This window comes from Palleronia aestuarii (assembly GCF_003253995.1).
GTDB lineage: Bacteria > Pseudomonadota > Alphaproteobacteria > Rhodobacterales > Rhodobacteraceae > Palleronia > Palleronia aestuarii.
The window spans coordinates 1-54,876 of sequence record NZ_QKZL01000011.1 but is presented as its reverse complement, the minus strand read 5'-3'; the positions used below and the strand labels follow the sequence as shown (position 1 = coordinate 54,876).

General features: G+C 67.2%; 58 protein-coding genes. 36 read left to right on the top strand and 22 right to left on the bottom strand.

Annotated elements, in window-relative coordinates; genetic code table 11:
- Window positions 1-49: 49 nt before the first annotated feature.
- The 7 genes from LX81_RS13075 to LX81_RS13045 form a co-directional block, all read right to left on the bottom strand.
- Entirely contained in the window at window positions 50-877 is an 828-nt protein-coding gene (locus LX81_RS13075; RefSeq protein WP_111537777.1) for a flagellin N-terminal helical domain-containing protein, read from the bottom strand.
- A 213-nt stretch (window positions 878-1,090) separates the two neighbouring features.
- Window positions 1,091-1,720 (bottom strand): ATP-binding cassette domain-containing protein, encoded by a 630-nt coding sequence (locus tag LX81_RS13070; protein WP_111537776.1) that lies wholly within the window; start codon window positions 1,718-1,720, stop codon window positions 1,091-1,093.
- Entirely contained in the window at window positions 1,713-3,353 is a 1,641-nt protein-coding gene (locus tag LX81_RS13065; protein WP_111537828.1) for an ABC transporter permease, read from the bottom strand. The genes LX81_RS13070 and LX81_RS13065 overlap by 8 nt, the downstream gene beginning before the upstream one ends.
- A gap of 49 nt (window positions 3,354-3,402) precedes the next feature.
- The gene (locus tag LX81_RS13060) at window positions 3,403-4,596 is read right to left on the bottom strand and encodes an ABC transporter substrate-binding protein (protein ID WP_111537775.1); all 1,194 of its coding nucleotides are present in this window, start codon (window positions 4,594-4,596) and stop codon (window positions 3,403-3,405) included.
- 1 nt (window position 4,597) lies between these two features.
- The gene (locus LX81_RS13055) at window positions 4,598-5,215 is read right to left on the bottom strand and encodes a CDP-alcohol phosphatidyltransferase family protein (RefSeq protein WP_111537774.1); all 618 of its coding nucleotides are present in this window, start codon (window positions 5,213-5,215) and stop codon (window positions 4,598-4,600) included.
- Between the two features lie 92 nt (window positions 5,216-5,307).
- Entirely contained in the window at window positions 5,308-5,649 is a 342-nt protein-coding gene (locus LX81_RS13050; RefSeq protein ID WP_111537773.1) for a hypothetical protein, read from the bottom strand.
- Window positions 5,639-5,926, bottom strand: coding sequence for a rod-binding protein (locus LX81_RS13045; RefSeq protein ID WP_111537772.1), 288 nt, complete (start codon window positions 5,924-5,926; stop codon window positions 5,639-5,641). The genes LX81_RS13050 and LX81_RS13045 overlap by 11 nt, the downstream gene beginning before the upstream one ends.
- A 102-nt stretch (window positions 5,927-6,028) precedes the next feature.
- On the opposite strand from LX81_RS13045, the gene LX81_RS13040 reads away from it, so the two are divergent.
- A complete protein-coding gene (locus LX81_RS13040; RefSeq protein ID WP_111537771.1) occupies window positions 6,029-7,579 on the top strand; it encodes a flagellar hook-length control protein FliK in 1,551 nt (516 codons plus the stop codon).
- 9 nt (window positions 7,580-7,588) lie between these two features.
- Window positions 7,589-8,269, top strand: coding sequence for a flagellar hook capping FlgD N-terminal domain-containing protein (locus tag LX81_RS13035; protein WP_111537770.1), 681 nt, complete (start codon window positions 7,589-7,591; stop codon window positions 8,267-8,269).
- Here LX81_RS13035 and ubiB read toward each other — a convergent pair.
- Together ubiB and ubiE are read right to left on the bottom strand one after the other, a co-directional pair.
- Window positions 8,266-9,795: a 2-polyprenylphenol 6-hydroxylase gene (gene ubiB / locus LX81_RS13030; RefSeq protein ID WP_111537769.1), complete on the bottom strand. Its 1,530-nt coding sequence runs from the start codon at window positions 9,793-9,795 to the stop codon at window positions 8,266-8,268. The genes LX81_RS13035 and ubiB overlap by 4 nt on opposite strands.
- A 6-nt stretch (window positions 9,796-9,801) precedes the next feature.
- Entirely contained in the window at window positions 9,802-10,554 is a 753-nt protein-coding gene (gene ubiE / locus LX81_RS13025) for a bifunctional demethylmenaquinone methyltransferase/2-methoxy-6-polyprenyl-1,4-benzoquinol methylase UbiE (RefSeq protein ID WP_111537768.1), read from the bottom strand.
- Window positions 10,555-10,641: 87 nt separating this feature from the next.
- On the opposite strand from ubiE, the gene mutM reads away from it, so the two are divergent.
- From mutM to LX81_RS12980, 9 genes are all read left to right on the top strand, one after another.
- Window positions 10,642-11,493 carry a bifunctional DNA-formamidopyrimidine glycosylase/DNA-(apurinic or apyrimidinic site) lyase gene (gene mutM, locus LX81_RS13020; protein WP_111537767.1) on the top strand — a complete coding sequence of 284 codons (852 nt, stop codon included), beginning with the start codon at window positions 10,642-10,644 and terminating at the stop codon, window positions 11,491-11,493.
- A gap of 63 nt (window positions 11,494-11,556) precedes the next feature.
- Entirely contained in the window at window positions 11,557-12,333 is a 777-nt protein-coding gene (locus LX81_RS13015) for an enoyl-CoA hydratase (protein WP_111537766.1), read from the top strand.
- 167 nt (window positions 12,334-12,500) lie between these two features.
- Complete coding sequence (gene rpsT, locus LX81_RS13010; protein WP_111537765.1) at window positions 12,501-12,764, top strand: 30S ribosomal protein S20; 264 nt, start codon at window positions 12,501-12,503, stop codon at window positions 12,762-12,764.
- Between the two features lie 543 nt (window positions 12,765-13,307).
- Window positions 13,308-14,687 carry a chromosomal replication initiator protein DnaA gene (dnaA, locus tag LX81_RS13005; RefSeq protein ID WP_111537764.1) on the top strand — a complete coding sequence of 460 codons (1,380 nt, stop codon included), beginning with the start codon at window positions 13,308-13,310 and terminating at the stop codon, window positions 14,685-14,687.
- A gap of 102 nt (window positions 14,688-14,789) precedes the next feature.
- Window positions 14,790-15,908 carry a DNA polymerase III subunit beta gene (gene dnaN / locus LX81_RS13000; protein WP_111537763.1) on the top strand — a complete coding sequence of 373 codons (1,119 nt, stop codon included), beginning with the start codon at window positions 14,790-14,792 and terminating at the stop codon, window positions 15,906-15,908.
- 23 nt (window positions 15,909-15,931) lie between these two features.
- Window positions 15,932-17,014 carry a DNA replication/repair protein RecF gene (recF, locus tag LX81_RS12995; protein WP_111537762.1) on the top strand — a complete coding sequence of 361 codons (1,083 nt, stop codon included), beginning with the start codon at window positions 15,932-15,934 and terminating at the stop codon, window positions 17,012-17,014.
- A gap of 37 nt (window positions 17,015-17,051) precedes the next feature.
- Window positions 17,052-17,672: a LysE family translocator gene (locus tag LX81_RS12990; protein ID WP_111537761.1), complete on the top strand. Its 621-nt coding sequence runs from the start codon at window positions 17,052-17,054 to the stop codon at window positions 17,670-17,672.
- A gap of 78 nt (window positions 17,673-17,750) precedes the next feature.
- Window positions 17,751-20,168 carry a DNA topoisomerase (ATP-hydrolyzing) subunit B gene (gyrB, locus tag LX81_RS12985; protein WP_111537760.1) on the top strand — a complete coding sequence of 806 codons (2,418 nt, stop codon included), beginning with the start codon at window positions 17,751-17,753 and terminating at the stop codon, window positions 20,166-20,168.
- Between the two features lie 178 nt (window positions 20,169-20,346).
- On the top strand, window positions 20,347-20,610 hold the full coding sequence (locus LX81_RS12980; RefSeq protein ID WP_111537759.1) for a hypothetical protein: 264 nt from the start codon (window positions 20,347-20,349) through the stop codon (window positions 20,608-20,610).
- Between the two features lie 103 nt (window positions 20,611-20,713).
- Here LX81_RS12980 and rlmN read toward each other — a convergent pair whose 3' ends face one another.
- Both rlmN and LX81_RS12970 read right to left on the bottom strand, forming a co-directional pair.
- Window positions 20,714-21,883: a dual-specificity RNA methyltransferase RlmN gene (gene rlmN, locus LX81_RS12975; protein ID WP_111537758.1), complete on the bottom strand. Its 1,170-nt coding sequence runs from the start codon at window positions 21,881-21,883 to the stop codon at window positions 20,714-20,716.
- Between the two features lie 79 nt (window positions 21,884-21,962).
- Window positions 21,963-22,484 carry an invasion associated locus B family protein gene (locus tag LX81_RS12970; RefSeq protein ID WP_111537757.1) on the bottom strand — a complete coding sequence of 174 codons (522 nt, stop codon included), beginning with the start codon at window positions 22,482-22,484 and terminating at the stop codon, window positions 21,963-21,965.
- A gap of 174 nt (window positions 22,485-22,658) precedes the next feature.
- On the opposite strand from LX81_RS12970, the gene LX81_RS12965 reads away from it, so the two are divergent.
- Window positions 22,659-23,642, top strand: a complete 984-nt coding sequence (locus tag LX81_RS12965) for an asparaginase (RefSeq protein ID WP_111537827.1) — start codon at window positions 22,659-22,661, stop codon at window positions 23,640-23,642.
- A 4-nt stretch (window positions 23,643-23,646) separates the two neighbouring features.
- Here LX81_RS12965 and serB read toward each other — a convergent pair whose 3' ends face one another.
- The gene (gene serB / locus LX81_RS12960; RefSeq protein ID WP_111537756.1) at window positions 23,647-24,519 is read right to left on the bottom strand and encodes a phosphoserine phosphatase SerB; all 873 of its coding nucleotides are present in this window, start codon (window positions 24,517-24,519) and stop codon (window positions 23,647-23,649) included.
- Between the two features lie 112 nt (window positions 24,520-24,631).
- Here serB and gst point away from each other — a divergent pair, with 112 nt between their 5' ends.
- The 4 genes from gst (at window position 24,632) to LX81_RS12940 (ending at window position 29,476) form a co-directional block, all read left to right on the top strand.
- A complete protein-coding gene (gene gst / locus LX81_RS12955; protein ID WP_111537755.1) occupies window positions 24,632-25,336 on the top strand; it encodes a glutathione transferase, Atu5508 family in 705 nt (234 codons plus the stop codon).
- Window positions 25,337-25,437: 101 nt separating this feature from the next.
- A complete protein-coding gene (locus LX81_RS12950) occupies window positions 25,438-26,592 on the top strand; it encodes a phosphoserine transaminase (RefSeq protein WP_111537754.1) in 1,155 nt (384 codons plus the stop codon).
- Between the two features lie 245 nt (window positions 26,593-26,837).
- On the top strand, window positions 26,838-28,433 hold the full coding sequence (gene serA / locus LX81_RS12945; protein ID WP_111537753.1) for a phosphoglycerate dehydrogenase: 1,596 nt from the start codon (window positions 26,838-26,840) through the stop codon (window positions 28,431-28,433).
- A gap of 245 nt (window positions 28,434-28,678) precedes the next feature.
- Window positions 28,679-29,476, top strand: a complete 798-nt coding sequence (locus LX81_RS12940) for a metallophosphoesterase family protein (protein WP_111537752.1) — start codon at window positions 28,679-28,681, stop codon at window positions 29,474-29,476.
- A 17-nt stretch (window positions 29,477-29,493) separates the two neighbouring features.
- Here LX81_RS12940 and LX81_RS23140 read toward each other — a convergent pair whose 3' ends face one another.
- Window positions 29,494-29,622: a hypothetical protein gene (locus tag LX81_RS23140; protein WP_272939484.1), complete on the bottom strand. Its 129-nt coding sequence runs from the start codon at window positions 29,620-29,622 to the stop codon at window positions 29,494-29,496.
- Window positions 29,623-29,694: 72 nt separating this feature from the next.
- Between LX81_RS23140 and LX81_RS12935 the strand changes: the two genes are divergently transcribed.
- Window positions 29,695-30,717, top strand: a complete 1,023-nt coding sequence (locus LX81_RS12935) for an aspartate-semialdehyde dehydrogenase (protein ID WP_111537751.1) — start codon at window positions 29,695-29,697, stop codon at window positions 30,715-30,717.
- Window positions 30,718-30,905: 188 nt separating this feature from the next.
- Entirely contained in the window at window positions 30,906-31,064 is a 159-nt protein-coding gene (locus tag LX81_RS22225) for a hypothetical protein (RefSeq protein ID WP_170133934.1), read from the top strand.
- A gap of 175 nt (window positions 31,065-31,239) precedes the next feature.
- Here the strand turns inward: LX81_RS22225 and LX81_RS12930 are convergent, their stop codons facing one another.
- On the bottom strand, window positions 31,240-31,887 hold the full coding sequence (locus LX81_RS12930) for a carbonic anhydrase (RefSeq protein ID WP_111537826.1): 648 nt from the start codon (window positions 31,885-31,887) through the stop codon (window positions 31,240-31,242).
- 140 nt (window positions 31,888-32,027) lie between these two features.
- On the opposite strand from LX81_RS12930, the gene LX81_RS12925 reads away from it, so the two are divergent.
- The 3 genes from LX81_RS12925 (at window position 32,028) to LX81_RS12915 (ending at window position 34,714) form a co-directional block, all read left to right on the top strand.
- Window positions 32,028-32,402 carry a hypothetical protein gene (locus LX81_RS12925; protein ID WP_146259426.1) on the top strand — a complete coding sequence of 125 codons (375 nt, stop codon included), beginning with the start codon at window positions 32,028-32,030 and terminating at the stop codon, window positions 32,400-32,402.
- An 84-nt stretch (window positions 32,403-32,486) separates the two neighbouring features.
- The gene (locus LX81_RS12920) at window positions 32,487-33,875 is read left to right on the top strand and encodes a leucyl aminopeptidase family protein (protein ID WP_111537749.1); all 1,389 of its coding nucleotides are present in this window, start codon (window positions 32,487-32,489) and stop codon (window positions 33,873-33,875) included.
- Window positions 33,872-34,714 carry a C40 family peptidase gene (locus LX81_RS12915; RefSeq protein WP_111537748.1) on the top strand — a complete coding sequence of 281 codons (843 nt, stop codon included), beginning with the start codon at window positions 33,872-33,874 and terminating at the stop codon, window positions 34,712-34,714. The genes LX81_RS12920 and LX81_RS12915 overlap by 4 nt, the downstream gene beginning before the upstream one ends.
- 12 nt (window positions 34,715-34,726) lie before the next feature.
- On the opposite strand, the gene LX81_RS12910 is transcribed toward LX81_RS12915, so the two are convergent.
- The 3 genes from LX81_RS12910 to LX81_RS12900 all read right to left on the bottom strand — a co-directional run bounded on the left by LX81_RS12910 (window position 34,727) and on the right by LX81_RS12900 (window position 37,285).
- The gene (locus LX81_RS12910; RefSeq protein ID WP_111537747.1) at window positions 34,727-34,930 is read right to left on the bottom strand and encodes a hypothetical protein; all 204 of its coding nucleotides are present in this window, start codon (window positions 34,928-34,930) and stop codon (window positions 34,727-34,729) included.
- A 150-nt stretch (window positions 34,931-35,080) separates the two neighbouring features.
- A complete protein-coding gene (locus LX81_RS12905) occupies window positions 35,081-35,428 on the bottom strand; it encodes a DUF2794 domain-containing protein (RefSeq protein ID WP_111537825.1) in 348 nt (115 codons plus the stop codon).
- A gap of 198 nt (window positions 35,429-35,626) precedes the next feature.
- Window positions 35,627-37,285: a Y-family DNA polymerase gene (locus LX81_RS12900; protein ID WP_111537746.1), complete on the bottom strand. Its 1,659-nt coding sequence runs from the start codon at window positions 37,283-37,285 to the stop codon at window positions 35,627-35,629.
- Between the two features lie 141 nt (window positions 37,286-37,426).
- Here LX81_RS12900 and LX81_RS12895 point away from each other — a divergent pair, with 141 nt between their 5' ends.
- Together LX81_RS12895 and LX81_RS12890 are read left to right on the top strand one after the other, a co-directional pair.
- Window positions 37,427-38,059, top strand: a complete 633-nt coding sequence (locus LX81_RS12895) for a glutathione S-transferase family protein (RefSeq protein WP_111537745.1) — start codon at window positions 37,427-37,429, stop codon at window positions 38,057-38,059.
- A 118-nt stretch (window positions 38,060-38,177) separates the two neighbouring features.
- On the top strand, window positions 38,178-38,972 hold the full coding sequence (locus tag LX81_RS12890) for a porin (protein ID WP_111537744.1): 795 nt from the start codon (window positions 38,178-38,180) through the stop codon (window positions 38,970-38,972).
- A gap of 86 nt (window positions 38,973-39,058) precedes the next feature.
- On the opposite strand, the gene LX81_RS12885 is transcribed toward LX81_RS12890, so the two are convergent.
- On the bottom strand, window positions 39,059-39,712 hold the full coding sequence (locus LX81_RS12885; RefSeq protein WP_111537743.1) for a hypothetical protein: 654 nt from the start codon (window positions 39,710-39,712) through the stop codon (window positions 39,059-39,061).
- 128 nt (window positions 39,713-39,840) lie between these two features.
- On the opposite strand from LX81_RS12885, the gene LX81_RS12880 reads away from it, so the two are divergent.
- From LX81_RS12880 to LX81_RS12865, 4 genes are all read left to right on the top strand, one after another.
- Window positions 39,841-40,953: an S-(hydroxymethyl)glutathione dehydrogenase/class III alcohol dehydrogenase gene (locus LX81_RS12880; protein ID WP_111537824.1), complete on the top strand. Its 1,113-nt coding sequence runs from the start codon at window positions 39,841-39,843 to the stop codon at window positions 40,951-40,953.
- Window positions 40,954-41,082: 129 nt separating this feature from the next.
- The gene (locus LX81_RS12875) at window positions 41,083-41,589 is read left to right on the top strand and encodes a GNAT family N-acetyltransferase (protein WP_234822603.1); all 507 of its coding nucleotides are present in this window, start codon (window positions 41,083-41,085) and stop codon (window positions 41,587-41,589) included.
- 9 nt (window positions 41,590-41,598) lie between these two features.
- Window positions 41,599-42,318, top strand: a complete 720-nt coding sequence (locus LX81_RS12870; RefSeq protein ID WP_111537741.1) for an NYN domain-containing protein — start codon at window positions 41,599-41,601, stop codon at window positions 42,316-42,318.
- A 5-nt stretch (window positions 42,319-42,323) separates the two neighbouring features.
- Window positions 42,324-42,731: an ester cyclase gene (locus tag LX81_RS12865; protein WP_111537740.1), complete on the top strand. Its 408-nt coding sequence runs from the start codon at window positions 42,324-42,326 to the stop codon at window positions 42,729-42,731.
- On the opposite strand, the gene LX81_RS12860 is transcribed toward LX81_RS12865, so the two are convergent.
- Window positions 42,716-43,333, bottom strand: a complete 618-nt coding sequence (locus LX81_RS12860; RefSeq protein ID WP_111537739.1) for a TetR/AcrR family transcriptional regulator — start codon at window positions 43,331-43,333, stop codon at window positions 42,716-42,718. The two genes, LX81_RS12865 and LX81_RS12860, sit on opposite strands and share 16 nt — an antisense overlap.
- A 259-nt stretch (window positions 43,334-43,592) precedes the next feature.
- Here LX81_RS12860 and mbfA point away from each other — a divergent pair, with 259 nt between their 5' ends.
- Window positions 43,593-44,570 (top strand): iron exporter MbfA, encoded by a 978-nt coding sequence (gene mbfA / locus LX81_RS12855; RefSeq protein ID WP_111537738.1) that lies wholly within the window; start codon window positions 43,593-43,595, stop codon window positions 44,568-44,570.
- A gap of 24 nt (window positions 44,571-44,594) precedes the next feature.
- On the opposite strand, the gene LX81_RS12850 is transcribed toward mbfA, so the two are convergent.
- Window positions 44,595-44,777 carry a hypothetical protein gene (locus tag LX81_RS12850; protein ID WP_111537737.1) on the bottom strand — a complete coding sequence of 61 codons (183 nt, stop codon included), beginning with the start codon at window positions 44,775-44,777 and terminating at the stop codon, window positions 44,595-44,597.
- A 133-nt stretch (window positions 44,778-44,910) separates the two neighbouring features.
- On the opposite strand from LX81_RS12850, the gene LX81_RS12845 reads away from it, so the two are divergent.
- From LX81_RS12845 to LX81_RS12825, 5 genes are all read left to right on the top strand, one after another.
- Window positions 44,911-45,834 (top strand): AEC family transporter, encoded by a 924-nt coding sequence (locus LX81_RS12845; RefSeq protein ID WP_111537736.1) that lies wholly within the window; start codon window positions 44,911-44,913, stop codon window positions 45,832-45,834.
- A 67-nt stretch (window positions 45,835-45,901) separates the two neighbouring features.
- On the top strand, window positions 45,902-46,732 hold the full coding sequence (fghA, locus tag LX81_RS12840; protein ID WP_111537735.1) for an S-formylglutathione hydrolase: 831 nt from the start codon (window positions 45,902-45,904) through the stop codon (window positions 46,730-46,732).
- Entirely contained in the window at window positions 46,723-47,184 is a 462-nt protein-coding gene (locus tag LX81_RS12835; RefSeq protein ID WP_111537823.1) for a YaiI/YqxD family protein, read from the top strand. Before fghA ends, LX81_RS12835 begins: the two co-directional genes overlap by 10 nt.
- The gene (locus tag LX81_RS12830; RefSeq protein WP_111537734.1) at window positions 47,181-47,804 is read left to right on the top strand and encodes an HAD family hydrolase; all 624 of its coding nucleotides are present in this window, start codon (window positions 47,181-47,183) and stop codon (window positions 47,802-47,804) included. The genes LX81_RS12835 and LX81_RS12830 overlap by 4 nt, the downstream gene beginning before the upstream one ends.
- The gene (locus LX81_RS12825; protein ID WP_111537733.1) at window positions 47,801-48,703 is read left to right on the top strand and encodes an ornithine cyclodeaminase family protein; all 903 of its coding nucleotides are present in this window, start codon (window positions 47,801-47,803) and stop codon (window positions 48,701-48,703) included. Before LX81_RS12830 ends, LX81_RS12825 begins: the two co-directional genes overlap by 4 nt.
- Here the strand turns inward: LX81_RS12825 and LX81_RS12820 are convergent.
- Window positions 48,700-50,340: a hypothetical protein gene (locus LX81_RS12820; RefSeq protein WP_111537732.1), complete on the bottom strand. Its 1,641-nt coding sequence runs from the start codon at window positions 50,338-50,340 to the stop codon at window positions 48,700-48,702. The two genes, LX81_RS12825 and LX81_RS12820, sit on opposite strands and share 4 nt — an antisense overlap.
- Before the next feature lie 255 nt (window positions 50,341-50,595).
- Here LX81_RS12820 and LX81_RS12815 point away from each other — a divergent pair, with 255 nt between their 5' ends.
- Genes LX81_RS12815 through LX81_RS12805 form a run of 3 tightly spaced genes read left to right on the top strand, consistent with a single transcriptional unit; the run spans window position 50,596 to window position 53,606 of the window.
- Window positions 50,596-51,390 carry an SDR family NAD(P)-dependent oxidoreductase gene (locus LX81_RS12815; RefSeq protein ID WP_111537731.1) on the top strand — a complete coding sequence of 265 codons (795 nt, stop codon included), beginning with the start codon at window positions 50,596-50,598 and terminating at the stop codon, window positions 51,388-51,390.
- Between the two features lie 11 nt (window positions 51,391-51,401).
- Complete coding sequence (locus LX81_RS12810; protein ID WP_111537730.1) at window positions 51,402-52,256, top strand: SDR family oxidoreductase; 855 nt, start codon at window positions 51,402-51,404, stop codon at window positions 52,254-52,256.
- 30 nt (window positions 52,257-52,286) lie between these two features.
- Entirely contained in the window at window positions 52,287-53,606 is a 1,320-nt protein-coding gene (locus tag LX81_RS12805; RefSeq protein ID WP_111537729.1) for an alpha-amylase family glycosyl hydrolase, read from the top strand.
- On the opposite strand, the gene LX81_RS12800 is transcribed toward LX81_RS12805, so the two are convergent.
- Window positions 53,578-54,780, bottom strand: coding sequence for an IS256 family transposase (locus LX81_RS12800; RefSeq protein ID WP_111537624.1), 1,203 nt, complete (start codon window positions 54,778-54,780; stop codon window positions 53,578-53,580). The genes LX81_RS12805 and LX81_RS12800 overlap by 29 nt on opposite strands.
- Window positions 54,781-54,876: the final 96 nt, after the last annotated feature.

Here is a 54,876-nt window from a genome sequence, read left to right as displayed (position 1 = left end):
GATCTGAAATGCCGGAGCGCCCGCTAGGGCGCTCCGAGCTTTCTCAAGATCAGCGGAAGAGGGCCATGATCGCGCCGGGCGCCTGGTTGGCGATCGACAGCGACTGAACGCCGAGCTGCTGCTGCGTCTGCAGCGCCTTCAGCCGGGCGGAGGCTTCTTCCATGTCGGCGTCGACGAGATTGCCGATGCCGGTCTTCATCGCGTCCGTGAGCTTGCCCATGAACTCGTTCTGATCGCTGATCCGCGACTGGGAGGCACCGAGCTTGGCGGCCCCGGCGACGGCGGTATCGATCAGGGTCTCGATGTTGGCGAGCGACGTATCGGCCGCAGCAGGCGTGCTCACATCGATGGTGGTCAGGTCGAGGTTGGCTTCGAAGTCGACGGAAGCGACATCGATCGTCTTTGCCGTCACGGTGCCGTCGGCAGCGCGGTCGAGCGACGAGGTCACGCTGATGCCGGCGTTACCGGCGGTGTTGAGAAGGTTCGCACCGTTGAACTGCGATGCACCGATGATGTCGGTGATCTGGTCCTTCAGCGCGGTGACGTCATCCGCGATCTTGGCATTATCAACATTCTCACCGGTGGCGGAGACGATCTTTTCCTTCATCTCTTTCAGCTTTTCGACGATCTGCTCGGCACCGGCGGAGGCCACGGCCACCGTCGATTCACCCATGGAAAGCGAGTCCTGGATGGACTTGAAGCCGCTGACGTCGGATTCCATCACTTTCGAGATGGCCCAGACCGAAGCGTTGTCCTTGGCGGACGCGACGTCCTTGCCGGTGGAGATGGCACTCTGGGTGTCGGACAGATCGTTGTTGATCGACTTGAGGGTCTGAAGCGCGACCATCGCGCCGTTGTTGGTCAGGATGCTGGTCATGGTAAAATTCCTTACATATCCGTTAGACGCTTTTGCGCCCATTCAGGACCGCCCCGAGTGCGGTCCCATGATGGCCATCCTGACCCGTGTCGCCGCGTTCCTTGCGCTGCGGTGCACCGTTCGTTCTGAACACCTGCTTTCTCGCCTGGAAGCCCTAAGAAGGCTTTAATCGCGAAATGGGAATTCGGTCGAATTTGAGGTAATCCCGACGGATCAACCGAGCTGGATGCGCGCGCCGCCGGCCGCCTTCGCGTCGGCCTCGTCATGGGTGACCATGATCACCGGCAACGCCCTGCGCCGAGCGGTTTCGAAGACCATCGTCCGGGTGCGGTCCCGCCGGTCCGTGTCGAGACCGGAGAACGCCTCGTCGAGGAGCAGCGCGTGCGGGTCCGACAGGAGCATCCGCTGAAGCGCCACGCGCGCGCGCTGGCCGCCCGAGAGCGTCGCCGGGTCCCGCTCCGCGAAACCCTCGAGCCCCACTTCGGCGAGTGCCGCGTCGATCCGGTCGCGCCGTGTCCGACGGCTTCCCCCCCTGAGCCCGAAGCCCAGATTGCCGCCGACGCTCAGATGCGGAAAGAGAAGCGCGTCCTGGAAGAGGATGCCGATCCGGCGCCGATCGGGTGAAAGACATGTGATGTCACGTCCGCCAAGCAGGATTCGGCCTCGCGCCTCGAAAGTGGGCGCGAGCGTTCCGGTGAGATAGGCCAGAAGCGTCGACTTGCCCGCGCCCGAGCGGCCCATGACGGTCAGCACTTCGCCCGGGCCCACTTCGGCGTCGATGCGCAGGAGAGGCTCTCCCGCGAGGTCGATCGCGATTCCGTCGAGCCGCAAGCCGTCAGCCATGAAGCCCCCTTCGGTTGCGCCACAGAAGGGCGGGGAGGCCGATCGCGGCGGCGAAGGGCAAAAGGGCCGCAAGCGTCTGGGCGATGGCAAAGACCCCGATCGTCCGCCTGTCGCCCCCCGAGGCGAGAGCGACGGCTTCCGTCGTCAGCGTGGCCACCCGTCCGCCGCCGATGAGAAGCGAGGGGAGGTACTGTCCCACGCTCACCGCGAGCCCGACCGCGAAGGCGGTCAGTAGCGGGCGCAGGAGCATCGGCAACCGTACCGCGACGAGGACGCGCAGCGGCGAGGCGCCGAGGAGTGCCGCGACGGTCGCCTGTCGCGGATCCCAGGCGCGCCACGGATCGCCGAGCGAGAGGAAGACATAGGGAAGCACGAAGACCAGATGCGCGACGATCACCGGCCCGCGACCGATATCGGCTCCGAGGGTCAGGAGGAGGGTCTGCAATCCGGGCAGGAACGCGGTCTGCGGCACGAGAAGCGGGAGGTAGAGCAGCCATAGTGCCGCCGTGGAGATCGGCCGGCCGCGGCGATGTTCCGCTTCGAGGCAGCCGACGCTCAGGGCGAGGGCGATCCCGGCCGCGGCGAGCGCGATGAGCACCGTTTCGCCCGTCGTGGCCGCGAGCGCGCCCGCCTGACGGCTCCAGCTCCGCGCGGAGAGGCCGTCGGGCAGCAGGTCGGGAAACTGCCAGATCGCCGCGACGGACCAGAGTGCGAGGACCGCGAGCCCCGCCATGATCGACAGCGCGGAGACGGAGGCCGCGCCCAGGCCGACGAGCCGGACGGGTTCGTCGAGATGACGGCGGCCTCCGCCGCCCGCCCAGGCCGTGCCCCACCGCGCGACCGCCGCCTCGCCCAGCCGCCAGAGGCCGAGCGCCGCCACGACGAGCGCGAGTTGCAGAAGCGCCCCGGCGGCGGCCACGGCCCGCATCGCGAGGTCCGGATCGCTCATCCACGCGACGATCTGGACCGACAGGGTGGGCGGCGTCGACGGGCCGAGGATCAGCGCCACGTCGACCACCGACATCGAATAGGCCAGCACGACATAGACCGGAAGCCGGATCTGGGCATAGACCCGCGGGAAGACCGCCTTGAGCCACCCCGTGACACGGCCGTATCCCAGCGCGCCCGCGACCCGCAGGCTCTGTCGCTCGGCGCTCTGTCCCAGCGCGGCCAGTGTCATGAGGAGGAGGAACGGCACCTCCTTCGCGACGAGCCCCGCCACCATCGTGAGCCCCCAGGGATCGCCCACGACGAGGATGTCGGGCGGTCGTTCCCATCCCGTGAGCCACGGCGACGCGGCGCGCGCAACGAGCCCCGACGGCGCCACGAGAAAGGCCAGGCCGAAGGCAGCCGCGGCGTGCGGCACCGAAAGGAGCGGCGAGAGGAGCCGCAGGAACCACGCAAAGACCCGTGTTCCCGACCAGCCGGCAACGATCAGCGTCACGATCACGAGCGAGATCGATGTCGCGGCGAGACCCGTCGTCACGGGGAGCCGGACGGCCGCCGCGAGCCCGGGCCAGTCGAGAAGTCCGTCGAGAGCGACCCTGGACGGCCCGTCGAGCCCCACCGCGGGCAGGTGCCCGAAGGCGGGCAGGATCGTCCCCCAGAGCCCGGCGGCCACCGGGCCTAGCATCGCGAGGATGGTGATCGCCGGCAGGAGCCGCAGGACGGGGCTCACGCGATCAGGGCGTCACGCCGTATCGGCGGACCCACTCCGCCTCGATCGCGTCGGCCCAGCTCGCATGCGGCTCCGGCAGGGCGGTCCCGAGTTCCGCGGGAGAAAGGGTCGCGATCCCCTGGTCGAGATCCTCGAATGCCTGCGCCTCCTCGTCGCTCAGCGCCTCCATGTCGAGCACGGTGCCGTAGCCGAGGACGTCCGGATCCTGCGCGCGCAACTGCACTTCGGGGTCGAGGATTTCGTTCGTCACCACCATCGCCCCGGCGATCGAGCCGGAATTGTACGGAATGGCGAGGAAGCTCGCATTGCCGATCGTGCCTCCCTCGGGGGCGAAGGTGCGAATCGTGTCGGGTAGCTGGAAATTCGCGATCGCGGTCGAGGCTTCGCTCGGCGAGAGGCTCGGGGCGATGTCGATCTCGTCGTCGCTCAGAAGCTGGAACTGCCCGGGGCCGGAGGCGGGATAGGCGCGACCCTGACGCCAGAGATTCGGTGTCAGCGCATCGAGATAGTCCCAGAGGGGCGCGGTCACCTCCTCGAACTGCCCCTCCGCCATCGGTTCCTGCAGCACCGACGGATCATCCGCGAGCGAGGTGAGCACCTGCTTCAGGAACGTGGTGCCGAGAAAATCGGGCGGTTGGGGATAGGTGAAACGTCCTGGATTGGCCTCCGCCCAGTCGAGAAGCGCCTGCATGTCCGCCTGCGGCTCCGCATCGTCGGCATCGTACATGAAGACGAATTGCGCGATCGCCCAGGGGCTTTCGAAGCCTTCGGTCGGCTCGGCGAAGTCGGTGGTCACGATCTGCTCGTCGACAACGAGATCGTAGTTCGGCAACGCCGTGGCGAAAGGTCCGAACAGAAGCTCCGCCTGCTTCATCGCGACGAAGTTCTCCCCGTTGATCCAGATCAGATCCACGGCGCCGTCCGTGTCCCGGCCCGCTTCGCGCTCGCTCAGCACACGGGTCACGGCGTCGGCCGTGTCGGTAAGCTTCACGTGTTCGAGGGTGACGCCATATTCCGCCTCCACCCGATCGCCGAGCCAGGCGAGGAAATCGTTCGTGGCCGTCGATCCGCCCCAGGCGTACCAGTAGACGGTCTGCCCCTCCGCCTCGTCGAGCACGGCTTCCCAATCCGCGGGATCGGGGGCGGCGAGCACCGTTGCGGGCCAGAGCAGGGCGGCGGCGAGAAGTTGGGCCTTCATGTCAGTCCTTTCGGGCGGAGAAGATGCGCCGCGCGGCCATCACGCGCAGCGTGGCGGTGGCAAAGCAGAGCAGCCCGAAGATCCAGGCCGCGGGCGCGAAGATCGAGGGGATGGCGCAGATGAGGACGAAGAAGACGATCGTCTCCGTTCCCTCGAGGATCCCGTTGGAGAAATAGAGCGACTTTTTTCCCTGGGCGCTCGTTTCGAGCCCACGCTTCTCCGCGAGGATCGCGTAGCCGAGAAAGCTCGCGCCGTTGACGTAGAAGCTCGTGAGGAGGAACGCGCCGGAAATCGCGTTCGTGGCTGGATCGGCGATGACGAACGCCAGCGGGATCGCGCCGTAGAAGAGGTAATCGGCGGTGATATCGAGGTAGCCGCCGAAATCCGTCGCCTGCGAGGCGCGCGCGACGGCGCCATCGAGCCCGTCCGCCAGCCGGGACGCGAGCAGCGGGAGGAGCGCGAGCCACGGATGCCCGGCCGCGACGGAAACGGCGGCGAGCAGCCCGAGACCGAGTCCCGCGAGCGTGATCAGGTCGGGGGCGATCCCGCGCTCCGCCAGGCCGCGTCCGATGCGGTCGAGCGGCGGGTCGATGAGTTTGCGGGCCGTGGAATCCAGCACGAGCGTCTCCGTTCCGAAGACGTTCTCCGCGATGGGACGGTGGGGCGCAATCCGGCTCTTCTTTTTGTGACGGATTGCGGCATTTCGCGCAGTCAGGCCCGGCGCTGGACCGTCGAGCGTCCCGTGGTGATATCCTCGCGCGCGCCCTGCGCCGAATAGGTACGCATCGGCGCACCCGCCTTGATGCGCGCGATTCGATCCCGTGCCGCGGCGAGACCGGTCTTCGCTGATTCGAGGAGCGCCTGGTTGCGCCGCGTCGCGTGATCCAATGCCGCGAGGTCGCTCCGGTCGAGCCCTTCGATGTCGAGCTTTCCGGCAAGCGAATCCTTCTTCGGGCCCAACCGGTTCAGCATGTCGAGATCGCCACGCCTGAGCGCTGCGCGTTCGGCCTCGAGGAGCGCAAGGAAACGCTTCAGTATGGGATCATTCGGCACGGGCGGACCTTTCGAGGGCGGAGAAAATTTGCTCGGCAAGCCCGATTCCACCGGCGGCGACCATGCTCTCGGCCTGCCGCTCGCGCAGCATCGACGCGAACTGATCCTCCCCGGCACCGCCCGAGAAGGCACCTTCGCGCGCCTCAAGTCCCGCACCCTTCAGCATCTCCGACAGGAATTGCGTCTCGAGCGCTTCCGCCGCCGCGCGGAGGCCCTCGAGGTCGGGCTTCTTCGCGGAATTGGGAGTAAGCGGCTTCGCGATCGGATCGGGAATCATGGCGTGCTCCGTTTCGAGGACACGTGAAATAAACGGGTCCCGGGTAAAGGAACGGTAACCAAATCCCGTCATCTTGACCGCGTTGCGAAGAGAGGCATTGCCATGCAGCCCGTCGAGATACTGAGCCGCCCCTTGGGGCCGAGCCGTCAAGTCCCGCAGGATGGACCGCGCACGCCGGCAGATCCGGGCGGTTTCGCCCGTGCGCTCGATCGTCTCGACGCCCGTGCAGGGCGCGACGAGACGCACGAGGAAGCACCGGCCGAGGCGACCGATGTCGCGGAGATAGAGGCAGACGAAGCCGAAGCGACTGCGCCGGCCGAAAATATCTCTGAAACCGACCTTGAGACCGAGGAGGCCGTGTCGCTCGAATTCGCGGCCGAACTTGAGGCTTACGAAGACGTCGAACGCGAAATCAGTGCGGCGAACACCTCGGACGAGACAGTCGATCAGGGTGAAGCAACTGATAAGGAAAGTGCGGACGACGCAGCAAATCCGACGGCCGCGATCGACGAGGGCGAATCGGAGGAGGCGGCGGAGATCGCCGGCCATGAGCGCTCGGAGGAGGCAGACGCCCTCGAGATCGAAGCCGTCGGCACGGGCGTCGCGAACGACGCGGACGACATGGCCATACAGGCAATCATGGCCAATGGGTCCGATACTCTCGAAACCGACGAGGGCGACGCGACCGCGGCCGTCGCGGAGGAGATCGCGATGCGACGCGATCGAGAGGCCATAGGCTCTGCCACGCCCATATCCGAATCAGAAGGTGCGGAGCTCGTTCCGGGCGATCCAGACGAACTGCGATTGGATTTTCGGGGTGCGGAGAGCCGTCCATCCGAGCGAAGCGGGGATCCGATCCCCGGCCAGGCGGAAGGCGTTCGGGCGACATCGGGACGCGCCCCTGCCGAGCAGACCCTTGCCGCTGCCTTCGCCCGGCCGGCGATGCCGCAAAACCCGGAAAAACCGGTCAGGGAAGAGATCGTCTTCCGCGCCATCGCCGCACGTGAAGAGGGGAAGGGCGCGGACGATCCTGCGCGAATCCAGCCTGCCGCTCCCGACATGCCGAAAGGTGCAGTCGCGCAGACATTCCCCGGCGGCGCTTCCTTTATGCCGATGCCGAGTGCATTCACTGCCTTCGGGCCCGCCGAGAAGATCGAGAGCGGTGCGGGGCGAAGCTTCGGTGAACAGATCGCCGCGGCGGCGTCCGTCGTGCCCGGTCCCGCGCCGAGCGCCACCGCCACGACTGTCCTGACACAGGCATTCGCCCCACCGCCGCCGTCCCGGCAGATCGCCGAGGCCGCGCGCAGCCTGAAGGAGGGGTCGCTCGAGATCACACTTTCGCCCCGTGAGCTCGGAACCGTGCGCATGACGCTGTCTCCGACGGAGACGGGCCACGCGATCGTCCTCCAGGTCGAGCGGGACGAGACGCTCAACCTGCTGCGCCGTCACGCCGCCGAATTGCAGGAAGCGTTCCGGCAGATGGATCTCGGCACGCTCGACATTTCCTTCGGCGGGCGCGACGGCCGCGGAGCGTCCTCCGAGACGTCGCAGGACCCCGGATTCGCCCCGACCTCGGACCTGCCGGAGGCGGACCGCCGTCCGGACGCCAGGCCGATGAACCTCGTCAAAGATCGCCTCGACCTCAGATTGTAGGACTGCCGCATGGACATGCCGAGCGTTACCACGCCCACCGTCAAGACGCCCTCCACGACCGCCGCCGACGATGCCGCGACGGCCTCGACGAAGATCAGTTCCGATTTCAATACGTTCCTGACGATGCTCACGACTCAGATCCAGAACCAGGACCCGCTAAAGCCGATGAACGCAGAGGAATTCGCGGTCCAGCTCGCGACTTTCTCCAATGTCGAGCAACAGGTTCGCGGAAACCAGCTGCTCGAGCAGATGGTCGCGCAATCGGGTGGCGGCGATCTGAGCAGCCTCTCGGGCTGGATCGGTCGCGAGGCGCGGGCCACGATGCCGGCCATGTTCTCCGGCGCTCCCATCACCCTCGATCCGGAGAGCCCGATCGCGGGCAGCACGCATCATCTGGTGGTTCGGGACCGCGCGGGGACGGAGATTCACCGCCAGTCGATCTCCGCGAACGGCGAGCCCGTGACATGGACCGGCATGGTGAAGGGCGGCAAGCTCGCACAGTCCGGCGTCTACGATTTTAGCGTCGAGAGCTTCGAGGGACAGAACCTCGTCGCGACCGAGCCGGTCAAGACCTATGCCCGCGTTTCCGAGGTGCGTTCGTCGCCCGACGGCGCGACACTGGTCTTCGCGGGCGGGGTGGAGATCCCCGCAACCGACGTCAGCGCCGTGCGCGAGGCTTCGGCGGGCTAAAAGCTGCTTGCGACGAGGATGATGAGGGCGGCGCTCACTGCGCCGGCCCAGCCGGAAAGCGCCAGAAGCGGCCAGAGCGGCGGCAATTTCGCATTCCTCGGTTCCGATTCGCGCATGAGCGCGGCCTCGGCCAGATGCGGCAGTTTCGGGCCAAAACGGGAGAGCACCCGCGCGGTGCGGGTCATGTCGCGAATGAGCGCCTTCGGACCGATATTCTCCTTGATGTAATCTTCCACGATCGGCTGCGCAACGCTCCAGATGTTGATCTGCGGGTGGAGCGACCGCGACACGCCCTCGACGACGACCATCGTGCGCTGCAGCAGGATGAGCTCCGTTCGCGTCTCCATCCCGAACCGCTCCGTCACCTCGAAGAGGTAATTCAGCAGCCGCCCCATGGAGATATGCGTGGCGTCCATCCCGAAGATCGGCTCGCCTACGGCCCTGAGCGCCCGGGCGAACTCGTCCACGTCGCGGTCTGCGGGCACGTAGCCGGCCTCGAAATGGACTTCGGCCACGCGGCGATAATCCTTGCGGATGAAGCCGAAGAGGATCTCCGCGTAGACCCGGCGCGTATATTCGTCGAGCCGCCCCATGATCCCGAAATCGAGCGCGATCACGTCGCCGTTGCGCGCGATCTTCAGGTTTCCCTGATGCATGTCGGCGTGGAAGAACCCGTCGCGGAGCGCATGGCGCAGGAAGAGCGTCAGCACCCTCTCTCCCAGCGCCTTCCTGTCGTGCCCGGCGGCCTCGATCGCGGGAATGTCGTTGGCCGGGATCCCCTCGGCCCAATCGAGCGTCATCACCCGGCGCGAGGAGAGGAACCATTCGGAGCGGGGAACGCGGAACCCCTCGTCCCGCTCCGTATTGGCCGCGAATTCCGCACTCGAAGAGGTTTCCATCCTGAGATCGAGCTCGCCCAGCACGACGCCCTCGAAATGTTTGATGACCTCGAGCGGGCGTAGCCGCCGCGCCGCGGGATGCAGCATGTCGATGAGCCGCGCGGCGAGATAGAAGGCGTCGACATCCTTGCGGAAGGCCCGCTCGATCCCGGGCCGGAGGACCTTGACCGCGACATCGCCCCCGGTCTGGCGCAGCGTCGCGCGGTGGACCTGCGCGATGGAGGCCGCGGCGACGGGCTCGGAGAAGCTGGAGAAGACGTCGTCCACGTCGATCTCAAGCTCTTTCTTGATCGTGGCGATCGCCACCTCGCGTGAGAAGGGCGGAAGCTTGTCCTGCAGCACGCTCAATTGCGCGGCGAGCTCGTCTCCCACGACGTCGGGACGTGTCGACAGGACCTGCCCGAACTTGATGTAGGCAGGACCCAATGCCGAGAGCGCCCGTGTCGCTGGCGGCTGGCTCTCGTCGCCCTTGTAGCCCAGCCACTTGAAGGGCCAACCGAGAGCGCGGGCGGCGAGCCTCAGCGACGGCGGCGCATCGAACGCGTCGAGCACGAGCGTCATGGCACCCGTCCGCTCGAGCGTCGCACCCGTCCGCACCAGCCGCCAGATGTTGTGCGGTCCGCGCATCTCCCGTCAGAGCTTCCAGCCGGAATGCAGCGCGGCGATTCCCATCGAGAGATTGCGGTACCGGACCTGGTCGAACCCCGCATCCGCAATCATACCCGCGAAACTTTCCTGGTCGGGGAAACGCCGGATCGATTCGACGAGATACTGGTAGGACGCGCGATCCTTCGCGATCACCTGTCCCATGCGGGGGATCACGTTGAAGGAGTAGAGATCGTACATCCGCTGCATCAGATCGTTGGGGATCTGGGAGAATTCGAGGACCATCAGCCGCCCGCCGGGCTTCAGCACGCGGTAGGCTTCCGAAAGCGCGTCGCCGATCCGGGTAACGTTCCGAATTCCGAAGCTGATTGTGTACGTGTCGAAGCTGCGATCGGCGAAGGGCAGGGCCATCGCGTCGCCGACGATCCAGTCGAGCTGTCCCGCGAGACGCTCGGCCTCCGCGCGCTTGCGTCCCGCTACGAGCATCGGCTCCGTCAGATCGAGGACGGTCGCCTGGGCCGTGGGCGCGCGCTTGAGGAAGCGGAACGCGATATCGCCCGTCCCGCCCGCGACATCGAGGAGGCGCTGGCCCGGACGCGGCGCCAGCCAGTCCATCATCGCGTCCTTCCAGAGGCGGTGGATACCGCCCGACATCACGTCGTTCATGATGTCGTAGCGCGAGGCCACGGAGGAGAAGACGCCGTGGACGCGCCCCGCCTTCTCCGCCTCGGGGACGGTCTCGTAGCCGAAATGCGTGGTGAGATCGTCGCGGTCTGCCATTGGGCTTGCGGTCCTCTTCGCTCGCCCTTCCTTATAGGGTTCGGGCCGGGCGATACAATGCGCGGCCCCGTGAAGGAGCAATCAGAAATGCCCGAATTGCCGGAGGTCGAGACGGTTCGTCGCGGATTGGCGCCGGTTCTCGATAGCCGTCGCATCGTTCGCGCCGAGGTGAACCGGCCTGACCTGCGCTGGCCCTTTCCCGCGCGGATGGGCGAACGGCTGACCGGAGCGGGGGTGATCCATCTCGGGCGGCGGTCGAAATACCTGCTCGCCACGCTCGATACCGGGGAGACGCTCATCGTCCATCTCGGCATGTCGGGACGGATGCAGGTCGACCACGTGCCTACCGCGACCTTCCACCGCGACCCCGAGCCGACGGCGAAGCACGACCACGTCGTCCTCTGGACCGATGCGGGCGCGCGCATCACCTTCAACGATCCCCGCCGCTTCGGCGCGATGGATCTAGTGGCGACCGCCGCGCTCGACGATCACTGGCTCCTCGCAAAACTCGGGCCGGAGCCGCTCGGCAACGCGTTCGACGAATCCTATCTCGTCGCGGCGTTCCGCGGGCGACGCAGTCCGGTGAAGGCGGCGCTCCTTGACCAGCGGATCGTCGCGGGCCTCGGCAACATCTACGTCTGCGAGGCGCTCCACCGGGCGCGGATTTCTCCGCGCCGGCAGGCCGGACGGATCGCTGCGCCACGGGTCGCGGCGCTCGTCCCCGTGATCCGCAAGACGCTCGAGGACGCGATCGCGGCCGGCGGCTCGTCGCTGAGGGATTACCGCCAGGCCGACGGCGCGATGGGATACTTCCAGCATACGTTCCGCGTTTACGACCGGGAGGGAGCGGATTGTCCGACCGAAGGTTGCGCCGGGACTGTGCGGCGGATCGTTCAATCGGGACGATCGACCTTCCACTGCCCGGTCTGTCAAAGATAGTTCAAATGCCCATCCAACGCTGTTAAGGCTTCGGTTCTGTCGCCAACAGCGAAAGCGGATTACATGGCTTTCAAGACCATCACAGTCGACGTGGACGACCACGTTTGCCTGATCCGGCTGAACCGCCCGGATGCCCTCAACGCCCTCAACACGGCGATGCTGCGGGAACTCGCGCAGGCGGTGGACGAGGCGGAGCGCAACGAGCGTGTCCGCTGTCTCGTCCTCGCGGGCTCCGAGAAGGCGTTCGCTGCCGGGGCCGACGTCAAGGAGATGTCGGAGAAAAGCTTCGTCGACGTCTTCACGGAGGACCTCTTCGGCCGGGAGGCGCACGCGCTCGAGCGCTGTCGCAAGCCGATCATCGCCGCCGTCGCGGGCTACGCGCTCGGCGGTGGCTGCGAACTTGCCATGATGTGCGACTTCATCATCGCCGCCGATACCGCCAAGTTCGGGCAACCCGAGATCAATCTCGGTGTCGTGGCGGGCCTTGGCGGTACGCAGCGGCTCACCCGTTTCGTCGGCAAGTCGAAGGCCATGGAGATGCATCTCACCGGGCGGTTCATGGATGCCGAGGAGGCGGAGCGGTCGGGCCTCGTCAGCCGCGTCGTTCCCGCCAAGAAGCTGATGGAGGAGGTCATGACCGCTGCACAGAAGATCACCGAGAAATCGGCGGTCGCGGTGATGGCGGTCAAGGAATCGGTCAATCGCAGCTACGAGACCACGCTTTCCGAAGGCGTCCTGCACGAGCGTCGGCTCTTCCAGGCGATGTTCGCCACGGAGGACCAGGCGGAAGGGATGGGCGCGTTCGTCGACAAACGCGAGGCGCAGTTCCGCGACCGGTGAGGATGCCGGAAGCAGATTTTCCTTCACATTCGGCGCCGCGCGCGATATTGGCGCGGCCTACATGCGCGTGAGGCCCGCTTCGGCCGGATGATCCTGGATTCGGTCTGGGGGCGGTGGTCCGCGTGCGACCCGATATTGCTGTCAACGTACCGAGAAAGGCTCGACCCATGGCCAATACGCCGCAATCCAAAAAGCGCGCCCGTCAGAACGAACGGCGTTTCCAGATCAACAAGGCGCGCCGGTCCCGCATCCGCACCTTCCTGCGCCGTGTCGAGGAAGCGATCGCGTCCGGCGACAAGTCCGCTGCCGGCGATGCGCTGAAAGCCGCTCAGCCCGAACTGATGCGTGGCGTCTCGAAGGGCGTCTTTCACAAGAACACCGCTTCGCGGAAAATTTCCCGGCTTGCGAGCCGTGTGAACGCGCTCGGCTGAGCGCCACTATCGCGCGAACTGCGACTTGAAGAGCACGCCCAAAGGTCGTGCTCTTTTCTGTTTCTGAAACCGTCGATGGGGGTTTGTCGCAGTTCCAGAGGCTTACGAGATTCGACGGTCGAAATCGCCAGTGTCAACGCGATTGATCGGTTGCGCGGCTCCGAAACCCCTTGCTACCTTGGCGTTGCGATTCACGACCTGGGGGGGCATGAGGCGATCGAGAGCGGCGACCCGGCGCGCAACAGCAAGAAAAAGCGCGACGAGATAGACCGACTTTCAGCCTGGATCACATACGGCAACATCCGTATCGAGATCCGACCCGGCTTCCGGGCATGTCCGATTCATCTTGCGAGATCCGCGATCCGCTCAGCCCGGCTGCCACTCGGGTTGGATTGCGACGTCTTGCCCGATGCGCCGGCCCGGCGCCGCCTTCCGATTCCGATCGGGAGACCGGTAGCTGTTTGTCCGGACCTCCCACGTCCTGATCGTATCGAGGCGCGTCGGCAGACGCCCGGGGCAGTATGGACGAGAGGCGAGAGGCGAATGACACGGGATTCCTGGCGGGCTGCCCAGCAGCGACTGAAGCTGAAGGTCGGGCACAACAACTTCGTCACCTGGATCGAGCCGCTCGAATTCGCCGATCTGCGCGACGGCATCCTGACCTTTCGCGTCCATTCGAGCTTCATGGGTGATTGGGTCGAGCGCTATTACGGCGATCACATCCTGACGGAGGTGACGTCGGGCGGCGCGACCGTGCGGCGCCTCGCTTTCGTGGTCGACCGGGGTGCGGCCGCCAACGACACGGCCCCGGCGGACGTGGTCCCTCCGCCGGCACGGGCCGCGGTGTCCGAGACGGCCCCCGATGCCCAACGGGAACCGCTGGGCGGCTGCGATCTGGACGAGTTCTGCACCTTCGACACTTTCGTCGTTGGCAAGCCCAACGAGTTGGCCCACGCCGCCGCCCGCCGCGTGGCGGAGGGGATGGCGATCGCGTTCAACCCGCTCTTCCTCTATGGCGGGACGGGCCTCGGCAAGACGCACCTGATGCACGCCATCGCGTGGGAGCTGCAGGCGCGGGAGCCGGATGCGCGCGTGCTCTACCTCTCCGCCGAGCAATTCATGTACCGCTTCATTCAGGCGCTCCGCGACCGGCAGATGATCGACTTCAAGCATCTCTTCCGTTCCGTCGACGTGCTGATGGTCGACGACGTTCAGTTCATCGCCGGCAAGGACAGCACGCAGGAGGAGTTTTTCCACACGTTCAACGCCCTCGTGGAGCAGAAGAAGCAGATCATCATCTCCGCCGATTGCGCACCGGGCGAAATCCAGGGGCTGGAGAGCCGAATCGTTAGCCGCCTCAATTCCGGCCTCGTGGTGGACGTGCACCCGACCTCCTACGAGCTCCGTCTCGGCATTCTGCAACGCAAGGTGGAAGTCTACGCTCCGATCTATGGCGACGTGGTGATCGGTGACGGCGTGCTCGAGCTGCTCGCGCACCGAGTGACGAAGAACGTGCGCGAGATGGAGGGCGCGCTGAAGCGCCTTTACGCCTTCGGCTCGCTCATCGGGCGCGAGGTCGATCTCGCCGCGGCGGAGGAATGTCTCCGCGACATCCTGCGCATCAACGACCGCAAGACGACGATCGACCAGATCCAGCGCTCCACCGCGGACCATTACAACATTCGCCTGAGCGAACTTCTCGGTCCGCGCCGCAGCCGGGTCTTCGCGCGTCCGCGGCAGGTGGCGATGTACCTCGCCAAAGAGATGACCGATCGCTCCCTGCCCGAGATCGCGCGGCGTTTCGGCAACCGCGACCACACGACGATCATGCACGGGATCAAGCGAATCGAGGAGTTGCGGCTCTCCGATCCGCAGATCGCCGAGGACATCGACATGCTGCGCCGTTCGCTGCGGCCGATCTGATCGCGCCGCTGCCCGGCGATCGGCGGTCGGGCGACGAAACCGGTTGCGTAGGTGCAAAAAGCAGATAGCTTCGCCGACCCGTGGCAGGGCTTGGAGTGGGACATGAAACTGAGTATCGAACGCGCGGCGCTTCTTCGGGCGGTGGCGCGGGCGCAATCCGTCGTCGAGCGGCGCAACACGATCCCGATCCTCGCCAACGTCCTGATCGAGGCGGAGGGCGACGAGATCAAGTTCCGCGCCACCGATCTTGACATCGAGGTGGTCGACAACGCACCCGCGAAGGTTGAGCGCGCGGGATCGAGCACCGTGAACGCCGTCACCTTCCACGAGATCGTGCGCAAGCTGCCCGACGGGGCGCTCGTTTCGCTCACCGATGACGGCGCGTCCGGACGCCTGAACGTGGAGGCCGGGCGGTCGAGCTTCGCGCTCGCTACGCTGCCGCGGCAGGATTTTCCGGTGATGGCGACGAGCGAATACGACTCGACCTTCACCGCGCCGGCGCCCGTTCTGCGGCGGCTCTTCGACAAGTCGAAATTCGCGATCTCCACGGAGGAGACCCGCTACTATCTCAACGGCGTCTACATGCACGTTGCCGATGCCGAGGGACGCCAGGTCCTGCGCTGCGTAGCCACGGATGGCCATCGTCTTGCGCGGATCGACGCTGAACTGCCCGAAGGGGCAGAGGGCATGCCCGGCGTGATCGTGCCGCGCAAGGCGGTGGGCGAGCTTCGCAAGCTACTCGAGGACGACGAGATGAAGATCGAGGTCTCCGTGTCGGAGACGAAGATCCGCTTCGCCACGCCGGAGATCACGCTGACCTCCAAAGTGATCGACGGCACGTTCCCCGACTATTCACGCGTCATACCGCAAGGCAATTCCCGCAAGCTCGAGGTCGACGCCAGCGATTTCGCCCGTGCGGTCGATCGGGTCGCCACCGTCTCGAGCGAGCGGTCGCGGGCGGTGAAGATGCAGCTCGACGAGGACCGGCTGATCCTCTCGGTGAACGCGCCCGATGCGGGCAATGCGGAGGAGGAGCTCGTCGTCGCCTATGCCGACGAGAAGCTCGAGATCGGGTTCAACGCGAAGTACCTGCTCGAGATCGCCTCGCAAGTCGATCGGGAGAATGCCGTCTTTCTCTTCAATTCCTCCGGCGACCCGACCCTGATGCGGGAAGGTGACGACACCTCGGCCGTCTACGTGGTCATGCCGATGCGGGTGTGACGGACCGTCTTCCCGGCTGAGACATGCATGTCTCGTCGCTCTCACTTTCGCATTTTCGCTCGCATCTGCGTACCGAGATCGCCGTGGACGCGCGCCCCGTTGCGATCTACGGGCCGAACGGGGCGGGCAAGACCAATCTGATCGAGGCGATCTCGCTGCTTTCTCCCGGCCGCGGACTGCGTCGTGCGGCGGCCGACGAGCTCGGTCGCCGGCCGCAATCGCTCGGCTGGCGCATCGGGGCCGCAATCGAGGGTCGAGAGGGTGCGCACGAGATCGACATCCGCGCCGAGGCCGGACAGCCCCGTACCGTTCGCATCAACGGCAAGGCCCAATCACAGGCCGCGCTCGGGGCGCTCCTTCGCGTGCTCTGGCTCGTGCCGTCGATGGACCGGCTCTGGATCGAGGGGGCCGAGGGGCGCAGGCGGTTCCTCGACCGCATGGCGCTCGGTTTCGATCCCGAGCATGGCGAGGCGGCGCTTGGCTACGAGAAGGCAATGCGGGAACGCAATCGCCTGCTGCGCGACGGCATCCGCGACCCGGCCTGGTACGGCGCGCTCGAGCGGCAGATGGCGGCGAGCGGCGCGCGGATGATCGCCGGACGCGCGCAGGCTGTGGAACGGGTGGTCGACGCGCAGGATGCCTCGGCCACGGCCTTTCCCGTGTCCGATCTCGCCATTGTCGATCCGCCCGACATGCCCACGTTCGATGCCAAGGCGCTCGCGGACGGGCGGGGCCGCGACATGGCGGCGGGCCGCACGCTCATTGGACCGCACCGGGCCGATCTCTCCGCCACGTACCGCGAGAAGGGCGTGGCCGCCGCCCTCTGCTCCACGGGCGAGCAGAAGGCGCTTCTCATATCGCTGATCCTCGCCAATGCCCGCGCGCTCGCGGCGGAGGTGGGCGCGCCGCCGATCCTCCTTCTCGACGAGGTGGCCGCGCATCTCGACGCCGACCGCCGCGCTGCGCTCTACGACGAGATCGAGCTTCTCGGCTCGCAGGCCTGGATGACCGGCACGGGGGCGGAGCTCTTCGACGACCTCGGCCAACGCGCGCAGCGATTCGCGGTGACGGAGACGGCGGGCGAGAGCCGCGTCGCTACGGTTTAGGCTTGCCATTTTCCGCGGTCCGTCCCTTGGGTCGTGCATGACGCTCTCGCCCCTCGATCTCGGCCTCTACGCGGCCGGCCTTTTCGCCCTCTTCCTCACGCCCGGACCGGTCTGGGTCGCGCTTCTCGCGCGTACGCTCTCGGGGGGATTCGGTGCCGCCTGGCCGCTCGCGATGGGCGTGGTGATCGGCGACGTTCTGTGGCCGCTCGTGGCCATCTTGGGCCTTTCCTGGATCGTCTCCGCCCATGCAGGCGTCCTCGACGTGATGCGCTGGATCGCCTGCCTCGTCTTTCTCGTCATGGGCGCCGCGATCCTGCGCCACCGGGATGCGGAGATCGGGCGGAACGCGCGGCTGACCCGCCCGGGGCGGATCGCGGGCTTCGTCGCGGGACTCGCCGTGATCCTCGGCAATCCCAAGGCGATCCTCTTCTATGCCGGAATGCTGCCTGGTTTCTTCGATCTCCGACGGCTGACCCCGACCGACATCTTCGCCATATGCGCGATTTCCGCGCTCGTTCCGTTCACGGGCAACCTGATCCTCGCGGCGAGCGTGGGGCGGATCCGCCGGCTACTGGCCTCGCCCCGGGCGGTGCGGCGCACGAATACCGCGGCCGGCATCCTGCTGATCGTCGTCGGGCTCGTAATTCCCTTTCTCTGACACCAAATCTTGTGGGGCTGCGTGACAAGTCCAACGAAAGCAAGTAGAAATGCGCAGCAATCGAGATGACGGGCGGATATGAGCGACAGTACCCTGCAGCGGGACGATTACGGTGCCGATTCCATCAAGGTCCTCAAGGGACTGGAGGCCGTGCGAAAGCGGCCCGGGATGTATATCGGCGATACCGATGACGGCTCCGGCCTGCATCACATGGTCTACGAGGTCGTGGACAACGGGATCGACGAGGCGTTGGCGGGTCACGCCGACGCGGTGACGGTCACGCTTCACGCCGACGACAGCGTTTCCGTCAGCGATAACGGTCGCGGGATCCCCGTGGGCATCCACGAGGAAGAGGGCGTCAGCGCGGCGGAGGTCATCATGACCCAGCTCCACGCGGGCGGGAAGTTCGACCAGAACAGCTACAAGGTTTCGGGCGGCCTGCACGGCGTCGGCGTCTCGGTCGTCAACGCGCTCTCGGACTGGCTGGAGCTTCGGATCTGGCGCGACGGACGCGAGCATCACGCGAGGTTCGAGCGTGGTGACACCGTCAAGTCCCTCGAGGTCGTCGGCGACGCGAACGGGCGCAAGGGCACGGAGGTCCGCTTCCTCGCCTCCACGGAGACGTTCTCGAACCGCGATTTCGTCTTCAAGACGCTGGAAAGCCGGCTCCGCGAGCTCGCCTTCCTCAATTCCGGCGTGCGGATAATCCTGCGCGACGAGCGCCCGGCCGAAGCGATCGAGACGGTGCTCTTCTACGAGGGCGGCGTGCGCGAGTTCGTCAAGTATCTCGACCGATCGAAGACGCCGATGATCCCGGAGCCCATCTTCTTCACCGGGGAACGGGAAGGCATCACCGTCGAGGTCGCGATGTGGTGGAACGACAGCTACAACGAGATGGTGCTGCCGTTCACCAACAATATCCCGCAGCGCGACGGCGGCACGCACATGGCGGGTTTCCGCGGCGCGCTGACACGGACGATCAACCTCTATGCCGGATCGAGCGGCATCGCACGGAAGGAGAAGGTGAATTTCACCGGGGACGACGCGCGCGAGGGGCTGACCTGCGTGCTGTCGGTGAAGGTGCCTGACCCGAAGTTCTCCAGCCAGACCAAGGACAAGCTCGTCTCGTCGGAGGTGCGTCCCGCCGTCGAGGGCCTCGTGAACGAGAAGCTCTCGGAGTGGTTCGAGGAGAACCCCAACGAGGCGCGCCAGATCGTCACCAAGATCGTGGAAGCCGCGCTCGCGCGGGAGGCGGCGCGGAAGGCGCGCGAGATGACGCGGAAGAAATCCGCGCTCGACGTCGCGAACCTGCCCGGCAAGCTCGCCGATTGCCAGACCAAGGACCCGGCGCAGCGCGAGGTGTTCCTCGTCGAGGGCGACAGCGCCGGGGGCTCGGCCAAGCAGGGGCGAGCACGGTTCAACCAGGCGGTCCTGCCGCTCAGGGGCAAGATCCTGAACGTGGAGCGGGCCCGCTTCGACCGGATGCTCGGATCGAACGAGATCGGCACGCTTATCACCGCCTTCGGCACGGGGATCGGTCGCGACGAGTTCGACATCACCAAACTGCGCTACCACAAGATCATCATCATGACGGATGCGGACGTGGACGGCGCGCATATCCGCACGCTGCTTCTCACCTTCTTCTTCCGCCAGATGCCGGAGATCATCGAGGGGGGGTATCTCTACATCGCGCAGCCGCCGCTCTATAAGGTAATGCGCGGACGGTCGGAAGTGTATTTGAAGGACGAGGCCAGCCTCGAGGATTACCTCATCCAGCAGGGTGTCGAGGGGGCAGTCCTGCGTCTCACGAACGGTGACGAGATCGCGGGCCGCGATCTCCTGCGCGTGGTCGAGGAAGCCCGGCAGGTCCGGCGCATCCTGCAGGCCTTCCCGACCCATTATCCCCGTCGCATCCTCGAGCAGGCCGCGATCGCGGGCGCCTTCGAGCCGGGACAGGCCCAGCGGGATCTGCAGGGCACGGCGGAGAACGTCGCCGCGCGCCTCGACCAGATCGCGCTGGAATACGAGACCGGCTGGCAGGGCCGCATCACCCAGGATCACGGCATCCGCCTTGCCCGCATCCTGCGCGGCGTGGAGGAGATCCGCACGCTCGACGGCGCGGTCCTGCGTTCGGGCGAGGCGCGGCGTCTCGGCGAGCAGACGGGCGCGCTCCAGGGTGTCTACCGCGACCCCGCGGCGCTCGTCCGGAAGGAGCGCGAGCTGGTGATCCACGGGCCGCTCGATCTTCTGGATGCGATCACCGACGAGGGCGAGCGTGGGCTGACGTTGCAGCGTTATAAGGGCTTGGGCGAGATGAACCCCGACCAGCTCTGGGAGACGACGCTCGATCCGGAGGCGCGCACGCTCCTGCAGGTCAAGGTGGAGGACGTGGCGGAAGCCGACGATGTCTTCACCAAGCTCATGGGCGACGTGGTGGAGCCGCGCCGCGACTTCATCCGCTCGAACGCCTTGAGCGTGGAGAACCTCGACACCTGAACCCTCCATGCTCCGTGGCGGGGCATGCGTGTCCGACGGTGCGCCGCATGCGGCCGTCGGTCAACGTGACCGTCGCGCTTTGGCATGATCCGGGCCGCGCCGGCCGTGTCGGATGGATATTGACGCGACGAGCCGTTCGCAGCACAACCCTAGGGAGATAATCCGGAGGCAGGATCAGATGACCGACAGAGATCGCGATACCCATGTCACGCGGGAGACCCGTGTCGAGCGCTCCTCGGGAGGCAAGGGAATGGCCTTCATTCTCGGCGGTCTGGTCGTCGTCGTCGCCATTCTGGCCTATGTCGTCTTCGGCATGGGTGGCGGCGCGGAGATGGGCGGCGGCGGTGGCGATACGAACGTCGACGCCGGAGGCAGCGATGCCGGCGGATCGGCCGGGTCATCCGGGGGCGGAGAAGCCTCGGGCACCGACGCGCAGAACTGATCGATCTAGCCCGCTTCGCTTGTAAGGGGACGCCAGCCGGTCGATACTCGATTGCGCCGGCTGCCCCGAACCATAGGCCTGCCGACCCAAGAAGCGTAAGGCCTCAGACGGCGGCGCGCTTCGACTTCCGCACCCGTTCAGTCTCGGACTTGAGCTGACCGCAGGCGGCCATGATGTCCTCCCCGCGCGGCGTACGAATAGGGGAGGCGTATCCCGCCTTGTGCACGATGTCGGCGAAGGCGCGGATGCGATTGTTCGACGACCGTTCGTAAGGTGCGCCCGGCCATTCGTTGAAGGGGATGAGGTTGATCTTCGCCGGAATCCCCTCGATCAGCTTTACCAGCCGCCGCGCATCCTCGTCGCTGTCGTTGACGTCCTTCAGCATCACGTATTCGAACGTGATCCGCTCCGAGTTGGAGACCTTCGGATAAGTGCGGAGCGCGTCGAGGAGCGTAGCGATGTTCCAGCGCTTGTTGATCGGAACGAGCCGATCGCGCACCTCGTCCGTCGTCGCGTGGAACGACACCGCGAGCAGGCACCCGATCTCGGCCGCCGTCCGGGCGATCTCCGGCACGACGCCGGACGTGCTCAGCGTGATGCGGCGGCGCGAGAGCGAAATCCCCTCGGGATCCATCGCTATCTTCATCGCGTCCCGGACCGCCTCGAAATTGTAGAGCGGCTCTCCCATGCCCATGAGCACGATGTTCGACAGGAGCCGGGTCTCGTCCTTCGGATTGCGACCTGGCGCGGGCCATTCGCCGAGATCGTCGCGGGCGACCATGATCTGGCCCACGATTTCCCCGGGCGTGAGGTTGCGCACCAGCCGCTGCGTGCCCGTATGGCAGAAGGAGCAGGTGAGCGTGCAGCCGACCTGGGAGGAAATGCAGAGCGTTCCGCGACCCTCCTCGGGGATGTAAACGGCCTCGACCTCATGGCCACCGGCGATCCGGAGAAGGTATTTCCGCGTGCCGTCGGACGAGACCTCGCGCCGGACCACCTCCGGCACACTGACTTCGAAATGGTCCGCGAGGAGCGCGCGGTAGGGCTTGGCGAGGTTCGTCATCGCCTCGAAATCGCGCACGCCCTTCTGGTAGATCCACTGCCAGACCTGGCCCGCGCGCATCTTCGCCTGCCGCTCCGGCGTCCCTGCGGCGATCAGGGCGTCGCGAAGGCCGTCACGGGTCAATCCGATCAGATTGGTGCGCGACCCTTCGACGGGCTTGCGGGGCAGGGTCAGCATGTCCTGCGTGATCGGCACGGCGGGCGCGGTCATCTCATCGTCCTCGGATCGGGGTCAGAGAAACGATATAGAGGATCGCGCCGCGCCTGCAAAGGGTGGCGGTCGGGACGGATCAGCCCGTGCAGCGCGCCCGCGCGGCATCGAGCGCCGCGGTGAAGCCCATGAGCGAGAACGTGTCCTCCGTGCGGGTTCCGCGAGAGGAGCGCGCGACAAGCGTCGCATCAGAGCCGCGCTGCATCGCCTCGACGATCCGCGCGTCGTCCTCCGCCGATGCGGGCCAGGCATATTCGCCTTCGGTGAAGAGGTCGAACTCCGTCCCGCCGATGTTCAGATCGACGGTTGAGCCGTCCGCGAAGGGATAACCGCCCGTGAAGGAAACCTCGCTCTCCACGCCGGACCCGGGACGGAAGGTGACGAACAGGAGGATGTCGCCGCGCCGGACGGAAACGGTCTCACCGTCCTGCGTGTTGACGGTGCGCGTGGGGCTCGACACGCTCCAGCATTCCTGCGGATCGTCCTCGACGAAGACGCTCCAGGCAGTCTCGACCGCGACGCGGTTCGTACTCTCCTCCTGCGCGAATGCTGCTGCGGTCATCACGGCCAGCGCCGCGGTTCCTGCAAGGATTGCTTTCATGTCTCTGCCGCCTCCGAATGCCGTCTGCCTCGGAACCCGCCCGCCGGACCGTCTGTCGGGGCCGCTACGGATCGCCGGTTCCATTCCATTTCGAGCGGTGCGACCATAAGAGCAAATTCGAGATTTTTGGAAGCCCCCGGCGTGAAAAATCGCCAAGCCGTGAAAGGCGAGAAGATGCCCGAACCCGTCCCGATGATTGAGGTTACCCGCGGAGACCTCGTGGAATCGGCCCATTCCGGCCATGCCGTGATCTGCGATGCCTCTGGCGAGATCGTCGATGCCTGGGGCGATCCCGATGCCGTGATCTATCCGCGCTCGTCGTGCAAGATGATGCAGGCGTTGCCGATGGTCGAAGCGGGCCTCGACCTGCCCCCGGAGCGCCTGGCACTTGCCTGCGCGTCGCATCAGGGTGCGCCAATGCATGTCGAGCGTGTCGCGTCCTGGTTGAGCGATCTTGGCCTGTCCGACGGTGATCTGCTCTGCGGAACGGAGGTTTCGCGCGACAAGGAGACGCGCGAGGCGATGATCCGTGCGGGCGAGCCGCCGTGCCAGGTGCATAACAACTGCTCCGGCAAGCATGCGGGGTTTCTCACCTTCGCGAAGCATCTCGGCGCCGGGCCGGATTACGTGGAGCTCGACCATCCCGTGCAGCGCGCGGTCCGCGCGAGCTTCGACGAGGTGACGGGAATGACGTCCCCGACCTACGGGATCGACGGTTGCTCCGCGCCGAACTTCGCGACGAGCGTCCACGGGCTCGCACGGGCCATGGCGGCCTTCGCCGCGGCGCGCGAGGGGGCGGGGGCGCGGCAGGATGCGATGGCGCGTCTCGTCTCCGCCATGCGCGCCCATCCCGACCTTGTCGCCGGCGAAGGGCGCGCCTGCACCGGTCTCATGCGGGCGATGGAGGGACGCGTCGCGATCAAGACGGGGGCAGAGGCGGTCTTCGTCGCGATCCTGCCCGAACAGAAGCTGGGCGTGGCGCTCAAGATTTCGGACGGTGCGACCCGGGCTTCCGAGGCGGCGATCGCCGCGCTTCTCGTGCGCCTCGGTGTCCTCGACCCCGCCCACCCGGAAACGCTGGCGCGCCTCGATGCGAAGATCCGCAACCGCGCGGGGCTGGAGGTCGGGCGGATCCGCAAGGCGGAGGGCTTCGCCTGATCCGTCACGGCAGGGTGAACTCGTCGTCCGAATAGCCCTGCAGGTAGAGAAGCGCGGTCAGGTCGCCATGGTCGATCCTGAGCCGCGCCCGTTCGGCCACCGCCGGCTTGGCGTGCAGCGCGACCCCGGACCCGGCGACTTCCAGCATCCCCAGGTCGTTGGCCCCGTCTCCGACCGCCATCGCGTCCGCGAGCTCGACCCCGCGCCGGGCGCAGATCTCCCGCAGGGCCGCGACCTTGGCGTCCCTGCCGAGGATCGGCTCCGCCACCTCCCCGGTCAGTCGTCCGGCGGCTGCGGGGAGGGCGTTGGCGCGGTGTTCGTCGAAGCCGAGACGTGCCGCGACGCGAGAGGTGAACGCCGTGAAGCCGCCCGAGACGAGCGCGCAATAGGCGCCGTTGCCCCGCATCGTGGCGACGAGCGCGGCGCCGCCGGGCGTCATCGTGATACGCTCGGTCCAGACCCGGTCGATCACGCTTTCCTCCAACCCCTCGAGCAGCGCGACCCGTGCGCGGAGCGCGTCCTCGAAATCGAGCTCTCCGTTCATCGCGCGCGCAGTGATGGCGGAGACTTCGGCACCGACCCCTGCAATGTCAGCAAGCTCGTCAATGCATTCCTGCCCGATCATGGTGCTGTCCATGTCGGCCAGGAGCACCGTCTTCCGTCGTCCCTCGCGGCGCTGGACGTTCACGTCGACGCCGAAACCCGCGATGTCGCGGCGGATCGCGGCGAGGTCGCCGGGCGGGACGGCGAGGGTGAATTCCGCCGCGCGGTCCGGCGAAAGCCAGACCACGTCTCCCCCGCCCCAAGCGTTCCGGAGGCTTTCGGCCAGCGCCGGATCGAGGCCCGACGCGCCGCTCGTCAAGGTGGCCACCTGCATTTCGGGTCTCCGTTCTTCGTCCTTTCGCGGCTGAAGATCACATCACCGGCGCGCATTCCAGCGGAACACGTCATGGGGTCGCAGCGCTTGTTAGCCAGCGAGGGAGGGGAAGATGCCCGATTATGCGCTCTATTATTGGCCGGTGCCGTTCCGCGGACAATTCGTCAGGGCGGTCCTCGCCCATGCCGACCGGAGTTGGGAGGAGCCCGACCCGGAGGCGATCCTGGGCGTCATGGAAGCGGCCCCCCACGATCAGTCGGTCCCCTTCATGGCGCCGCCTATGCTGGTCGATCACGCCGAGAACCTGGCCCTCGCGCAGATGCCGGCGATCCTGCTCTATTTGGGCGAAACGCTGGACCTCATGCCCGACGATGCGCATCGGCGCGGCCTGACCGGGAAGATTGTCGGCGATGCGAACGACGTGCTCGACGAGATGACCCGCAACGGCGGGCGGAGTATGTGGGACACGGAAAGCTGGAACGCGTATCTCCCCCGCCTCGAGCGCTGGATGACGATCTGGGAGGAGACGGGACGCCGCCACGGGCTCTCCGGGGAGGAGGGGCACCTGCTCGGCGGAGATCGGACCGACCTCGCGGACCTCGTCACCGCCGTGCTTTGGTTCACGATGACGGAGAAGTTGCCGTCCCTCGGGCCGCGCCTGCGCGACCACGCTCCGTGCGTCGCGGCGCTGTCCGCGCGGGTGATGGAGACGCCGCGCCTTAGCGCCATGCGGGCTGATACGGATGCACGGTTCGGCGATGCCTGGTGCGGGGGGCAGATCGAGGCCTCGCTCAGGCGCGTGATCGGCGATGCCTGATGCCGTGACGAGCCATCTTGCCAGGCGGGTCGGAGAGGGATAGATCGCAAGGCGGGACACCCTTCCCCAACGAAGGGCACATATCTGGAAGGATACCAGTGATGGCGACCTCGCAACCGGCCACGCGGCCGGCTAATCCGCGTTTCTCCTCAGGGCCTTGCGCCAAACCCCCGACATTCTCGCTCGAGGCGCTCGCCGGCGCGCCGCTCGGCCGCTCGCACCGGGCCGCGGTCGGCAAGGCTAAGCTCGCGCAGGCGATCGACGAGACGCGCGCGCTTCTGGGCGTGCCGGAAGATTACCGCATCGGCATCGTGCCCGCCTCCGATACGGGCGCGTTCGAGATGGCCATGTGGACGCTTTTGGGCGAGCGCCCCGTCGAGATGGTCGCCTGGGAAAGCTTCGGCGCGGGCTGGGTCACGGACGCGGTCAAGCAGTTGAAACTCAACGCCAATGTCCATGAGGCCGAGTACGGGCGCATCGTCGACATGGGCGCGCTCGATTACGACCGCGACGTCTGCTTCACCTGGAACGGCACGACGTCCGGCGTGCGAGTGCCGGACGGTGATGCGATCCCGGCGGAGCGGGGCGGGCTCACGATCTGCGATGCGACGAGCGCGGCGTTCGCGCAGGATTTGCCGTGGGACAAGCTCGATGTCGCGACCTTCTCCTGGCAGAAGGTGATGGGCGGCGAAGCGGCGCACGGGATGCTGATCCTGAGCCCGAGAGCGGTGGAACGTCTTGAAAACTATACGCCTTCCTGGCCGCTGCCGAAGGTGTTCCGGCTAACCAAGGGCGGCAAGCTCATCGAGGGGATCTTCCGCGGCGAGACGATCAACACGCCGTCGATGCTGGTGGTCGAGGATTACCTCCAGGCGCTGGCCTGGGGGCGGTCCGTGGGCGGGCTCCGGGGCCTGATGGACCGGGCCGACCGCAACGCGAAGGTGGTCTGGGACTTCTGCGACGCGCAGGGCTGGATCGCCAATCTCGCCGAAGATCCCGCAACGAAATCAAACACTTCCGTCTGTCTCAAGTTCACCGATCCGGCCGTCGCGGGCGACGCGGCCTTCGCCAAGGCGGTGACGAAGCGGCTCGAGGCGGAGGGGGTGGCGCTCGATGTCGGGTCCTATCGCGATGCACCTCCGGGCCTTCGGATCTGGTGCGGCGCGACGGTGGAGACCTCCGATCTCGAGGCGTTGATGCCCTGGATCGACTGGGCCTACCACGCCGAGCTCAACGCGAAGCGGGAGGCCGCCTGAGGCGTACACGGAACGTACACCGCGCGTGCACCGGACGTACACGGGATGTGCAGCACCGGTACAGCGCACGTACCTCCCGTGTGCCGACGGCGTACACCGCGCGTACATACGATGTGCAGCAGGTGTGCACCGCCTCCCCCATGACCGACATGCCCCGGGCCTGACCCGGGGCCTCCCCCGTCCACAGCGGCTCCGGGCCTGACCCGGGGCACGACATCTCCAGATGACATAGAGGAGTGCCAGACATGGCCCCCAAGGTTCTCGTCTCCGACAAGCTTTCGGAAACCGCCGTGCAGATCTTCCGCGATCGCGGCATCGACGTAACGTTCGACCCGTCGATCGGGAAGGACAAGGAAAAGCTCGCCCAGGCGATCGGCGAATATGACGGTCTCGCCATCCGTTCGGCCACCAAGGTCACCGCCAAGCTTCTCGAGCAGGCGGGCAACCTCAAGGTCATCGGCCGGGCCGGGATCGGGGTCGACAACGTCGACATCCCGGCCGCGAGCCAGAAGGGCGTGATCGTGATGAACACGCCCTTCGGCAACTCGATCACCACGGCCGAACATGCGATCTCGCTGATGATGGCGGTGGCGCGCCAGATCCCCGAGGCCAACGCCTCGACCCATGCGGGCAAGTGGGAGAAGTCGCGCTTCATGGGGGTCGAGCTTACCGGCAAGACGCTCGGCGTGATCGGCGCGGGCAATATCGGCTCCATCGTCATCGACCGGGCGCGGGGCCTCAGGATGAAGGTCATCGCCTACGATCCGTTCCTGAACGAGGAGCGTGCCGACCAGCTCGGCGTGCGGAAGGTGGAGCTCGACGAGCTGCTCGCGGCGTCTGACTTCATCACGCTGCACGTGCCGCTGACCGACAAGACCCGCAACATCCTGTCGAAGGAGGCGATCGCAAAGCTCAAGCCGGGGGTTCGGATCGTGAACTGCGCCCGCGGCGGTCTCGTCGACGAGGCGGCGCTCGCGGATGCGTTGAAGGAGGGCCGGGTCGCGGGCGCGGGCTTCGACGTCTTCGCCGAGGAGCCGGCCACCGCCTCGCCGCTCTTCAATCTCGAGAACGTCGTCGTCACGCCCCATCTCGGCGCGGCGACCACGGAGGCGCAGGAGAACGTGGCGCTGCAGGTGGCCGAGCAGATGTCGGATTACCTGCTGACGGGGGCGGTCACGAACGCGCTCAACATGCCGTCGGTCACCGCCGAGGAGGCGCGCGTGATGGGCCCGTGGCTGAAGCTTGCCGAGCATCTCGGCGCCTTCTGCGGGCAGATGACCGAGGAGGGGGTGACGGAGATCAACATCCTCTACGACGGGTCGGTGGCGGAGATGAACACCGCCGCGCTCAACACCTCGGCCATCGCGGGGCTGATGCGGTCGGTCAATCCCGATGTGAACATGGTGTCCGCGCCGGTGCTCGCGAAGGATCGCGGGATCGACATCTCCACCACGACGCAAGGTCAGACGGGCGTCTTCGAGGCCTATATCAAGATCACGGTAACGACGCCCGAGCGGGTGCGCTCGATCGCGGGCACCGTCTTCTCCGACGGCAAACCGCGCTTCATCCAGATCAAGGGCATCAACCTCGACGCGGAGATCGGGCAGCACATGCTCTACACCACGAACGAGGACAAGGCGGGCGTCATCGGCACGCTCGGCCAGACGCTGGGCCAGAACGGGGTGAACATCGCGAACTTCACCCTCGGCCGGTCGGAGCGGGGGCGCGAGGCGATCGCGCTGCTCTATCTCGACGAGCAGCCGCCGCAGGACGTGCTCCAGAAGCTGAAGGACACGGGCCTGTTCAACGCGGTCCGGCCGCTGCAATTCGCCGTCGCCTGAGGCGCGATCCCGGACAGAGAGAAAGGCGGGCCGAAATATGGCCCCCTTTCCCCGATGGTCGCGCGAGCGGGTGCCGAAAAATAGGGACCGTCACGCGACCGTGACCACGGTGCCGACCGCTCGGCATCGAATCAAGAGCGGCGTTAAGAAACATTAAGGTTCCGTCAAGGAAACGCTGGATCTCGTGACGCCGCGCGGGACAGGTATGGGCCGTCCGATGGTGGGCATGGACAGGGAGGAAGAACATGACCGACAGGATCTATGCGGTCGGCGACATCCACGGTTACGCGAGTGAACTCGATCGCGCCCTGGGCCTGATCGAGGCCGATGGCGGGCCGGATGCGCGGGTGATCTTCCTCGGCGATTACACCGATCGCGGGCCGGACAGCCGCGGCGTGCTCGACCGGCTGATCGACGGTCTCGCCGCGGGGCGGAACTGGGTCTGCCTTATGGGCAATCACGACCGCATGTTCCTCAGGTTCCTCACCGAGGGGGCGGAGCATGACGGCAACATCAAGAGTGGGCTGTCTTGGATGAACCGTCGCCTTGGCGGGCCGTCCACGCTCGCCTCCTACGGGTTGCCGCAGGGCGAGGGGGGCGCGTTCCTGATGGCGCAGAACGGCGGCCTAGAGACGCTCAGCTCCTACGATCTCGGGGGGGACGAGCTTTCGCTGCAGGAACTCGTAATGCGCGCGCGGGAGACGGTGCCCGAGGGGCATCGCGAATTCCTCGCCACGCGGCCCATCCTGCACCGCGAGGGGGAGCTCGTCTTCGTCCATGCGGGCATCCGACCCGGCGTGCCGCTCGACGCGCAGGAGGAGGACGACCTTCTATGGATCCGCGACGGCTGGCTCGAGGATACGCGCGACCACGGCGTGCTAGTCGTGCATGGCCATACCGCGCTCGATACGCCCACGCATTACGGCAACCGCGTCAACCTAGACGGTGGCGCGGGATATGGTCGGCCGCTCGTCCCCGTCTGCTTCGAGGGGCGCGAGAGCGCGATCCTGACGGAGGCGGGCCGGGTGCGGCTCGTGCCGTGACCGGCCCGCGCGCCGTGCTATCGCCCGGACGACAGGTACCCCACGACGGTCACACCGAGCAGGCCGAGCAGGATCAAGAGGACGAGTATGTACATGTGCGGTTCTCCTTCCTCCTCGATGATAGCCGCGCCTGCGCGTATGTCCATCGTTGACCCCCTTTCGGGGCGCGGCCCGATAGGATAGAGGGGCGGCGTTTCCGGGTATCGAGAGGGGCCGTCATGGGCTATCGCATCGTCGTCGCGGGCGCCACGGGCAACGTGGGCCGCGAAATGCTGAACATCCTGGCCGAACGGCAGTTTCCGGTGGACGAGATCGCGGTGCTCGCCTCGCGAAAATCGCTTGGTACGGAGGTCAGCTTCGGCGAGCAGACGCTGAAGACGAAGGATCTCGAGCAATTCGACTTCGCGGGCTGGGACATGGCGCTCTTCGCCGTCGGCTCCGAGGCCACGAAGGCGCATGCGCCGCGCGCGGCGAAGGCCGGCTGCGTGGTGATCGACAATTCCTCGCTCTACCGCTACGACAGCGAGGTGCCGCTGATCGTGCCGGAGGTGAACCCCGAGGCGGTCCACGGCTACGCGAAGAAGAACATCATCGCCAATCCGAACTGCTCCACCGCGCAGATGGTGGTGGCGCTGAAGCCGTTGCATGACCGCGCGCGAATCAAGCGGGTGGTGGTCTCGACCTACCAATCCGTCTCCGGCGCCGGGAAGGAGGGGATCGACGAGCTCTGGGACCAGACGAAGTCGATCTACAATCCCGTCGACGACAAGCCCGCGAAGAAGTTCACCAAGCAGATCGCCTTCAACGTGATCCCGCATATCGATTCGTTCATGGAGGACGGCTCCACCCGCGAGGAGTGGAAGATGGTCGTGGAGACGAAGAAGATCGTCGATCCGAAGATCAAGGTGACGGCGACCTGCGTGCGGGTCCCGACCTTCGTGGGCCATGCCGAGGCGATCAACATCGAGTTCGAGGACTTCCTCGACGAGGACGAGGCGCGCGACATCCTGCGCGAGGCGCCCGGCGTGATGGTCGTCGACAAGCGCGAGGACGGTGGCTACGTCACGCCGATCGAATGCGTGGGCGACTTCGCCACCTTCATCAGCCGCATCCGCACCGACGGGACGATCGAGAACGGGCTGAACCTCTGGTGCGTGAGCGACAACCTCCGCAAGGGCGCGGCGCTCAATGCGGTGCAGATCGCCGAACTGCTCGGGCGCGAGGTGCTGAAGAAGGGCTGAGGCGCGCGCGTCCTCGGGTCCCGCACAATTCGCGCCAAATTGCAGGCATCCGGATCGGGAAAAATCCCTATCCGGATCAACACATTGGGACGTGTTCCCAAGGTGATTTAAATTGCCTGCAATCCCGAAAGGCGATGGCAACCTCGATCTGGTCAAACGGTCCTTGGAATAGAGGGGAGGACGCCGTGATGATGGGATTGAAGGAGATCGCGAAACTCGTCGTGGCTTCGGTCGCGCCGAAGCCCGCGCCGGCCGCGCCCCGCGGTCGCGAGAAGCGGGTGTCCCGCGTCGACATCAAGGCGCTTCTCGACAGGGAATTGGGATCGCTGCCGCCCCTGGCGGAGTGATCCGGCCGCATCCGTTTCGCCCGCGCGCCCGCCCGAAACCGGGAGAGGCGCTGCGCGGGCGGGATGGGGCGGACGGCAGGTGTCTCGACCGCCAGGGGTGACGGTCGGGGCGCATACGAAGCGGCGGGCGTGGCCTTCGTGAGGGGGGCCGCGCCCGTCGTCGTTCGGGGATGCGTCAGACGGGCTGGAAGGCGCCGGTCGGCGGGTCGAGGGTCCAGAGACTGCCTTCCGCGATGTCGTTAAAGAGACCGTGGAGCGTCAGCGTCCCTGCCTCCACCGCCTCCCGCACGAAGGGGAAGGTCATCAGGTTTCTCAGCGAGACCCGGACCGCCTCGTGTTCGAGCGCCGTGAGCCGTGTCGCCTCGTCGGCATCGGGGAGCGTCTCGTAGGCGGGGCGCAGGATATCCATCCACCGCCCGACGAAACTCGTCTTCTCCTCGAGCTCCGGCGCGTCGCCCGAACACATGCTGTAGCAACCCTGCACGCCGCCGCAGCGCGAATGGCCGAGGACGATCACATGCGCGACGCGCAGCGCGGTGACGGCGTACTCGACCGTCGCCGAGGTGCCGTGCCGGTCGCCGTCGGGCTCGTAGGGCGGCACGAGGTTGGCGATGTTGCGGTGGATGAAGAACTCGCCCTGGTCCGCGCCGAAGATTGAGATGACGTGGACGCGGCTGTCGCAGCAGGAGATCACCATCGCGCGGGGCCTCTGCCCCTCCTCGGCGAGGCGGCGGTACCAGCCGCGGTTCTCCTGGAAGGTCGTGGCGCGCCAGCCCATGTAGCGTTGCGCCAGATAAGCGGGGATCGGTTTCGTGAAGCTCATGTCGGTCACGGCGGTCATCCGTTCTCTGCGCGATTGCCTCGATCTTTAGCAAGTTTCCACGGCCAATCCCAGAGTGCGGCCATCGTTTGTTAGCCTCGCCCGGTTAGGGTCCGGCTTCGGGGCAGAGAGGGAAGACAATCGTGCAAATATCCAGATTGCCGCTGCGCGAGAACGCGGCGGCCGATGTCCATCGAATGGTGGGAACGAACGGTCCGCAGACGGCCGATCTCGCCGAGCGGATCGGGCCGGATCTCGAAGGACTGGCCGAGCGCCTGAGCATCATCTCGCGACTTTACCGCGACGGGCGCAACGCCGAGATCGGCCGTCTCGCGCGGGAGGTGGCCGGCATGTCCCAGTCCCTGGGGCTGTTGCAGATCTCCCGGGTCGCCGCCGCGCTCGACGGTCTCGCATCGGGCCGGGACCCGGCCGCGCTCGGGGCGAATGTCGCGCGTCTCCTGCGGCTCGGCGACGACGCGCTACACACGCTCTGGGCGCTGCACGACGCGCATTACTGACGGGCGCTCCGCGGGACGCGCGCTTGCGCCTCGCTTCGTAGGGATTAGGGTGGCGGTGTCATAAAGCCTGACCGGATCCCCACCATGAGCCTGACCTTCGCTTCGCCCGATCCCGCGGCGCGCCCGATCCATGTCCTCGCACCGGGGGAGGTGACGGACTGGCTGTCCGACCAGCCCGACGCCGTACGCGCCCGCGTGTCGGAGGCGGGGTTCGAGGGGCAGGCGGGCCGGAGCCTCGTCGTCGCAGGGCCAGACGGGCGGGCGGCGCTGGCGCTTCTGGGCATCGGGGACGAGGGCCAGAGACGGCGCGGCCGGTTCGCGCTCGCCGCGCTGCGCCGGGAGCTGCCGGAGGGGACGTGGCGGATCGCCACCCCGCTCGATCCCGAGGCGCGCGACGAGGCGGCGCTGGGCTGGCTCCTCGCCGGGTACGTCTTCGACCGCTATGCCGATGCCGCCGCGCCGAAGGCCATGCTCGTCGCGCCCGACGGGGTGGACGCGGCCCGGATCGAGGCCATCGCGGCGGGCGAGGCGTTCACCCGCGATCTCATCAACACCCCCGCGAACGACATGGGGCCCGACACGCTCGAGGCGGAGGCGCGCAAGCTCGCCGGGGCCTTCGGCGCGGCGATCGCCGTCGTCGCGGGCGACGACCTCCTCGCGGAGAACCTGCCGCTGATCCACGCCGTCGGGCGGGCGGCCACCGATGCGCGCGGCCCGCGGCTCATCGACCTGCGCTGGGGCGAGGCCGGGCCGAAGGTCACGCTCGTCGGCAAGGGCGTGTGCTTCGACACGGGCGGGCTCAACCTCAAGCCGGGCGCCTCGATGGGGATCATGAAGAAGGACATGGGCGGCGCGGCGACGGTGCTGGGCCTCGCGCGGACGATCATGGCGCTGGGCCTGGAGATGCGGCTCCGCGTGCTCGTCCCGGCGGTCGAGAATTCCGTCTCCGCCGCGTCGTTCCGGCCGGGCGACATTCTGACGGCGCGGAGCGGCAAGACGATCGAGATCAACAACACCGATGCCGAGGGACGCCTCGTCCTCGCCGACGCGCTGACGCTCGGGGGGGAGGACGCGCCCGACGTGATGGTGTCGATGGCGACGCTCACGGGGGCCGCGCGGGTCGCCGTCGGGCCCGACCTCGCGCCGTTCTACACCGACGACGAGGGGCTTGCGTCGGGGCTCATGGAGGCGGGCCGCCGCGTGCGCGACCCGCTCTGGCGGATGCCGTTCTGGGATCCGTACGAGGCGATGATCGAGCCGGGGATCGCCGATCTCGACAACGCGCCCTCGGGCGGTTTCGCGGGCTCCATCACCGCGGCGCTGTTCCTGCGCCGCTTCGCGGGGGGTGCTGCGACCTACGCGCATTTCGACATCTATGGCTGGACGCCCAGCGCGGCGCCGGGCCGACCGAAGGGCGGCGTGGGGCAGGGGGGCCGGGCGCTTCTGGAGGTCCTGCCGGGGATCGGCGCGTGAGCGACCGACGGCTCACGCCCGCCAATGGCCGCGTGGCGGCCGCGCATCTGAGAGGGCTCGTCGAGGCCGCGTCCTTCGTGGAGGGCGAGGCCGCGGCGGTCGCGGTGCCCGTCTGCGATCTCTGGCCCGATCCCGGGGCGCGGTCGCGCGACCGGCAGCTTCTCCTCGGGGAAGGGGTGACGGTGTTCGAGCGGGCGGAGGGCATGGCCTTCGTGCGTGCCGATCGCGACGGCTATGTCGGCTATGTCGCGGAGGGCGATCTCGGGCCGCCGGTCCAGGCCACGCATGTCGTGGGGGTGCCGGCCACGCATCTTTATCCCGAGCCGGATTTCAAGCGCCCGGCCGCGGCGCGGCTGAGCTTCGGGGCGCGGCTCCGGGTGGTGGCGGCGACCGAGCGGTTCTTCGAGACGACGGCCGGGCTGCATGTCCCGCGGGTGCATCTGAGACCCGCGAACCGGCCCTTCACCGACGCGGCGAGCGTGGCGCAGCTTTTCTTCGGCGTGCCCTATCTCTGGGGCGGGAACTCGATCGACGGGATCGACTGCTCCGGCCTCGTGCAGGCGGCACTCCTCGCGATCGGCCATCCCTGTCCGGGCGACAGCGACCTGCAGCAGGGCGCGGTGGGCGCGCGGCTCGCCGAGGATGCGGCGCTCGAACGGGGCGATCTGCTGTTCTGGAAGGGCCATGTCGCGATGGCGGTCGATGCGGAAGTGCTGATCCACGCCAACGCGCATCACATGGCGGTGGCCTACGAGCCGGTGGAGGCGGCGGTGAGCCGGATCGAGGGGCAAGGCGACGGGCCGGTGCTCGCGAGGCGGCGTCCGCTCCGCGCGGACTGAACGGCTCGGGCCTCATTCCTCGTCGTTGTCGCCCCCCCGCGGCCTCGCGGCGAGCTGTGCCAGCAATTCGGCATGCCGCCGGCGCAGGCTCTTGGACCGGATGTCGGGCGGCATGGTCAGCAGGATGTTGGTGATCGTGAAGAGTTCCGAGACGATGTCCCGGTAGCGTTCGTCACCCTGCATCCCTTCGCCGTTCTCGGAGTCATCGTGCTCCATAATGCCAATCCTCCGGATCGCCATCAGGATGGGCAGGGGTGGGGGTCGCGTGCAAGGCGAAATTTACCATTCTTGACACGTTTGGATGGTAGCACGCCAAGGCCCGATGCCGCTGCGGAAAGTTCGGTTGGGCGGAAACGCCGCGGCGGACTACTCGACGGGGCGGATGAGCTTGCGGTCGAGCACGCGCAGCACGGCCTTCAGGTCGCCGCCGCGCTTGAGGATCTGGCCGTCCATCGCGATGACGGCGTACTGGCCCTGCCGCCCGCGCAGCTTCGGGCGCTTCTCGATGCGGTAGATCGGGTGTTCCGCGGTGCGCCGGAAGACGGAGAAGACGGCGACGTCCTTGAGAAAGGACATGCCGTAGTCGCGCCATTCGCCCGCGGCGACCATGCGGCCGTAGAGACCGAGGATCAGGCCGAGCTCGATGCGGTCGAAGGCGGTGCGCGCATGCGGGTCGGGGCGACCGGGGAAGGGCGTGGGCGTCTGCATCGTCATGCCTCCAAGGTGGTGGACCGCGCGGCGCTTGGCAAGTCGCCGCGAGACCCGGCGTGCGATGCCCTCAAATCGTCCCGGCCGCGTCATCGCGGCGCCATCATCGCTCGGTAGTCAGACGGCACTGGCGCGATCAGGCGCCACGCCCGGTGTCGCGACGACATTGCCCCCCGACTAGTCGCGGCACCGGGACCTTTCGCCTCAGGCGAAGCTGCCATGGCAGAACCAGCCCGGCGACATCGCGCCCCCATGGGCGTAGAAGAGCCAGAGGCAATCGCCGCTCTCGCAGATCACGCGCCAGTAATCCCGCACGCCGCTGCGCCAGTTCGGATCGTCGAGCCACCATTCGGGCGCGATCCGCTCCGGTCCCGTCGCCTCCACGAGCCCGAGCCTGCGGCCGCGCCAGCGGAAGACCGGCGGCAGGCGGGGATGGAGCGGCGCGTCGACGAGTTCCGGCGGCCAGAGGAAGGCCGGGCGTGGCGTGGGCGAGGGCGGCCACTCCCCCGCGGGCTCCGACCAGGCGACGGCGAGCGTCACGAATCCCTTTTCCGGAATATGACTGTCGCCGGGATGATGGCGGATGATCCGGTCGAGCCCGATTCGCGCCCCGAGCCGTCCGACGAGGTCGTCGAGGGTGGGGGCGGCAGGGCCGGTCCGAGCGAGTGCGGCCTCCGTCACGGCGGCCTGGCCGCGCAGCTGCTGGGCCTGGACAGGTTCGGTCACATGCGCCACGAGGCGGATGATGTCGATGCCGTAGCCCGCGTCGATCTCCTCGAGCTTCATGGCGAGGAGGGGGCGCAGCCGGTCGGGGTCGTGGGCGGGCCGCGCGAGGCCCACGTCGATGGAGACCATCGAATGATCCGCGCGGTAGCATTCCATCCGCACCCGCCGCGCGCCCTGTCCCTTCTTCGCGAGCCGGTCGCAGAGCGGCGGCAGCAGCCGGTCGAGCGCGGCCAGCATGTCCGCCTCGAGCCCGATCGGGTCGGGCAGGGTGAGCCTGACGGAGAACCGCACCTTCGCCGCGACGGGAGAGACGGGCTCGGGCACGGCGCCGATCGCTTGGTCGAGGCGCAGCACGAGCTGGCGCCCGTAGCGCCGGGCGAGCGCCGCGCGCGGCTGGTCCGCGAGATCGTCGATGCGCCGGAGCCCCAGCCGGGTCAGCTCCGCCACGATTTGCGGATCGAGGCGCAGGGCGGGGAGGGGCAGGGCGGCGATGGCCGCGCGGGTGCGGCCCGGGGGCGCGATCCGCGCCGCGGGGCCTTCCGGCGCGGTGTCGCCGGGGCGGGCGCCGCCGCGTTCCCAGTGCCGCCGCTTGGCCGCGCGGGAGCGGGTGGCGGGCGCCTCCTGGTCGATGGCGTCGCCGTTGCGCACCGCCGCCGCGCCGAGCCCGGCATAGCGCGCGATCCCCCAGGCCGCGCCCACCGTGTCGGCGATGCCCATCCGCACGGTGAGGCCGTGCTCCGCGCAATCGGCGGCCACCTGCTCCATCAGCGCGGCCTCCCCCCCGAAGAGATGCGCGCAGCCGGTGAGATCGACGACGAGCGCGTCGGGCGGCTCCTCCGCCACCCAGGGGGAGAACTTGCCCGCCCAGCGGCGCAGCACCGCGAGGAAGGCCATCTCCGCGCGGTCGTTGCGCGTGCGGGTGACGAGGTTCGGACAGCGTGCCAGCGCGTCGCGCAGGCCGAGGCCCACATGCAGTCCCAGCGCCTCCGCGCCGGGACTGAGCGCGGAGAGCGTCTGCGTGTTCGCCTCCTCGGCGATGACGGCGAAGGGCAGGTCGGGCTCGAACCCGATCCTGCGCATCAGCCGTTCGGCCCCCATCCGGGGAAACCAGAGGGAGAGTATGCGGCGGTTTATCATGCGGGGGCCCCTGTGGCAGCAGGATGTTCCCTATACGTTCTTGCTAGCTCCGGCTCCGCCCCCTGTCGAGTCCGGGAAGGGCGATCGAACCGGACGGCACCGCCTGACGTTGCTTCCTCATCGGTTAACGAGGGGACGGAAATGGCAGACGCGACACTCTATGGCTTCGACGGGTCGACCTATGTGCGGACCGCGAAGATCCTCCTGAACCGCAAGGACGTGGCCTACGACCAGGTGCAGGTGAACGTGCTCGAGGGCGAGCCGAAGCAGCCCGAGCACCTGGCGCGGCATCCGTTCGGCAAGGTGCCCGTGCTCGACATCGACGGCCACCGCATCCGTGAGACCGATGCGATCGTGGCCTATCTGGAGGCCTCCCGCGAGGGACCGTCGGCCCTGCCCGAAAGCGCCTGGGACCGGGCGCGGGTGGCCGAGATCGTCTCGCTGGTCCATGCCTACGGCTACGACGCGCTGGTGGGCGTGGCCTTCTATCACATCAAGCCCGACTTCATCGGCAACCCGAGCGAGGCGGCGCATCGGGAGACGCTGGAGAAGGCCAGGACGTTCCTGGGGCTGGTGGACGAGATCCGCGCGGGCGATCCGTTCCTCGTGGGCGGAACCCCGACGCTTGCCGATTTCTACCTCGGCCCGATCGTGTTCTACACCAATCTGACGCCGCACAAGGACGAACTGCTCGACATCGGCCGAACGCGGGACTGGTACGATCAGTTGAGTGAGGAGCCGGATTTCACGCGGACGGAGCCGGATCTGGGGTGATCCGTCCGGTGCATGTGTCCGACGCGACACAGGGTGCGCCCCGCCCCGACGGCGCGCCTATCCACGTGCACGGGGAACGTGCAACAGGTGGGCATCGCTCTCCTGAAAGCAATTTGACATGGCACACTCGATCAAGATCATCCTCGCGGTAACGGCAATCGCCACCGCGTCCCCGGCGCTTGCCCAGCCGAAGGTGTTCGGCGAAGCGGGATTGTCGTTCACGCATACGGATTTGGGCGATGCGGGGGATCTCGACGCCCGCACGATCCACGCCTCCGGGGCGTTCGTGTCGGCGGCGGGCCTCGGGATACAGATCGGCGGCAGCTATCTCGACCTCGGAATCGGCGATGGCGCCGATCTCGAGACGTTCACGGGCGATCTGCACATCTACGGCGATTTCGGTACCTCCAAGGTCGGCGCCTTCGCGTCCGTGAGCAATCTCGACGAGATCGAGATCGACGGCTTCGGGGCGCTGGACCTCGATACCAAGATCAGCACCTACGGTCTGGAGGGGCAGAGCCGGATCGGCGCCACCACGCTGAGCGCCTATGCCGGGATCGGCGAAATCGAGGACGTATCGGACGTCGATACCGTGATCTACGGTCTCGGCGCGTCCTACGATCTCACGAGCAACGTCGCGCTCGCCGCGCGCTACGATGTCCTCGACTCGTCCGTCGACGGTTTTGACGACGCCGACACGCGGTTCGCCGCGCTGTCGCTCGGCATCGACTATTACGTCGACCTGCCGAACGCGCCGCTCCGGCTTTCGACGTCGGTCGCGCATGCGCAGATCGAGGACGGCGATTTCGACGAGGGCGATGTACGCTTCGGCATCAATATCGCCGTACTCTTCGGCGGCGATACGAGCACGCGGCGCGAGCGGCTCTTCGACACGCTGATCGGGGCGTTCTGATCCGGGTCGGACGGGACGGCCGCAAGGGCTGACGGGCGACGGCGCCATCGAGGCCTTTCGCGAAAGGGTTACGGCAGGGCTTCTCGTCAGCGTTGCAGAAGGCGCACGGTGAAGGGGCCCGCGCCGAGGCCGATCTCGCGGATGCCGGAGACGGCACCGTTCGAGACGGCATAGATGGCGCTCACGGCGACACGACGGAAGCGCAGGGGCGAAAGATGCCCCGGCCCGACGGTCACGGTATAGGCATATTCGCATACGAGCCCGTCGGCGGTCAGCGTTCGCGTCGTGGGAGAGATCGTCACCACCCGCCGCCCGTCGTAGATCCGGTAAGGATCCACGCAGTCGCGGGCGAGCGCGATCCTCGCGAAACCGCGTGCCGGGTCCGAGGTGCCCGGCGGCACGGCGGCGGGATCGGAGGCGTCGGTCGCCTCGCTTTCCGGGGAGACGGCGACGCGGGCGACGCGCGGGCCGTCGTATTCGATCTCGATGGCGCGCGTTTCGCCCGGGGAGGTCTCCACGCCGCGATAATATTTCCCGCCCGTGGAGGTGGCCACGAATTGCCCGTCGCCGACGCCCAGAGGCGTGTTGTCGAGCGTCGAGCGCAGGGTGACGTCGGCACTCGCCGCCTCGATCGAGATGCGGCCGAGAGTGAGCCCTGCGAGCGTCACGTCGAACTCGGCGGAGGCGGCGTCGGCCGCCGTGCCGAGCGCGGCAAGGGCCATGGCGAGGAAAAGCTTCATCGGACGCGCTCCACGAGGGGTCACCGGGACGTAGCCCAGTCGCGCGGGTTCGGCCAGAGTGCTGTCGGGTTGCAATCGGGCGGGATTTCGGAGGAGGTTCGGGGCGGAAAAGATTGGGAGTGCGCATCATGAAGACCCGTGCCGCCGTGGCCCTCGAGGCCGGCAAGCCGCTGGAGATCATGGAGGTGAACCTCGACGGCCCGAAGGCCGGCGAGGTGCTGGTCGAGATCCATGCGACGGGGCTCTGCCATACCGACGAGTTCACCCGCTCGGGCGACGATCCCGAGGGGCTCTTTCCGGCGATCCTCGGCCACGAGGGCGCGGGCGTTGTGCAGGAGGTTGGCGAGGGCGTGACTTCGCTCAAGCCCGGCGACCACGTGATCCCGCTCTACACCGCCGAATGCCGCGAATGCGAGTACTGCCTCAACCCCAAGACCAACCTCTGCCAGAAGGTGCGGACGACGCAGGGCCAGGGCGTGATGCCCGACGGGACGAGCCGGTTCTCGATGCCCGACGGCACGATGATTCATCACTACATGGGCTGTTCGACCTTCGCCAACCACACGGTCCTGCCGGAGATCAGCCTTGCCAAGATCCGCAAGGACGCGCCGTTCGACAAGGTGTGCTACATCGGCTGCGGCGTGACGACGGGCGTGGGCGCGGTGATCAACACCGCCAAGGTGGAGCCGGGATCGAACTGCGTTGTCTTCGGGCTCGGCGGGATCGGGCTCAACGTGATCCAGGGGCTGAGGCTCGTGGGCGCGGGGATGATTGTCGGCGTCGACCTGAACCCCGAGAAGGCGGAATTCGCGAAGCAGTTCGGCATGACCCATTTCGTCAACCCAAAGGAGGTCGAGGGCGATCTGGTCGCGCATCTCGTGGAGCTGACGGGCGGCGGGGCGGATTACTCCTTCGAATGCATCGGCAACGTCAACGTCATGCGCCAGGCGCTCGAATGCGCGCACAAGGGCTGGGGCGAATCGATCATCATCGGCGTCGCGGGCGCGGGGCAGGAGATCTCCACCCGTCCGTTCCAGCTCGTCACCGGGCGGTCCTGGCGCGGGTCGGCCTTCGGCGGCGCGCGGGGACGGACGGACGTGCCCAAGATCGTCGACTGGTACATGGAGGGCAAGATCGACATCGACCCGATGATCACCCACAAGCTCACGCTCGACGAGATCAATCACGGCTTCGAGCTCATGCACGAGGGCAAGTCGATCCGCGCGGTGGTCGAATTTTGAGACTCGAGTCCCGTCGGGCGGTCCGGAGGGAGGATAGCGGAGCCGCCATCCTCCCCTACAGACGCACGCGGATCAAACGAACACCGATCCGCGTCGTCCCTGACTACCAAACGGACGCGGTTCAGCGAAGTGAAAGCCAATCAAGTGGTTAACGGCAAGTTGACGTTGCGCCGCGTGACGCGGCCCGGTGACGATGCCCGTCTCTGGGCGATCCTCGGGCCGATCTTCCGTGCGGGCGATACCTACGCGATCGATCCCGGGATCGCGGAGGACGACGCGCTCGCCTACTGGTGCGGGCCCGCCCACGAGACCTGGCTCACCGAGGACGGGACGGGAAGCTACTATCTGCGGGCCAACCAGGGCGGGAACGGCGACCATGTCTGCAATGCGGGCTTCGCGACGTCGCAGGCGGCGCGGGGCCGCGGGACGGCGCGCGGAATGCTCGAGCACGCGCTCGATCGGGGCCGCGACCGGGGCTTTCGGGCGATGCAGTTCAACTTCGTCGTCTCTCGGAACGTCCGCGCCCTGGCGATCTGGTCGGATTACGGGTTTGACATCGTGGGCCGCGTGCCGCAGGCCTTCCGCCACCCCGAAGAGGGCTTCGTCGACGCCCTCGTCCTGCACCGTTTTCTCTGAGAGGCGCCGATGCCCTCCCGCGACCGCCCGCTCTACGCCGTCCTGATCGACGCCGACAACATCCCGGCCAAGTATGCCGGACCGATCCTGCAGGAGATCACCTCCTTCGGGGAGCCGGCGCTGCGCCGCGTCTATGGCGACTGGTCCTCGGGACGGCTCGCCAACTGGTCGAAGACGGTGCGCGACCTCGGTCTCGTCGCGCATCAGGAGACGGCCAACACGGTGGGCAAGAACGCCTCCGACATCGGGCTCGTCATCGACGCGATGGACATCCTGCATACCGGCCGGTTCGACGGCTTCGTCCTCGTCTCGTCGGATTCCGATTTCACCGCGCTCGCCAACCGGGTCAGGGAGAACGGGCTCGACGTGATCGGGATCGGTGAGGGCAAGGCGCCGGAGGCGCTCCGCAACGTCTGCAACCGCTTCATCCTGATCGAGAACATCGTCGACGAGCCGGTGCAGCCGAAGAGCGAGGATTCGGGTCGCGCCCCCTCGGGCAAGGTCGCGCCCGTCGAGGCGGTGCCGCTCATCCTGCGCGCGATGGACAAGATCGAGCAGGACGACGAGTGGTACGCGCTGGGCCAGCTCGGACAATACATCACCGCCGAGAACCCGGATTTCGACACGCGGACCTATGGCCGGCGCAAGCTCTCCGACCTCGTGCAGGAGCTCAAGCGCTTCGAGACGAAGAAAATCGGCAACCAGCTGCATCTCCGCCGCGTGGATTGACGCCGGTGACGCCGGGGGCTCTCCGGGATTTCTACGACGGCTACATCGCCTGCCTGAACGCGCGGGACTGGACCGCCCTCGGCGATTTCGTGCACGAGGCGGTGCGTTACAATGAGGAGGAGGTCGGGCTCGCGGGCTATCGCGCCATGCTCGAGCGCGACGTCCTCGACATCCCAGACCTTTCGTTCCGCGTCGAATGGCTGGCCTGCGAGCCGCCCCTCGTCGCGGCGCGGCTCGCCTTCGATTGCACGCCGTTGGGCGACCTCTTCGGCCTGCCGGTCGACGGGCGGAGGGTCCGCTTCCACGAGAACGTCTTCTACCGGATCGACGAGAGTCGCATCGCGGACGTCCGGTCGATCATCGACAGGGCCGCGGTGGCCGCGCAGGTGGGTGCGCTCTACCGGGTGGCGTAGCGGGCGAGAAACATCTCCACCGCGCCGTCGATGACGCGGGCGCGTTCCGCCTCGGTGAATTCCGTCTGCATGCCGAAGACGAGGCGCGGGAAGAGCTCCGCCTTGCACAGCTCCGCGAACTGGTGGGCGGCGAGGCAATGGTCGTCGATGGCAAGCTCGCCACGCGCCTTGGCGCGGGAGAAATAGCGGCAGAGCGTCCGTTCCACGAGGCCCGGACCGCTTTCCCAGAACCGCGCACCCAGTTCCGGAAAGCGGTCCGTCTCCGCCACGCAGATGCGAAAGACCTTCTGCCCGAATTCCGACAGCAGGAAACCCAGGAGATGGGTCCCGGCAAAGCGCAAGGCCTCGGCGGGCGGCGCATCCATGTCGAGATCGTCGAAGGCGGCGGCGGCCTGCTTGCCGCATTCGCAGGTCGCGACTTCCATGAAGAGGAGCCGCTTGTCGGCGAAGTAGGAATAGAGCGTGGCCTTGGAGACGCCCGCGCGCTTGGCGATCGTGTCGACGCTCGCCCCTTCGAACCCGTCCGCCATGAAGACGTCGCGGGCCCCGGCCAAGACCTGCTGGTACTTCCGCCCGCGACGTATGCCGCTCTCGTCGTTCATTCCCACCCCCAAGGCACGGGCAGCCGTCACCATCCGGCGCAATCGGCCTCTTGTCTAGAAGTGGGGACGGGGGGCACGCTTGTCCAGAACGCGATGCGCGCGGGAACCCGATCGCCGGTCTCCCGCGCATCGGTGCGGTGTAGCGAGCGAAGGACATGCCCATGGCGGTCGATCCGGAACAGAGACCGTCGCCACTTGGCATCCGGCCAAGCTTCACTAGATTAGAACAATTCTAAAAACTCTCTCGTCGAGGCCTGCCATGCTCCCCTTCTTCCAGGATCGCCGCCGTTTCACCGACCTCAGCGAACGGGAGATCGTCGCCCTCGCGATCTCGTCCGAGGAGGACGATGCCCGCATCTATCGCGGTTACGCCGACCGGATCCGCGCCGATTTCCCCGCATCGGCCAAGGTGTTCGACGGCATGGCGGTCGAGGAGGACGACCATCGCCGGCGCCTGATCGAGCTGCACCGGGAGCGGTTCGGCGAGACGATCCCGCTGATCCGCCGCGAACACGTGGCCGATTACTACGGGCGGCGGCCGGTCTGGCTGATCGAATCGCTGGGGATCGAGCGGATCCGGGACGAGGCGGAGGCGATGGAGCGTGACGCGCAGGCCTTCTACGAGGCAGCGCAGACGCGGGTCGGCGACGCACGCACGCGCGCGCTTCTCGGCGATCTCGCCGCGGCGGAGGCGGGTCATTCCGAACTGGCGCGGAGCCTCGCCGACGAGCATTTGGGCGAGGAGACCCGCGATGCCGAGGCGCGCACGGCGCATCGGCAATTCGTCCTCACCTGGGTCCAGCCGGGGCTCGCGGGCCTGATGGACGGGTCCGTCTCCACGCTTGCGCCGATCTTCGCGGCGGCCTTCGCCACCGGCGATACCTGGAACACGTTCCTCGTCGGCCTCGCGGCGAGCGTCGGCGCGGGGATCTCGATGGGCTTCACCGAAGCCGCGTCGGACGATGGCGCGATCTCGGGGCGCGGTGCGCCGTTGAAACGCGGCCTCGCCTCCGGCGTGATGACGACGCTGGGCGGGCTCGGCCACGCGCTGCCCTACCTGATCCCCGATTTCTGGACCGCGACCGCGATCGCGTTCGTCGTCGTCTTCATGGAGCTCTGGGCCATCGCATGGATCCAGAAGCGCTACATGCAGACCCCGTTCTGGCGCGCCGCGTTGCAGGTCGTGGCAGGCGGCAGTCTCGTGCTTGCCGCCGGGGTGCTGATCGGGTCAGGCTGAGCTAGGGAGGCTAAGGCCCGCGGCTCAGTTGTAACGGCCGATATACTCGCTGGAGAGATCGGCGGTCGAGTTCGATCCGCAATCCTCCCCGGAATATCCGAGCGAGTGCTCGAGCTGCGTGCAATCGTCATCGGGCATCATGCCGGCACATCCCGATATTCCGAGCGCCGCGGCGAGCATGAGCATGGCGTTTCGCATCTGTCGCATGGGTCATCCTCCTCGTGAGGACAGTTTAACGTAACGGAAGCCGCATCGGATCCATGCGCTCGGCATATTCGGGGCTGCGACCCCGCCGGCGGCGGGGCTGGACGGCGGGGGTGGCGCGGGCTACGCGCGGGGCATGTTCGCCGTGCTGTCGCAGACCTTGCCCTTTTTCGCTCTGATCGCACTCGGTTACGGCGCGGCACGGCGGGGGATGTTCGGGGCGGAGGCCGTTGCCGCGCTCACCGTGTTCGTGTTCTACTTCGCGCTTTCCGCCATGCTGTTTCGTTTCGCCGCCGATCTCGACCTTGCCGCGGCGATCGATCCGGCCTTCCTCGGCGCCTATTTCACCGCGACGCTCGCGGTCTATCTCCTCGCGACCATGGTCGCGTTCCTGAGGCGGCGCGGTACGATGGAAGCCGCGATCGAGGCGCAATGCGCGGTGATCGGCAACGTGGGCTTTCTCGGCATCCCGATGCTGGCGCTCTTGCTCGGCGAGGCGTCGGTGGGGCCGATCATCCAGGTCCTCTCCATCGACCTGATCTTCTTCGGCGGGCTCGTCGTGATCCTCCTGACCGTGGGGCGGGGCGGGCGGGCCGGACCGGCGCTGATCGCGACCGTGGCGTCGGGCCTCGCGCGAAACCCGATGATCGTGGCGACGGCCGCGGGCCTCGTCTGGTCGGGGTTCGCCCTTCCGATCCCCGGCCCGGTGGACCGGTTTCTCGAGATCCTCGGCGCCGCGGCGACGCCCGGTGCGCTCTTCGCCATCGGCGCCTCGCTGGCCTCGAAGAGCGCGGAGCGGCTCTCCGTCGCGATCTGGCTCTCCGCAGCCAAGCTTGTCCTGCATCCGGGTGCGGTCGCGATCGCGGCGCTCTTCGTCTTCGACGTGGAGCCTTACGCGGCGGGGGTGATGATCGCGGCGGCCTCGCTTCCCGTGGCGGGCAACGTCTACATCATCGCGCAGAGCTACGGCGTGGCGCCGCAGCGGGCATCCTCGGCGATCCTGGTCTCCACGGTGCTGAGCGTCGTGAGCGTCACCTGGGTGCTCGCCCGGCTCGCCTGAGCGCTGCCTTGCCGCCCGACCCCTCCCGCGTTAGCCAAGGGACGAACCGGTCGAGGGAGAACGGACGATGGAGACGAAGGCCGAGAATGCCTGCTTCGGTGGAACGCAGGGCGTCTATTCCCACCGCTCGGAGGTCTGCGCCTGCGACATGACCTTCGGCCTCTTCCTGCCCGTGGAGGCGAAGGACGGGCCGGTGCCGCTCCTGTGGTTCCTCTCGGGGCTCACCTGCACGCACGAGAACGCGATGACGAAGGCCGGTGCGCAGTCCCATGCCGCCGCGCACGGGATCGGCCTCGTTTTCCCCGACACCTCTCCGCGGGGCGAGGACGTGGCCGACGACGACGATTTTGCGATGGGGCAGGGCGCGGGCTTCTACGTCAACGCGACGGAGGCGCCGTGGAAGGCGAACTTCCGGATGTGGGATTACGTGACGGGGGAGCTTCCCGCGCTCCTGGGCGAGCACTTCGCCGTCGATCTTTCGCGGCAATCGATTACCGGCCATTCGATGGGCGGCCACGGCGCGCTCACCATCGCGATGCACATGCCCGAGACCTACCGCGCCGTCTCAGCCTTCGCGCCGATGGCCAATACGACGGACAGCGATTGGGGGCGCCCGCAACTCCGCGCCTATCTCGGCGACGACGCGGAGGCCCATGCGCGCCACGACGCCTCCCGCCTCGTGGCGGAGCGGGGCTTTCCGGGGCCGATGCTGATCGACCAGGGGACCTCGGACCAGTTCCTCGACAAGCTCAAGCCCGAGGCGCTGGCGACAGCCATCGCCACGCGGCGGCAGGAGGCCACGTTCCGGATGCAGCCGGGTTACGATCACAGCTATTTCTTCGTCTCGACCTTCATCGAGGATCATGTCGACTTCCACGCGGACGCGCTCTGGTCGTGATCTATGTCGACGCGGATGCCTGCCCGGTGAAGGCGGAGGTCGAGACGGTCGCGACGCGGCTGAAGGTCCATACCTTCATGGTCTCGAACGGCGGCATCCGGCCCTCGCCCAATCCGCTGATCGAGAGTATCTTCGTCGATGCGGGGCCCGATGTGGCCGACATGTGGATCGCGGAAAGGGCGGGGGCAGGCGACGTGGTGGTGACGAACGACATCCCCCTTGCCGCGCGCTGCGTGGAGGCGGGGGCGGTGGTCCTCAAGCCCAACGGGGAGGCGCTGACATCCGCGAATGTGGGTCAGGCGCTGGCCACGCGGGATCTGATGGCCGACCTGCGTGCGGCCGATCCGTTCCGGCAGGGCGGCGGGCGGCCCTTCGCGAAGGCGGACCGGTCGCGTTTCGCCTCCGCGCTCGACCGTGCGGTACAAAAGGCGGAACGGGAGCGACGGACATGAGCGTGGAAGCGGTGATCTTCGACATCGGCAACGTGCTGATCGAATGGCAGCCGGAGCGGTACTACGACCGCACGATCGGCCGGGAGAAACGGCGGGCGATGTTCGACGCGGTGGACCTCCACGGCATGAACGAGCGCATCGACCGCGGCGAGAACTTCCGGGACGTGGTCTATGCGGTCGCGGCGGCCACGCCGGGATGGCAGGCCGAGATCCGCGACTGGCACGATTGCTGGATCGAGCTCGCGGAGCCGGTCATCCCGCATTCCCTGTCGCTCCTGCGCGCGCTGCGCTCGAAGGGCGTGCCGGTCCACGCGCTCACGAATTTCGGCGTCGAGAGCTTCGCGCTCGCCAAGACGCATTATCCGTTCCTGAACGAGTTCGATACGGCTTTCGTCTCGGGGCACATGGGGGTGACCAAGCCCGATCCGCGCATCTACGAGATGGTGGAAGCGACGACTCGGCTCGCCCCGGAGACGCTGCTCTTCACCGACGACCGCGCCGAGAATATCGAGGCGGCCGCCGCGCGGGGCTGGCAGGTCCATCTCTTCGAGGGGGCCGGGGGCCTGGCCGAGCGGCTGGTCTCGGAGGGATTGCTGAGCGCGCGGGAAGCCGCGCCATGAGGATGGTGGGCTTCGACGAAGGCGAGGCCGCCCTCGACTGGATCGCGCTCACCGATGCACTGGCCGAGGGGCACACGCTTCCCCGCGCGGAGGTGACGGACGGGTTCCTGCGCCGCGGGGCCGACACGCTCCTCAACCGCGCGGCCTGGATCGACGGGCTCGGGATCGGGGTGAAATCGGCGACGATCTTTCCGGGCAACCGCGACCGGCCATCGGTCAACGGCGGCATGTGCGTCTATTCCGATGCGGACGGGACGCTTGAGGCGGTGATCGACTTTCATCTGGTGACGAAGTGGAAGACTGCCGGCGACAGCCTGCTCGCTGCCCGGCGCCTCGCCCGTCCCGACAGCCGCACGATCCTCATCTGCGGAGCGGGAACCGTGGCCGTCGCATTGCGAGAGGCCTACGGCGCGCTCTTTCCGGATGCGGAATTCTTGGTCTGGAACCGGACCGCCGACCGAGCCCGCCGGCTCGCGCAAGGCTTCGAACGGACGGAGGCGGTGGAGGGGCTGCGGGAGGCGGTCGAGCGTGCCGATATCGTGACCTTGGCGACGATGGCCGAGACACCGTTTCTCGAGGGCGACTGGCTGCGTCCGGGCCAGCACGTCGACCTCATCGGCGCCTACCGCGCCGACATGCGGGAGGCCGACGATGCCGCGCTCCATCGCGCCCGGCTCTTCTGCGACAGCCGTGACACGGTGATGGGCCATATCGGCGAGCTGAAGATCCCGCTCGAGGCGGGCACGATCGGGCCGGAGGCGATGATCGCCGACTATTACGACCTTGACTCCGGCAGCTTCGTGCGCGGGACGGCGGAGGAGATCACGCTCTTCAAGAACGGCGGCGGCGCGCATCTCGACCTGATGACGGCACGCCACATCCTCGACAGCCTGACCTAACGTTCGGGAAGACCCGCGCGGCGGAGCGCCTCCGCCCATCGCTGTCCCTGCGCCATCAGGCCCGCGGGGTGGCGCGCCTGATAGCGCGAGACGGTCAGGTCGGGCTCGAGACGCTTGAGCGTCGCGATCGTCTGCGCGGCGGCGGCGTGGTCGTCGAGCAGTTCCTGCGCGATGGCGAGTGTGCGGTAGGAGGAGGTGTGCCGCGGGTTGGACGCGATCGACCGCTCCGCGAGCACGCGCGCCGTCTCATTGTCATCCGCCACCTGATGGGCGGTCGCGGCGATGGCGTCGTAAAAATACCCGAGCGGATCAAGTGGCGAGAGCGCGCGGGCGCGGCTGGTGAATTGCACCGCCTCTTCGCCGTTACCGAGAAAGGCGTGCATCCGGCCGAACATCAGCCAGGCCAATGCCTGGTTGGGATTGATCCGGGTCGCCTCGGTGAAGCGAGAATGTGCCAGATCGGGGTCGCCGAGGCTCGATCCCTGGATCATTCCGTCGACGGTAAGCGAGATCGAGCAGACCGGATCGACGTCGAGCCCGCGCGCAGCGCTTTGGGCGGCACGCTGCATATCGGCTTGCGGGTCGTCGCTCCACCCCTGGGAGATCGCAAGGATGTACCACTTCGCAAGCCATGCGTAGAGTTCGGAGCGTTCCGGATTGCGCTGGATCAGTTCCTCGAGCTGCCGCCGCGCCTGTATGAAGGAGGTCTGCCGGTGCTGGTGCATCTGCGCAATCGACGCCATGAAGAGCGCATGACTCTCGACCTCGGGCAGGGGGCGGGAGCGGGCGAGATCGACGGAGCTACGCAGGATGGTCTGCCCCGCCTGTTCGGCGATCTGGCGCACGATAACGCTGTCACCCATCAGCACGTCCCGGATCGCGCCGGTAAAGGTATGGGTCCAGACGATGTGGCCGGTCGCCGCTTCGATGAAATCGGCATCGAGGCGGAAATCGCGCCCGTCGCTCCGCAGCGCGCCGTGGATCAGGTAATCCGCATCGAGCTGGCTTCGCACGTCCTGCAATTGCAGCGATCCGCCGGAGAACGAGCGGCAGGAGAGATGCGAGATCACGTCGATCATGCGGGATCGCGATATCGCCCGCGTCGTCTCCGCCGCGAAGAGGTCGGCGAAATCCCGCGTCCCCGGTTCGCCGTCGATGGCCTGGAACGGAACGACGGCCAGGGTGGGCGAGATCGCGATGCGCGGCCGGGGGCGTTCGCGGTCCGCGCGCCCTCGGTCGCGTTCATGGGCGAGCCATTCCTCGAAGGCAGGCTCGCGAATGGTCAGCCCGTCGAGGAACGGCCCGTCACGCTCGCCGCCGCAGATGCGGACCTCCTCCGGCCTCAGGCGCAGGTCGATGTTCGAGACGTCGAAGAGCCGGCCGTAGGCCGTCTCGCCGAAGATGCGCTTCAAATCGGAGATGGCGCGGCGCAGGCTCTGCCGTCCGAGTTCCTCTCCCGACCGGCTCCAGAGGCGCGATTGCAGCCAGGTGCGCGATTGCGTGCCGTTGCGGCCGATCGCGAGCATGGCGAGGAGCGCCCGATGCTTCGCGCCGGGAATCTGAACCCGTGTTCCGTCACTCCATCGGCACGAAAAGGACCCGTAGAGTTGCAGTTCGAGTTTCGGTTCGCTTCCCATGTCAAATCACTCGCATCCGCAGGATGCTGCGGTTGATCCACTGTCTCGAACCGCAATCTATCTCACATCGCACGTTCACGAGGTTAAATTCTAGCCCGGAGCCGGTCCATTTCACGCAGAGTATTCGGGATCGGCCGGGACGGGCCTGCCGAGGCTTATCCGCCCTCCACGCTCCGGACGTCGCGACGCTTCGACGCGGAACGTTCCGAGGTGGATGCCGTTAAGCGGCGAACCAGAACCGATACAGGGTATCACATGGACCTTCAGATAAAGGGCAAGACTGCCCTCATCACCGGCGGCAGCGGCGGTCTCGGCTTTGCCGCGGCGCGTCTTCTCCACGCCGAGGGCGTTTCGCTGACCCTCACCGATCTCGACGCGGATGCGCTCGAGCGGGCGGCCTCGGAACTTGGCGACGACGTCGCCACCCATGCCGCCGACCTTACCGATACGGCGCAAATCGGGGCCCTTGCCGACAAGCTGCGCGAAGCGGGCGGCTGCGACATCCTCGTCCACGCGGCGGGTGTCACCGGCGAAAAGGGCGATCCGCTCGAGATGACGGACGAGGAATATCACCGCGTCTGGGAAACGAACTTCCTGTCCGCCGTCAGGCTCGCGCGCGCGATGGTGCCGCAGATGGCGGAGAAGGGCTGGGGCCGGATGGTCTGCGTGACCTCCGAGAACGCCGTGCAGCCCTATGTCGAGGAGGCGGTCTACAACACCGCGAAGGCCGCGCTTCTCAATTTCACCAAGGGTTTGGCCCAAGCCTATGCAGGGAAGGGCGTGCTCATCAACACCGTCTCCCCGGCCTTCATCGAGACGCCGATGACGGACGGAATGATGGAGAAGCGCGCCGAGCAGCTGGGCGTCAGCCGCGACGAGGCGATCGAGAGCTTCCTCAAGGAGGAACGTCCGTTCCTCAAGATCGGCCGCCGCGGCCGTGCGGACGAGGTGGCGCCCGCCATCGCGCTCCTCTGCTCGTCGATCGCAAGCTTCACCTCCGGATCCGCCTGGCGCGTGGATGGCGGCGCCGTCGGCGCCATGAATACCTGAAGGAGATCACAATGACCGATGCCCCCGACATTCCGGGCCAGCACCAGGACAAGATGCCGGCCGACGAGTACAAGATGGATCCGGCCCCCGACTACACCCCGCGCCATCCCGGCGTGGGCAAGCTCAAGGATAAGGTGGCCTTCATCACCGGCGGCGACAGCGGCATAGGCCGCGCTGTGTCCGTCCTCTTCGCGCGCGAGGGCGCGAAGGTCGCCATCGCCTATCTCGACGAGGACAAGGACGCCGAGGAAACAAAGCGGCTTGTCGAGGAGGAGGGCTCCGAAGCACTCCTCATTCGTGGCGATCTCGGTGTGAAGGACCACGCGACGAAGGCCGTCGAGGAAGCCGTGGCGCATTTCGGCAAGCTTGACATCCTGATCAACAACGCGGCCCAGCAATGGATCGACGAAGATCTGACGGAATTGTCCGAAGAGCGCCTGCGCCGGGTCATGGACAGCAACGTGATGGCCTATTTCTTCTGCACGCAGGCCGCGCTGCCGCACCTGAAGGAGGGGGCGTCGATCGTCAACACGACCTCCGTCAACGCGTTCAAGGGCAACGACACGCTCATCTCGTACTCGACGTCGCGCGGGGCGAGCCTCGCCTTCTCGCGCTCGATGGCCGCGAACCTCGTCGACAAGGGCATCCGGGTGAATGCCGTTGCGCCGGGCCCTGTCTGGACGCCGTTCATCCCGGGCTCCATGCCCGACGAGATGGTAGAGGGCTTCGGATCCGGCTCTCCGATGGGCCGGGCCGGACAGCCCTGGGAGATCGCGACCGCGTATCTCTTCCTCTGTTCGAGCGACGGCAGTTTCTACACCGGGCAGACGCTGCATCCGAATGGCGGGATGCGCGTCGGCGCCTGAGCCGACACGTAACGAGTTCAGAGAGTACCCATGTCGAAGACCGGCGATTGGCGGAAGGCCCCCGTCATATACGAGATCTATGTCCGCTCCTTCGCGGACTCCACCGGGTCGGGCATCGGTGACCTCAGAGGGGTCACCGAGCGTCTCGAGCATGTCGCCGCGCTCGGAGTGGATGCGATCTGGCTCTGCCCGTTCTTCGTCTCCCCGCTCGACGATGGCGGCTACGACATCGTCAATCACCGCGAGGTGGCGGAGCGGCACGGCACGATCGAAGATTTCGACGCGCTCGTCGCCCGCGCGCACGAACTCGGGCTGAAGGTGCTGATCGACCAGGTGTTCAACCACACCTCCTGCGATCATCCGAAGTTCGAGGCGGCGATCGCGGGCGACGAGGACGAGGCGGCCTGCTATCTCTGGCGCGATCCGAAGCCCGACGGGACGGCGCCCAACAACTGGATCTCGCAGTTCGGGCAGCCGGCATGGACCTGGAACCATCGACGGCGGCAATATTACCTCCACCAATTCCTTCCGTGCCAGCCGAGCCTCAACCTGCGCAATCCGCGTGTGCGGGAGATGCATTGCGAAACGATCAACTTCTGGCTCGACCGTGGCGTCGACGGGTTCCGGCTCGATGCCGTCACGTCCTACCTCTACGACGAATCGCTCGCGGACAATCCGCCCGCGCGCCCCGTCGTCCAGGACCAGGTGTCGGGGCCGAACTACAATCCCTATACCTACCAGGACCATGTCTACGACATGCTGCCCGGAGACGGTGCGGCTTTCGCGGAGACGGTCCGCTCCTGGGTCGGCGGCGATGTTTTCCTCCTCGGCGAGAGCACATCGGGCAATCAGTCGATCAAGCTCGCCATGGATTTCTCGGAGCCCGGTCGGCTCGACTTTTGCTACACCCACGACGCGATCCACGGAGCACAGGGCCCGCAGCTCATGGCCGACGTGCTGCGCGACCTCGACGGGCGCTGGCGACTGCCCTGGTGGTTTTCCTGCCACGACCAGCCGCGGCACAATTCGAAACTCGGCGACGGCACGCCCGAAAGCGCCAGGTTCTTCGCGCTGCTACTCGCGCCACTGCCGGGGCCCGTCCTCATCTACCAGGGGGAGGAGCTGGGGCTGTCACAGCCGAAACTTTCCTACGAGGAGAACACCGACCCGTTCGACCGACTCTACTGGCCCGATCCGCCGGGCCGCGAGGGGCCCCGCGTTCCGATCCCCTGGACGGAGGACGGTCCCGCACGCGGCGATGATGTCCCAGCTCGTGGTGTAGCTGGTGGCGGGCCTCGCGCTCAGAGGCGGGCCGAGCTGGTCAGTCGCGCTGCGCAGCAGGCAGGCTGACTATGGCATCATCGCAGACCGGTGCGAGCGTTTCCAGCGTGAGGTAGCGGCCACGTTGAACGGTCCATTCCTCGGTCTGCTCCATCAGGATCGCGCCGACGAGCCTGCGTATCGAGCTCTCGTTCGGGAAGATGCCGACGACATCGGTGCGCCGCTTGATCTCGCCGTTCAGGCGCTCGATCGGGTTCGTGCTGTGAAGCTTGGCGCGATGCTGGGCGGGGAAGGTCATGTAGGCGAGCACATCCTCTTCCGCCGTGTCAATGAGCTTGGCGAGCTTCGGCAGCTTCGAGCGCATCTGATCGGCCACCAGCCGCCACTGAGCCTTGGCCGTGGCGTGGTCCGGCTGGGCGAAGGCGGTGGCGATGAAGGCGGAAACCACCCTACGGCTGCTCTTTCCGGCATGGGCAAGCGCATTGCGCTGGAAATGGACACGGCAGCGCTGCCAGGTAGTGGAAAGCACCCGGGCCGTGGCGGCCTTGATCCCCTCATGGGCGTCGCTGACCACCAGCTTCACGCCGCCCAGCCCGCGGCGCACGAGATTGCGCAGGAACTCGGTCCAGAAGGGTTCGGCCTCGGACGCTCCGATCGCCATGCCCAGGACCTCGCGCCGCCCGTCGGTGTTCACGCCCACTGCGATGGTCACGGCCGCGGAGACGATGCGCCCGCCCTGACGAACCTTGAGATAAGTCGCGTCGATCCAGAGGTAGGGCCATTCGCCCTCGATGGGCCGCGTCAGGAACGCGTCCACCCGCTCGTCGATCTCCTCGCACAACCGGCTGACCTGGCTTTTCGAAATGCCGGTGCCCCCCATGGCCTGCACGAGGTCGTCCATGGACCGTGTCGAGACGCCATGGACGTAGGCCTCCTGAATGACGGCCGTCAGCGCCTTCTCCACCGAGCGTCGCGGTTCGAGGAAGGACGGGAAATAGCTCCCCGTGCGCAGCTTCGGAATGCGCAGCTCGACGTTCCCTGCTCGGGTCTGCCAGTCCCGATCGCGGTAGCCGTTGCGCTGTGCAAGGCGCTCTCCGCTTTTCTCTCCGTAGTCGGCACCGGTCTTCGTGCCGACCTCCAGCTCCATCAGCCGCTCGGCGGCGAAGCCGATCATCTCGCGGAGCAGGTCCGCGTCGCCGCTCTTCTCCACGAGCGCGCGGAAGTCCATCATCGGTTTAGTCATCGGGAACATCCCTCGGTTCAGGTTGGTGTCAGCAACCCGACCCTACCGAGAAACCCGATGGCCACCGCCAGCTACACCACCCCCCGGGACGTCACC

Bases quoted from the DNA above. Each gene is read 5' to 3' on its own strand.
- LX81_RS12990 (WP_111537761.1), top strand. From the start codon at position 17,052: ATGACGCTCTCGCCCCTCGATCTCGGCCTCTACGCGGCCGGCCTTTTC.
- LX81_RS12830 (WP_111537734.1), top strand. From the start codon at position 47,181: ATGAGCGTGGAAGCGGTGATCTTCGACATCGGCAACGTGCTGATCGAA.
- LX81_RS12920 (WP_111537749.1), top strand. From the start codon at position 32,487: ATGAGCCTGACCTTCGCTTCGCCCGATCCCGCGGCGCGCCCGATCCAT.
- mbfA (WP_111537738.1), top strand. From the start codon at position 43,593: ATGCTCCCCTTCTTCCAGGATCGCCGCCGTTTCACCGACCTCAGCGAA.
- LX81_RS12860 (WP_111537739.1), bottom strand. From the start codon at position 43,333: ATGAACGACGAGAGCGGCATACGTCGCGGGCGGAAGTACCAGCAGGTC.
- LX81_RS12950 (WP_111537754.1), top strand. From the start codon at position 25,438: ATGGCGACCTCGCAACCGGCCACGCGGCCGGCTAATCCGCGTTTCTCC.
- recF (WP_111537762.1), top strand. From the start codon at position 15,932: ATGCATGTCTCGTCGCTCTCACTTTCGCATTTTCGCTCGCATCTGCGT.
- LX81_RS23140 (WP_272939484.1), bottom strand. From the start codon at position 29,622: ATGGACATACGCGCAGGCGCGGCTATCATCGAGGAGGAAGGAGAACCG.
- LX81_RS12965 (WP_111537827.1), top strand. From the start codon at position 22,659: ATGCCCGAACCCGTCCCGATGATTGAGGTTACCCGCGGAGACCTCGTG.
- LX81_RS12825 (WP_111537733.1), top strand. From the start codon at position 47,801: ATGAGGATGGTGGGCTTCGACGAAGGCGAGGCCGCCCTCGACTGGATC.
- LX81_RS13045 (WP_111537772.1), bottom strand. From the start codon at position 5,926: ATGATTCCCGATCCGATCGCGAAGCCGCTTACTCCCAATTCCGCGAAG.
- LX81_RS13040 (WP_111537771.1), top strand. From the start codon at position 6,029: ATGCAGCCCGTCGAGATACTGAGCCGCCCCTTGGGGCCGAGCCGTCAA.
- LX81_RS12935 (WP_111537751.1), top strand. From the start codon at position 29,695: ATGGGCTATCGCATCGTCGTCGCGGGCGCCACGGGCAACGTGGGCCGC.
- LX81_RS13075 (WP_111537777.1), bottom strand. From the start codon at position 877: ATGACCAGCATCCTGACCAACAACGGCGCGATGGTCGCGCTTCAGACC.
- serA (WP_111537753.1), top strand. From the start codon at position 26,838: ATGGCCCCCAAGGTTCTCGTCTCCGACAAGCTTTCGGAAACCGCCGTG.
- LX81_RS12930 (WP_111537826.1), bottom strand. From the start codon at position 31,887: ATGAGCTTCACGAAACCGATCCCCGCTTATCTGGCGCAACGCTACATG.
- LX81_RS12800 (WP_111537624.1), bottom strand. From the start codon at position 54,780: ATGACTAAACCGATGATGGACTTCCGCGCGCTCGTGGAGAAGAGCGGC.
- LX81_RS12895 (WP_111537745.1), top strand. From the start codon at position 37,427: ATGGCAGACGCGACACTCTATGGCTTCGACGGGTCGACCTATGTGCGG.
- LX81_RS13035 (WP_111537770.1), top strand. From the start codon at position 7,589: ATGGACATGCCGAGCGTTACCACGCCCACCGTCAAGACGCCCTCCACG.
- gst (WP_111537755.1), top strand. From the start codon at position 24,632: ATGCCCGATTATGCGCTCTATTATTGGCCGGTGCCGTTCCGCGGACAA.
- gyrB (WP_111537760.1), top strand. From the start codon at position 17,751: ATGAGCGACAGTACCCTGCAGCGGGACGATTACGGTGCCGATTCCATC.
- rpsT (WP_111537765.1), top strand. From the start codon at position 12,501: ATGGCCAATACGCCGCAATCCAAAAAGCGCGCCCGTCAGAACGAACGG.
- LX81_RS13060 (WP_111537775.1), bottom strand. From the start codon at position 4,596: ATGAAGGCCCAACTTCTCGCCGCCGCCCTGCTCTGGCCCGCAACGGTG.
- LX81_RS12980 (WP_111537759.1), top strand. From the start codon at position 20,347: ATGACCGACAGAGATCGCGATACCCATGTCACGCGGGAGACCCGTGTC.
- LX81_RS12805 (WP_111537729.1), top strand. From the start codon at position 52,287: ATGTCGAAGACCGGCGATTGGCGGAAGGCCCCCGTCATATACGAGATC.
- LX81_RS12845 (WP_111537736.1), top strand. From the start codon at position 44,911: ATGTTCGCCGTGCTGTCGCAGACCTTGCCCTTTTTCGCTCTGATCGCA.
- dnaA (WP_111537764.1), top strand. From the start codon at position 13,308: ATGACACGGGATTCCTGGCGGGCTGCCCAGCAGCGACTGAAGCTGAAG.
- LX81_RS13065 (WP_111537828.1), bottom strand. From the start codon at position 3,353: ATGCTAGGCCCGGTGGCCGCCGGGCTCTGGGGGACGATCCTGCCCGCC.
- dnaN (WP_111537763.1), top strand. From the start codon at position 14,790: ATGAAACTGAGTATCGAACGCGCGGCGCTTCTTCGGGCGGTGGCGCGG.
- LX81_RS12885 (WP_111537743.1), bottom strand. From the start codon at position 39,712: ATGAAGCTTTTCCTCGCCATGGCCCTTGCCGCGCTCGGCACGGCGGCC.
- ubiB (WP_111537769.1), bottom strand. From the start codon at position 9,795: ATGCGCGGACCGCACAACATCTGGCGGCTGGTGCGGACGGGTGCGACG.
- LX81_RS12970 (WP_111537757.1), bottom strand. From the start codon at position 22,484: ATGAAAGCAATCCTTGCAGGAACCGCGGCGCTGGCCGTGATGACCGCA.
- mutM (WP_111537767.1), top strand. From the start codon at position 10,642: ATGCCCGAATTGCCGGAGGTCGAGACGGTTCGTCGCGGATTGGCGCCG.
- LX81_RS12890 (WP_111537744.1), top strand. From the start codon at position 38,178: ATGGCACACTCGATCAAGATCATCCTCGCGGTAACGGCAATCGCCACC.
- LX81_RS13015 (WP_111537766.1), top strand. From the start codon at position 11,557: ATGGCTTTCAAGACCATCACAGTCGACGTGGACGACCACGTTTGCCTG.
- ubiE (WP_111537768.1), bottom strand. From the start codon at position 10,554: ATGGCAGACCGCGACGATCTCACCACGCATTTCGGCTACGAGACCGTC.
- LX81_RS12815 (WP_111537731.1), top strand. From the start codon at position 50,596: ATGGACCTTCAGATAAAGGGCAAGACTGCCCTCATCACCGGCGGCAGC.
- fghA (WP_111537735.1), top strand. From the start codon at position 45,902: ATGGAGACGAAGGCCGAGAATGCCTGCTTCGGTGGAACGCAGGGCGTC.
- LX81_RS12905 (WP_111537825.1), bottom strand. From the start codon at position 35,428: ATGACGATGCAGACGCCCACGCCCTTCCCCGGTCGCCCCGACCCGCAT.
- LX81_RS12910 (WP_111537747.1), bottom strand. From the start codon at position 34,930: ATGGAGCACGATGACTCCGAGAACGGCGAAGGGATGCAGGGTGACGAA.
- LX81_RS12820 (WP_111537732.1), bottom strand. From the start codon at position 50,340: ATGGGAAGCGAACCGAAACTCGAACTGCAACTCTACGGGTCCTTTTCG.
- LX81_RS22225 (WP_170133934.1), top strand. From the start codon at position 30,906: ATGATGGGATTGAAGGAGATCGCGAAACTCGTCGTGGCTTCGGTCGCG.
- LX81_RS12870 (WP_111537741.1), top strand. From the start codon at position 41,599: ATGCCCTCCCGCGACCGCCCGCTCTACGCCGTCCTGATCGACGCCGAC.
- LX81_RS13070 (WP_111537776.1), bottom strand. From the start codon at position 1,720: ATGGCTGACGGCTTGCGGCTCGACGGAATCGCGATCGACCTCGCGGGA.
- LX81_RS12900 (WP_111537746.1), bottom strand. From the start codon at position 37,285: ATGATAAACCGCCGCATACTCTCCCTCTGGTTTCCCCGGATGGGGGCC.
- LX81_RS12850 (WP_111537737.1), bottom strand. From the start codon at position 44,777: ATGCGACAGATGCGAAACGCCATGCTCATGCTCGCCGCGGCGCTCGGA.
- rlmN (WP_111537758.1), bottom strand. From the start codon at position 21,883: ATGACCGCGCCCGCCGTGCCGATCACGCAGGACATGCTGACCCTGCCC.
- LX81_RS12880 (WP_111537824.1), top strand. From the start codon at position 39,841: ATGAAGACCCGTGCCGCCGTGGCCCTCGAGGCCGGCAAGCCGCTGGAG.
- LX81_RS12940 (WP_111537752.1), top strand. From the start codon at position 28,679: ATGACCGACAGGATCTATGCGGTCGGCGACATCCACGGTTACGCGAGT.
- LX81_RS12810 (WP_111537730.1), top strand. From the start codon at position 51,402: ATGACCGATGCCCCCGACATTCCGGGCCAGCACCAGGACAAGATGCCG.
- serB (WP_111537756.1), bottom strand. From the start codon at position 24,519: ATGCAGGTGGCCACCTTGACGAGCGGCGCGTCGGGCCTCGATCCGGCG.